At 44.7% G+C, this 57,671-nt stretch carries 56 protein-coding genes and 1 pseudogene (2 of these 57 running past the window's edge); 25 read left to right on the top strand and 32 right to left on the bottom strand.

What is annotated here, in order from left to right; genetic code table 11:
• The 3 genes from CSD97_RS03825 to CSD97_RS03815 form a co-directional block, all read right to left on the bottom strand.
• A protein-coding gene (locus tag CSD97_RS03825) for a putative sulfate exporter family transporter (RefSeq protein ID WP_055288526.1) crosses the window boundary here: on the bottom strand, nt 1-222 show its beginning. 801 nt of this gene lie to the left of the window's left edge; only the first 222 of its 1,023 coding nucleotides appear in the window; its start codon is at nt 220-222; the stop codon falls past the left edge of the window.
• A gap of 113 nt (nt 223-335) precedes the next feature.
• The gene (locus tag CSD97_RS03820; protein ID WP_035448955.1) at nt 336-1,223 is read right to left on the bottom strand and encodes a LysR family transcriptional regulator; all 888 of its coding nucleotides are present in this window, start codon (nt 1,221-1,223) and stop codon (nt 336-338) included.
• A gap of 14 nt (nt 1,224-1,237) precedes the next feature.
• Complete coding sequence (locus CSD97_RS03815) at nt 1,238-1,834, bottom strand: DUF6621 family protein (RefSeq protein WP_055288528.1); 597 nt, start codon at nt 1,832-1,834, stop codon at nt 1,238-1,240.
• 543 nt (nt 1,835-2,377) lie between these two features.
• Here CSD97_RS03815 and clpB point away from each other — a divergent pair.
• Nucleotides 2,378-4,972, top strand: coding sequence for an ATP-dependent chaperone ClpB (gene clpB / locus CSD97_RS03810; RefSeq protein WP_098031985.1), 2,595 nt, complete (start codon nt 2,378-2,380; stop codon nt 4,970-4,972).
• An 85-nt stretch (nt 4,973-5,057) separates the two neighbouring features.
• Here the strand turns inward: clpB and CSD97_RS03805 are convergent, their stop codons facing one another.
• The 5 genes from CSD97_RS03805 to nusB all read right to left on the bottom strand — a co-directional run bounded on the left by CSD97_RS03805 (nt 5,058) and on the right by nusB (nt 8,526).
• Nucleotides 5,058-5,489 carry a DUF5606 domain-containing protein gene (locus CSD97_RS03805; protein WP_005832700.1) on the bottom strand — a complete coding sequence of 144 codons (432 nt, stop codon included), beginning with the start codon at nt 5,487-5,489 and terminating at the stop codon, nt 5,058-5,060.
• Nucleotides 5,490-5,604: 115 nt separating this feature from the next.
• A complete protein-coding gene (gene coaE, locus CSD97_RS03800) occupies nt 5,605-6,204 on the bottom strand; it encodes a dephospho-CoA kinase (protein WP_098031984.1) in 600 nt (199 codons plus the stop codon).
• A complete protein-coding gene (locus CSD97_RS03795; RefSeq protein WP_005831792.1) occupies nt 6,194-7,210 on the bottom strand; it encodes a YbbR-like domain-containing protein in 1,017 nt (338 codons plus the stop codon). The genes coaE and CSD97_RS03795 overlap by 11 nt, the downstream gene beginning before the upstream one ends.
• Nucleotides 7,211-7,225: 15 nt before the next feature.
• Nucleotides 7,226-7,561 (bottom strand): preprotein translocase subunit YajC, encoded by a 336-nt coding sequence (gene yajC / locus CSD97_RS03790; protein ID WP_005831794.1) that lies wholly within the window; start codon nt 7,559-7,561, stop codon nt 7,226-7,228.
• A 38-nt stretch (nt 7,562-7,599) separates the two neighbouring features.
• Nucleotides 7,600-8,526: a transcription antitermination factor NusB gene (gene nusB / locus CSD97_RS03785; RefSeq protein WP_005831796.1), complete on the bottom strand. Its 927-nt coding sequence runs from the start codon at nt 8,524-8,526 to the stop codon at nt 7,600-7,602.
• Between the two features lie 219 nt (nt 8,527-8,745).
• On the opposite strand from nusB, the gene CSD97_RS03780 reads away from it, so the two are divergent.
• The 5 genes from CSD97_RS03780 to CSD97_RS03760 all read left to right on the top strand — a co-directional run bounded on the left by CSD97_RS03780 (nt 8,746) and on the right by CSD97_RS03760 (nt 12,126).
• On the top strand, nt 8,746-9,153 hold the full coding sequence (locus tag CSD97_RS03780; protein WP_034522710.1) for a PUR family DNA/RNA-binding protein: 408 nt from the start codon (nt 8,746-8,748) through the stop codon (nt 9,151-9,153).
• A 138-nt stretch (nt 9,154-9,291) separates the two neighbouring features.
• Entirely contained in the window at nt 9,292-9,882 is a 591-nt protein-coding gene (locus tag CSD97_RS03775; RefSeq protein WP_005832708.1) for a 50S ribosomal protein L25/general stress protein Ctc, read from the top strand.
• A 261-nt stretch (nt 9,883-10,143) separates the two neighbouring features.
• A complete protein-coding gene (gene pth / locus CSD97_RS03770; RefSeq protein WP_005832710.1) occupies nt 10,144-10,707 on the top strand; it encodes an aminoacyl-tRNA hydrolase in 564 nt (187 codons plus the stop codon).
• Entirely contained in the window at nt 10,704-11,123 is a 420-nt protein-coding gene (locus CSD97_RS03765) for an RNA-binding S4 domain-containing protein (protein ID WP_005831803.1), read from the top strand. Before pth ends, CSD97_RS03765 begins: the two co-directional genes overlap by 4 nt.
• 16 nt (nt 11,124-11,139) lie before the next feature.
• Nucleotides 11,140-12,126: a Gfo/Idh/MocA family oxidoreductase gene (locus CSD97_RS03760; protein WP_005831805.1), complete on the top strand. Its 987-nt coding sequence runs from the start codon at nt 11,140-11,142 to the stop codon at nt 12,124-12,126.
• Between the two features lie 21 nt (nt 12,127-12,147).
• Here the strand turns inward: CSD97_RS03760 and CSD97_RS03755 are convergent, their stop codons facing one another.
• The 6 genes from CSD97_RS03755 to CSD97_RS03730 form a co-directional block, all read right to left on the bottom strand.
• Nucleotides 12,148-14,418 (bottom strand): cation:proton antiporter, encoded by a 2,271-nt coding sequence (locus CSD97_RS03755; protein ID WP_005831807.1) that lies wholly within the window; start codon nt 14,416-14,418, stop codon nt 12,148-12,150.
• Nucleotides 14,419-14,594: 176 nt separating this feature from the next.
• A complete protein-coding gene (hisB, locus tag CSD97_RS03750) occupies nt 14,595-15,743 on the bottom strand; it encodes a bifunctional histidinol-phosphatase/imidazoleglycerol-phosphate dehydratase HisB (RefSeq protein ID WP_008665405.1) in 1,149 nt (382 codons plus the stop codon).
• Between the two features lie 193 nt (nt 15,744-15,936).
• Nucleotides 15,937-16,977: a histidinol-phosphate transaminase gene (gene hisC, locus CSD97_RS03745; RefSeq protein WP_008665401.1), complete on the bottom strand. Its 1,041-nt coding sequence runs from the start codon at nt 16,975-16,977 to the stop codon at nt 15,937-15,939.
• A gap of 66 nt (nt 16,978-17,043) precedes the next feature.
• Nucleotides 17,044-18,342, bottom strand: coding sequence for a histidinol dehydrogenase (gene hisD / locus CSD97_RS03740; RefSeq protein ID WP_008665399.1), 1,299 nt, complete (start codon nt 18,340-18,342; stop codon nt 17,044-17,046).
• Nucleotides 18,343-18,543: 201 nt separating this feature from the next.
• On the bottom strand, nt 18,544-19,395 hold the full coding sequence (gene hisG, locus CSD97_RS03735; protein WP_005832724.1) for an ATP phosphoribosyltransferase: 852 nt from the start codon (nt 19,393-19,395) through the stop codon (nt 18,544-18,546).
• Between the two features lie 362 nt (nt 19,396-19,757).
• Nucleotides 19,758-20,249: a PaaI family thioesterase gene (locus tag CSD97_RS03730; protein WP_005832726.1), complete on the bottom strand. Its 492-nt coding sequence runs from the start codon at nt 20,247-20,249 to the stop codon at nt 19,758-19,760.
• 178 nt (nt 20,250-20,427) lie between these two features.
• Here CSD97_RS03730 and CSD97_RS03725 point away from each other — a divergent pair, with 178 nt between their 5' ends.
• Nucleotides 20,428-21,513, top strand: a complete 1,086-nt coding sequence (locus tag CSD97_RS03725) for a DUF4421 domain-containing protein (RefSeq protein WP_008665394.1) — start codon at nt 20,428-20,430, stop codon at nt 21,511-21,513.
• Between the two features lie 27 nt (nt 21,514-21,540).
• Here the strand turns inward: CSD97_RS03725 and CSD97_RS03720 are convergent, their stop codons facing one another.
• From CSD97_RS03720 to CSD97_RS03705, 4 genes are all read right to left on the bottom strand, one after another.
• Nucleotides 21,541-22,203, bottom strand: a complete 663-nt coding sequence (locus CSD97_RS03720) for a DUF2490 domain-containing protein (protein WP_005831821.1) — start codon at nt 22,201-22,203, stop codon at nt 21,541-21,543.
• 230 nt (nt 22,204-22,433) lie between these two features.
• Nucleotides 22,434-23,093, bottom strand: coding sequence for a CatA-like O-acetyltransferase (locus tag CSD97_RS03715; RefSeq protein ID WP_016272851.1), 660 nt, complete (start codon nt 23,091-23,093; stop codon nt 22,434-22,436).
• A 62-nt stretch (nt 23,094-23,155) separates the two neighbouring features.
• Nucleotides 23,156-25,189, bottom strand: a complete 2,034-nt coding sequence (locus CSD97_RS03710; protein ID WP_098031983.1) for a cytochrome c biogenesis protein CcdA — start codon at nt 25,187-25,189, stop codon at nt 23,156-23,158.
• Between the two features lie 17 nt (nt 25,190-25,206).
• Nucleotides 25,207-25,515, bottom strand: a complete 309-nt coding sequence (locus CSD97_RS03705) for a Dabb family protein (RefSeq protein ID WP_008665385.1) — start codon at nt 25,513-25,515, stop codon at nt 25,207-25,209.
• A gap of 102 nt (nt 25,516-25,617) precedes the next feature.
• On the opposite strand from CSD97_RS03705, the gene udk reads away from it, so the two are divergent.
• Entirely contained in the window at nt 25,618-26,229 is a 612-nt protein-coding gene (gene udk, locus CSD97_RS03700; protein WP_005831829.1) for a uridine kinase, read from the top strand.
• A gap of 55 nt (nt 26,230-26,284) precedes the next feature.
• Nucleotides 26,285-27,706, top strand: coding sequence for a transglycosylase SLT domain-containing protein (locus CSD97_RS03695; protein WP_173675096.1), 1,422 nt, complete (start codon nt 26,285-26,287; stop codon nt 27,704-27,706).
• Nucleotides 27,707-27,746: 40 nt separating this feature from the next.
• Here the strand turns inward: CSD97_RS03695 and metH are convergent, their stop codons facing one another.
• The 8 genes from metH to CSD97_RS03655 form a co-directional block, all read right to left on the bottom strand.
• Nucleotides 27,747-30,512 carry a methionine synthase gene (gene metH / locus CSD97_RS03690; protein WP_009038110.1) on the bottom strand — a complete coding sequence of 922 codons (2,766 nt, stop codon included), beginning with the start codon at nt 30,510-30,512 and terminating at the stop codon, nt 27,747-27,749.
• A gap of 1 nt (nt 30,513) precedes the next feature.
• Nucleotides 30,514-30,966: an SsrA-binding protein gene (gene smpB, locus CSD97_RS03685; RefSeq protein WP_005831836.1), complete on the bottom strand. Its 453-nt coding sequence runs from the start codon at nt 30,964-30,966 to the stop codon at nt 30,514-30,516.
• An 8-nt stretch (nt 30,967-30,974) separates the two neighbouring features.
• Nucleotides 30,975-31,547 (bottom strand): Yip1 family protein, encoded by a 573-nt coding sequence (locus CSD97_RS03680; protein ID WP_005832772.1) that lies wholly within the window; start codon nt 31,545-31,547, stop codon nt 30,975-30,977.
• 7 nt (nt 31,548-31,554) lie between these two features.
• Nucleotides 31,555-32,427 carry a hypothetical protein gene (locus tag CSD97_RS03675; protein ID WP_005831838.1) on the bottom strand — a complete coding sequence of 291 codons (873 nt, stop codon included), beginning with the start codon at nt 32,425-32,427 and terminating at the stop codon, nt 31,555-31,557.
• Between the two features lie 92 nt (nt 32,428-32,519).
• On the bottom strand, nt 32,520-33,689 hold the full coding sequence (locus CSD97_RS03670; RefSeq protein WP_225982668.1) for a hypothetical protein: 1,170 nt from the start codon (nt 33,687-33,689) through the stop codon (nt 32,520-32,522).
• 29 nt (nt 33,690-33,718) lie between these two features.
• Nucleotides 33,719-34,141: a DUF3244 domain-containing protein gene (locus tag CSD97_RS03665; RefSeq protein ID WP_008665376.1), complete on the bottom strand. Its 423-nt coding sequence runs from the start codon at nt 34,139-34,141 to the stop codon at nt 33,719-33,721.
• 143 nt (nt 34,142-34,284) lie between these two features.
• Nucleotides 34,285-35,970, bottom strand: coding sequence for a tetratricopeptide repeat protein (locus CSD97_RS03660; protein ID WP_244284014.1), 1,686 nt, complete (start codon nt 35,968-35,970; stop codon nt 34,285-34,287).
• 94 nt (nt 35,971-36,064) lie between these two features.
• Entirely contained in the window at nt 36,065-36,562 is a 498-nt protein-coding gene (locus tag CSD97_RS03655) for a DMP19 family protein (RefSeq protein WP_008665373.1), read from the bottom strand.
• Between the two features lie 444 nt (nt 36,563-37,006).
• On the opposite strand from CSD97_RS03655, the gene CSD97_RS03650 reads away from it, so the two are divergent.
• The 16 genes and pseudogenes from CSD97_RS03650 to CSD97_RS03565 form a co-directional block, all read left to right on the top strand.
• Nucleotides 37,007-37,708 carry a nitrogen-fixing protein NifU gene (locus CSD97_RS03650; protein ID WP_005832778.1) on the top strand — a complete coding sequence of 234 codons (702 nt, stop codon included), beginning with the start codon at nt 37,007-37,009 and terminating at the stop codon, nt 37,706-37,708.
• An 18-nt stretch (nt 37,709-37,726) separates the two neighbouring features.
• The gene (locus CSD97_RS03645; RefSeq protein ID WP_098031981.1) at nt 37,727-38,737 is read left to right on the top strand and encodes a GGGtGRT protein; all 1,011 of its coding nucleotides are present in this window, start codon (nt 37,727-37,729) and stop codon (nt 38,735-38,737) included.
• Nucleotides 38,738-39,081: 344 nt separating this feature from the next.
• Entirely contained in the window at nt 39,082-40,299 is a 1,218-nt protein-coding gene (locus tag CSD97_RS03640) for a site-specific integrase (protein ID WP_004310792.1), read from the top strand.
• Between the two features lie 80 nt (nt 40,300-40,379).
• Complete coding sequence (locus tag CSD97_RS03635) at nt 40,380-41,222, top strand: hypothetical protein (RefSeq protein ID WP_004310791.1); 843 nt, start codon at nt 40,380-40,382, stop codon at nt 41,220-41,222.
• Between the two features lie 283 nt (nt 41,223-41,505).
• Nucleotides 41,506-42,573: a hypothetical protein gene (locus tag CSD97_RS03625; RefSeq protein WP_004310790.1), complete on the top strand. Its 1,068-nt coding sequence runs from the start codon at nt 41,506-41,508 to the stop codon at nt 42,571-42,573.
• Between the two features lie 400 nt (nt 42,574-42,973).
• Nucleotides 42,974-43,159 carry a hypothetical protein gene (locus tag CSD97_RS19010; RefSeq protein WP_005832785.1) on the top strand — a complete coding sequence of 62 codons (186 nt, stop codon included), beginning with the start codon at nt 42,974-42,976 and terminating at the stop codon, nt 43,157-43,159.
• Nucleotides 43,119-43,775, top strand: a complete 657-nt coding sequence (locus CSD97_RS03615) for a hypothetical protein (RefSeq protein WP_005832787.1) — start codon at nt 43,119-43,121, stop codon at nt 43,773-43,775. Before CSD97_RS19010 ends, CSD97_RS03615 begins: the two co-directional genes overlap by 41 nt.
• A 468-nt stretch (nt 43,776-44,243) precedes the next feature.
• Nucleotides 44,244-45,263, top strand: coding sequence for a DUF3871 family protein (locus CSD97_RS03610; protein ID WP_005832789.1), 1,020 nt, complete (start codon nt 44,244-44,246; stop codon nt 45,261-45,263).
• An 85-nt stretch (nt 45,264-45,348) separates the two neighbouring features.
• The gene (locus CSD97_RS03605; protein WP_005832792.1) at nt 45,349-45,795 is read left to right on the top strand and encodes a JAB domain-containing protein; all 447 of its coding nucleotides are present in this window, start codon (nt 45,349-45,351) and stop codon (nt 45,793-45,795) included.
• 150 nt (nt 45,796-45,945) lie between these two features.
• On the top strand, nt 45,946-46,533 hold the full coding sequence (locus CSD97_RS03600; RefSeq protein ID WP_004310785.1) for a tyrosine-type recombinase/integrase: 588 nt from the start codon (nt 45,946-45,948) through the stop codon (nt 46,531-46,533).
• A gap of 871 nt (nt 46,534-47,404) precedes the next feature.
• Nucleotides 47,405-47,653 carry a hypothetical protein gene (locus CSD97_RS03590; RefSeq protein WP_004310784.1) on the top strand — a complete coding sequence of 83 codons (249 nt, stop codon included), beginning with the start codon at nt 47,405-47,407 and terminating at the stop codon, nt 47,651-47,653.
• Between the two features lies 1 nt (nt 47,654).
• On the top strand, nt 47,655-48,065 hold the full coding sequence (locus CSD97_RS03585) for a hypothetical protein (protein WP_005832797.1): 411 nt from the start codon (nt 47,655-47,657) through the stop codon (nt 48,063-48,065).
• Nucleotides 48,066-48,071: 6 nt separating this feature from the next.
• Nucleotides 48,072-48,710, top strand: a complete 639-nt coding sequence (locus tag CSD97_RS03580; RefSeq protein ID WP_004310782.1) for a hypothetical protein — start codon at nt 48,072-48,074, stop codon at nt 48,708-48,710.
• A gap of 51 nt (nt 48,711-48,761) precedes the next feature.
• Nucleotides 48,762-49,217 carry a lipocalin family protein gene (locus tag CSD97_RS03575; RefSeq protein WP_005923901.1) on the top strand — a complete coding sequence of 152 codons (456 nt, stop codon included), beginning with the start codon at nt 48,762-48,764 and terminating at the stop codon, nt 49,215-49,217.
• 193 nt (nt 49,218-49,410) lie between these two features.
• Complete coding sequence (locus tag CSD97_RS03570) at nt 49,411-50,001, top strand: hypothetical protein (protein ID WP_005832800.1); 591 nt, start codon at nt 49,411-49,413, stop codon at nt 49,999-50,001.
• Nucleotides 50,002-50,167: 166 nt separating this feature from the next.
• Nucleotides 50,168-50,344 (top strand): annotated as a pseudogene (locus CSD97_RS03565) (GGGtGRT protein); the annotation flags it as partial.
• A gap of 59 nt (nt 50,345-50,403) precedes the next feature.
• Here the strand turns inward: CSD97_RS03565 and CSD97_RS03560 are convergent.
• From CSD97_RS03560 to CSD97_RS03535, 6 genes are all read right to left on the bottom strand, one after another.
• Complete coding sequence (locus CSD97_RS03560) at nt 50,404-51,441, bottom strand: alcohol dehydrogenase (protein WP_005832802.1); 1,038 nt, start codon at nt 51,439-51,441, stop codon at nt 50,404-50,406.
• A gap of 27 nt (nt 51,442-51,468) precedes the next feature.
• Nucleotides 51,469-52,266: an RNA methyltransferase gene (locus tag CSD97_RS03555; protein WP_087331815.1), complete on the bottom strand. Its 798-nt coding sequence runs from the start codon at nt 52,264-52,266 to the stop codon at nt 51,469-51,471.
• A 51-nt stretch (nt 52,267-52,317) separates the two neighbouring features.
• Nucleotides 52,318-55,005: a transglutaminase domain-containing protein gene (locus tag CSD97_RS03550; protein ID WP_098031979.1), complete on the bottom strand. Its 2,688-nt coding sequence runs from the start codon at nt 55,003-55,005 to the stop codon at nt 52,318-52,320.
• Nucleotides 55,006-55,090: 85 nt separating this feature from the next.
• Nucleotides 55,091-55,504 (bottom strand): DUF2141 domain-containing protein, encoded by a 414-nt coding sequence (locus CSD97_RS03545; RefSeq protein ID WP_005832808.1) that lies wholly within the window; start codon nt 55,502-55,504, stop codon nt 55,091-55,093.
• A 27-nt stretch (nt 55,505-55,531) separates the two neighbouring features.
• On the bottom strand, nt 55,532-57,457 hold the full coding sequence (locus CSD97_RS03540) for a TonB-dependent receptor plug domain-containing protein (protein WP_098031978.1): 1,926 nt from the start codon (nt 57,455-57,457) through the stop codon (nt 55,532-55,534).
• Nucleotides 57,458-57,594: 137 nt separating this feature from the next.
• A protein-coding gene (locus CSD97_RS03535) for a LytTR family DNA-binding domain-containing protein (RefSeq protein WP_008665300.1) crosses the window boundary here: on the bottom strand, nt 57,595-57,671 show its final stretch. The gene runs 835 nt beyond the window's last position; the window shows 77 of its 912 coding nt (coding positions 836-912); its start codon lies off the right edge, out of view; it ends in the stop codon at nt 57,595-57,597.

Raw genomic sequence — 57,671 nt, 5'->3', positions numbered from 1 at the left:
ATTGAACTTCGGATGTGCCTGCCCACACAACAATGCAAAGGCCAACCCCAAGAACAACGCCAACGGTGGAGTGACCCACGCCGAATAGGCATGCATACCGGGCACATAATCCAACAGCAGAAAGAAGGAGAGGACAACCAGGAGAGATACATAAATAAATTTATTATTACTTTGAAGAAAAGGCATATTAATGCTTTTAGCCAAAACTCGATTTGAAGCCATACTGTTTATTTTACTATTATTACTAATGTTTATTCCTTAATTTTCCGGGTGCAAAGGTAGTTCTATTTTAGTACACCCGCCAATCGTTTCTACTTATAGACTATAACTTATTGTTATCGGGACATAAACATATAGTTCATAAAGGCTTGTGACAATCCTCCTTCCTGCCCTTGCAACTGGACAAAGCAGAAGTCGCGAAGCATGGGCATATCCTTTATCTCGACCACGCGGAAAGTGCCTGCAGCCAGTTCCTTGCAGATGGAACGGATAGACACGATTCCCATGCAATCGGAGTTTTCAAGAAAGAGCTTGATGCTTTCGGTACTACCCAGATACATCAGTACATGGAGTGAGGAAAGCTTGACGCCGTGCTTCTGGAGCGAGCGTTCTATCACATCCAACGTACCAGAACCACGCTCACGAAGCACTAAAGGAATAGCGGGCAAATCCTGGGGAGTAATCTCTTCGGGCAATTGTAAACGGCTTTTGGAATGGACTACCGCTACCAGTTCATCCTCAAGAAAAGTAGTGTACTTCAGATTGGGAAGGCGGAAAACCCCTTCCACCAATCCCAAGTCAATGCGGTGTTCCTGCAAAGCGGCTTCTATTTCCCGGGAGTTTCCATTGAGCAAGGACAAGTTGACCTGCGGAAACTTGCCGATAAAACTGCCCAGCAACGGAGGAAGCACATACTGCGCAATGGTAGTGCTGGCTCCCAACTTGAGTTCGCCAATATATTCGTTATGTAACAAGTGCATTTCATATTCCAGCCGTTTATAGTCCTCCAATATCCGTTCGCAATGCTCCAAAAGCAGCCGGCCTGACTCGGTCAAACTGATTTTACTTCCCTGCCGGTCGAAAAGCCTCGTCTGATAAGTGGCCTCCAGCTCCTGGATATGCTTGGTTATAGCCGGCTGACTTACAAACAACTCTTGCGAAGCCTTTGTAAAACTCAAGTTCTTGGCAACAGACTGGAACACTTTTAAACGGAAATCACTCATATACTTCTTATATCTTATAACTCGTCAGACTTGATGCCGAATGCATGCGCCAAAGAATAAAACACCGGCTCCAGGCGGCAATACACCGGGCTCAGAGGTTCCTCCGTGATGAAGTACACAGCTTTGCCCCGTTCTTCTTCACTCTTGTCTTTGAAGAAACCCGCCAGCTTCTCCTCCACTCCATTACCATATACCTGATGGAAAGGCAACAGCATCAAACACTTCACATCTGCAGAATCAAGTGCCAGGTTCATCAGGTCAAGAAACAACGCTTCGGTAGAGACTAAACCGGAAGAGGTGACGGAAGAAAATGTAAATTCGCCCAGCGGCGTACGGCATGCCTGGTGATTCAGTTTATTCACATCGGATGGTTCACAACACTTCAGCACGTCCGCTGCCGGAGTATGCACCAGCAACACTTCCACCTCATTTTCTTGTTCTCTCAAGCCGGCGTCCAATGCCAGATAGCTCAACCATGCCGGCAGGTCAACATCGGGTAGCTTCCGCCCCAACTTACCTTCCAAAAAGTTCTTTGCACCATATACCACTTCATTCAGAAATGCAACATCTATCAATATCACATTTGCCGGAAACTTTATCTTATCCTCCATTATCTTCTATTTTAATACGTAATTATACATAATGCTCCTCTGCAAGCGGAGCTCCGAAAACCTACCACACAGAAAGCACAAAACTTTGAAGCAGTAAAAGTACGACAAATTTATCAATAACTTGTATCATCCCAAGCAATTAATCTATATCTCCGAAGCGGAAAGAGAATATCCTTCCCCCGCAACACGGAAACCTTGGAGCTGGAACACGAAGACTTAGCTACTAAAACATATAGGCCCTCACTACATAAGATGTACATCTCGTACTACATGAGATGTACACCTCGTACTACATGAGATGCACATCTCATGCATGACATCCTTATTTGCCCTTCTCTTTAACCAATAGAGTTTAATACGAAAAGGAACTTTGCTCCAACTTCTTATCTAAAGAAGTAGAAAGAAACAAAACGACTGATTTACAGACAATTTGTCATTTTACATATTTTATATGCAGACAATTTGTCCGAAATGTGCCAATGGCAAATCTTTTGCGCCTTCCCAAGTGTTATGAAACTGATAAAATAGAAAGGAGAACAAAATATGAACTTTAACAACTTTACCATTAAAGCGCAAGAAGCAGTGCAGGAGGCTGTGAACCTGGTACAAAGCCGTGGACAGCAGGCCATCGAGCCCGTGCATGTACTTCAAAGCGTGATGAAAGTAGGTGAAAATGTCACCAACTTCATCTTCCAGAAACTGGGCATGAACGGTCAGCAGATAGCACTTGTACTGGACAAGCAAATTGATTCTCTGCCCAAGGTATCCGGCGGAGAGCCATACCTGAGCCGTGAAACGAACGAAGTGTTCCAGAAGGCCACCCAATATTCCAAGGAAATGGGTGATGAATTCGTCTCCCTGGAACCGGTACTGCTGGCTTTGCTGAATGTGAAAAGCACTGCATCCACCATTCTGAAAGATGCCGGGATGACGGAACGCGAACTGCGGGAAGCCATCAACGAACTGCGAAAAGGAGAAAAAGTAACTTCACAATCCAGCGAAGACACTTACCAGTCATTGGAAAAGTACGCTATCAATCTGAACGAAGCAGCCCGCAGCGGCAAACTGGATCCCGTCATCGGCCGTGACGAAGAGATACGGCGTGTCCTGCAGATTCTGAGCCGGCGTACCAAGAACAACCCGATTCTTATCGGTGAACCGGGTACCGGTAAAACAGCTATCGTAGAGGGACTTGCCCACCGTATCTTGCGTGGAGACGTCCCCGAGAACTTGAAGAACAAACAAGTCTACTCCCTGGATATGGGTGCACTGGTGGCGGGCGCTAAATACAAAGGCGAATTTGAAGAACGCCTGAAGGCCGTTATCAACGAAGTGAAGAAGTCCGAAGGAGACATCATCCTCTTCATTGATGAAATCCACACCCTGGTGGGTGCAGGCAAGGGCGAAGGCGCCATGGATGCCGCCAACATCCTGAAACCCGCCCTGGCACGCGGTGAACTGAGGAGCATCGGGGCCACTACCCTCGATGAATATCAGAAGTATTTCGAAAAGGACAAAGCGTTGGAGCGCCGCTTCCAGATTGTCATGGTGAACGAACCGGACACGCTGAGCACCATCTCCATTCTGCGTGGTCTGAAGGAACGTTATGAGAACCATCACCATGTACGGATTAAAGACGATGCCATCATCGCCGCCGTAGAGTTGAGCAACCGCTACATCACCGACCGTTTCTTACCGGACAAGGCTATCGACTTGATGGACGAAGCCGCTGCCAAGCTACGTATGGAAGTCGATTCCGTTCCGGAAGAACTGGACGAAATCTCGCGTAAGATAAAGCAGCTGGAGATTGAACGCGAGGCCATCAAGCGCGAAAACGACAAGCCCAAGCTGGAACAAATCGGCAAAGAACTTGCCGAGCTGAAGGAGCAGGAAAACTCGTACAAGGCGAAATGGCAAAGTGAAAAGACCCTTGTCAACAAAATCCAGCAGAATAAGGTGGAAATAGAGAACCTGAAGTTCGAGGCCGACAAGGCGGAACGGGAAGGCGACTATGGCCGGGTGGCCGAAATCCGTTACGGCAAACTGCAAGCGCTGAACCAGGAGATTGAAGAAACTCAGCAAAAACTGCACGAAATGCAGGGCGACAAGGCCATGATTAAAGAGGAAGTGGACCCTGAAGACATTGCCGACGTAGTATCCCGCTGGACCGGCATACCGGTAAGCAAGATGCTGCAAAGCGAAAAGGACAAACTGTTGCATCTGGAAGCGGAACTGCACCAGCGGGTTATCGGGCAGGACGAAGCCATCGAGGCCGTATCCGATGCCGTACGCCGCAGCCGTGCCGGACTGCAAGACCCGAAACGTCCTATCGGCTCATTCCTTTTCCTGGGAACCACCGGTGTAGGTAAGACGGAATTGGCAAAGGCGCTGGCGGAGTTCCTCTTTGACGACGAGACGATGATGACCCGTATCGACATGAGCGAGTATCAGGAGAAACACAGTGTTTCCCGTCTGGTAGGAGCGCCTCCGGGATATGTGGGCTACGATGAAGGTGGACAACTGACAGAAGCCGTAAGGCGGAAACCGTATTCTGTCGTCCTATTCGACGAAATCGAGAAAGCGCATCCGGACGTATTCAACATCTTGCTGCAAGTGCTGGATGACGGACGTCTGACGGACAACAAAGGGCGTACGGTCAACTTCAAGAATACGATTATCATCATGACCTCCAACATGGGCAGCGGCTATATCCAAAGCCAGATGGAGAAGCTCAACAGTAGCAATAAGGAGCAAATCGTAGAGGAAACCAAAAAGGAAGTGATGAATATGCTGAAAAAGACCATCCGCCCGGAATTCCTGAACCGTATCGACGAGACCATCATGTTCCTGCCACTGACAGAGCCCGAAATCAAGCAAATTGTGGTGCTCCAAATCAAGAGTGTGCAGAAGATGCTTTCCGGTAACGGTGTGGAACTTGTTCTGACAAATGCTGCCATAGACTTCCTTGCCAATGCAGGGTATGACCCTGAATTCGGCGCCCGTCCGGTGAAACGTGCCATCCAGCACTATTTGCTGAACGACTTGTCGAAGAAGCTGCTGGCTCAGGAAGTAGACCGCAGCAAGCCTATTACAGTGGATGCCAATACCACTGACGACGGACTGGTTTTCAGAAATTAAAAGCAATCCGTATCCCCCAATAAAAGAGGCGATTCCCGACTATTGAGAATCGCCTCTTTTATTTTGTATTTCAATCCTTCTCCGATTACTCGGCCTTGCTTTCCTCCTTCGTTTCTGCCGCAGGAGTTTCTTCAAAATCCGTCATACCGCTTGCCACCAGCAAATTATACCAAACAATCAATTTCTTGATGTCGGACGGATATACGCGGTCGCGATCGAAGGTAGGCAATACCTCTGCCAGGTAAGCACGCAAGTCGTCAGCAGTAGCTTTCTTCAAATCCAGCACTACGGCAGCACCATTTTCCTTTTTCTTCATGGAAAGAAACACTTCCTTCAAAGGAACATCTTCCGTATCTGTATACATGGCGATATCGCCCAAAGAAATAATCTTCTCATTACCATAGGCAGGGAAACGCTTCTTGTCTGCAAGCGACTCTACAATCAACATATTTTTTCCCTGGGAAACAAGCTTATATAATCCCGGTTTACCGGAAATGGACAAAATAGTCTTCAACATAATATATTCTATTTTGATGATTAGTAGTTATTTTTTCGGGGGGCAAAGATAATGTAAGCCGAAGACAATACAAAATAAGCTTGCTTATTTTTATTGTTAAGGAGATGCCTATTTTTTAAAGATAGTACATTTTTTCAGATAGCGAACCGATTAGTTCTAAAACCTGGGGTATTAATGGAGTTTCGCCATCATTTACAATGACAAAATCTGCATATTTACGCTTTTCTTCGTCATCCATCTGGCTACGGACACGCTTTTCTATCAACTCGCGCGAGGAAGCATCTCGCCGGACGGCACGTGAAATGCGCACCTCTTCGGGCGCATAGACCATAACAATAGCATCCACTTCACCTGTAAACCCCGCTTCAACCAAAATGGCCGATTCTATACCGACAATGGAAGAAGCGGTGCGGCATTGTGTCCACCGCCTGAAATCCTCCTTTACACGAGGATGCACAATACCGTTGATTTCTTTGGCATGCTCCGGACTGCCGAAAAGATAAGACGCCAACAAAGACTTGTTCAGCGTGTCACCGGCATACACTTCCGCACCAAGCAAAGCTGACAATTCCTCGCGGATCAATGAATCGGATGCCATCAGCCTTTTCGTTTCCAAGTCCGAGATATAGACGGGAACACCCAGCACTTCCAACAGCCGGGATACCATACTCTTTCCGCTACCGATACCACCGGTTATACCTATCTTAATCGCCATAATCAGGAGAAACTTGCTCTATCAGAAAATCCACTTGTGCCGGATTGAAGCGTACCTGGCTCACCCCTTTCGGCAGATTCTTAATCTTTACCGTATACTTGTCGGAACCCAGACGGAGCAGTTCCTCATAGGACACGTAAATATGAAAATCATCAGCGTTAATCTGCCTGAAATGACTCAGACCAACCTGAAACGTGACCTGCACCTTGGAAGGGAAAGCGCGCAGCACCTTGTCGGCAGGAAAGTTAACGCCACGCAACGGCACCTCCACTGTCTTTTCTGTATAAATATCCACCGGAAGCATCATCTCAATGGAAGAAGGCACAAACTTCACACCTTTCTGGATACGCAGGGGGACTTGTTGCCTCAAGGTATCCGATATATCTTCCAGCTTCACCGGTTGCGTATAGGCAACAGCAATCGTATCCAGCACGCCTTGCGGCGCATACACCAATACGGAATCGGGACTGAATATCGTATCCGAAAGATAATACTCACGTCCGGCACTCAGCGTGCCGCGCAGCTTCACCGGCACCAGTTTGGAGGCTCCCGTCGAATAGATGTACTCCAATGTATCCGGCTTCATGGAAAGCAGGCGGGTAGAGGCATTCAGCTGGTTCAGCACTTTCTTTTCAAACTGCGAGGGATATATCCTTACTTGATTATCCACGCCCTTATAATCGGCATAATCGAGAATAACGGGATAAAAGCTCTTTCCCAACATATAGTTGAGCAGTACCGTTCCCTTATCCTTTACCTTGATACGGAGTTCTGAAGCAGGTTCAGAGGTAATCACCACATTATTGGGCACTCCCTTCAGCCGCACCGGTATAGAAAAGTCCGCCTCATAGTCGTTGTTCAAGGTCTGCAAGAGCCAGAAGCCACCGGCTACAAAGAAAAAAAACAAAAAAATGAAGAACTCCCTGCTTTTATCGCTAAGCAGAAAGTCCTTCACTTCTCTTGATATCTTCAGATATGTACGTTGTATGTTCCTACGTTCAAACATAGGCTCACATTTCTATTATTTAGATGCCTGACTGCTGTTCGCATCAGCAGCTGCAGCAAAAATAGAATTCTTGTCTATACGAATCTTAACGTTAGAAGCGATTTCAAGCACCACATCATTGTCGTTGATTTCCTTGATAACACCATGGATACCACCAGCTGTGATTACTTTCTGATTCACTTGAAGCGATTTACGGAAGTTTGCTATTTCCTTTTGCTTCTTGTTTTGAGGACGAATCATAAAGAAATACATAATAACGAACATGGCTATCAGCATAATCCACATCATGCTACCACCACCGGCAGGGCCTGCAGCGGGAGCCTGCAGGAAGAATACAGTCATTAAGTTCATAAATACTCAGTTTTGGTTTCTATTATTAAACAAAGGTATTAGTTTTTCGTTAACTTACCTTCTTTTTTTAATTGATTAACTATTCCATCCAATGTACCGTTCACGAAGCTGCCACTTTTGGCCGTGCTGTAAACTTTGGCAATATCGACATATTCGTTCAACGAAACACTCACCGGAATGTTCGGGAAACTTAATATTTCGGCCAAGGCACACTGCATGATTACAACGTCCATAAAGGCTACACGGTCCAAGTCCCAATTGCGCGTGTTCTCGCTGATGAGGTGACGGTAATAGTCGCAGTTCAAGATGGCACGGCGGAACAAACGGCGTGCAAATTCCTGGTCTTCCTCATCCTTGAACTCTGGTAGAAGTTCCTGATTGGCACCATTCTTCTCTTCAAAGCGCTTGATGGTTTTCAGTACGAAAGTATCCACAATCTCCTTGTCGTCATTCCAGTAGAGGCTCTGGTCTTCGAGCACATTGTCCAAGGCTTCGTTGTTGAAGACAAAAGTCTTATACAGCTTTCTCCACAATTCACGGTCGTATTCGTAAGAATTGTCCGAAGAAGCCATATATTCCTTATATATATCTGATTCCACAATTTTCTCATACAATCCCTTGACAAAGTCTTCATCATTGGCCCACGTGCGCTTTTGGTTGGCAATGAATTCCGTCAATTGTTTGTTCACTTCCAACTGGGCTATGAACTTGTTTTCCACAAATTTCATGTTGGGATACAGCTCCTCGGCAGTGGGAGCCAGCTTAGCTTTTGCCGCATCAATACGTTTTTGTGCGTAGTTCGTCAAAGCTATCATCAGCATCAGCAGGTAGTTGTAGAGGTCGTATGCCTTTGAAAGGCTAAAGAACAATTCTTTCTCCGCTGAGTCTAAATTTTTACTGCCATTCTGATAATAAGCATATACAATCTGTATAATCTTAAGACGAATAAGAACTCTGTTGATCATAATTCTAAAGTAAATACTAGTGTTTTAACAAGGCGCAAAAGTAGGCATTTTTAATGAGTTTACATAAATAAATCACATTTTTTAATGCAGATATTGATTATCCGGTCTTTTTCTTTTGACAGTTTAAAAAAAATCGTCAATTTTGAGCCCGATAAAGAGCTAAAAGCTACGAGATACAAGTTTTAAGGTGATAATATCAAAATTGAGACCTATTATAATATGGAAGACTTTAAGAAGAAAAACGCAGCGGACATGAACGACAAGGAGATTGTATTCTCCCAATCCATCAAAGCAGGTAAGCGCATCTACTATTTAGACGTCAAGAAAAACAGAAAAGACGAAATGTTTCTCGCCATCACGGAAAGCAAGAAGATTGTGATGGGCGAAGGAGACGACTCGCAGGTAAGTTTCGAAAAGCACAAAATCTTTCTATACAAAGAGGATTTTGAAAAGTTCATGAACGGACTCCAGCAAGCCATCGGCTTCATCCAGGAGCAGCAGGGTTGCTATACAAGACATACCGCTGACGAAGAGGCTGAAAGTCCCGAAACGGGAAAAGAAGAACTGTCGAAAGAGGAAAAAGCGTCTTCATTGGAAGGAGAAATCAAGATAGACATTGAATTTTAAGTTATAACCTTTTGATAATTCAAAAAGAAGCTGTACTTTTGCACCGCTTTTTTGCAACATCGTGTGGCAAGCCACATCGTGTGATGGTGAATTAAGCAAAAAATTTACTTAATTTAGAGTAACACAAAATTTTTTAAAATGAAATCAATTGAAGTAAAAGGAACTGCAAGAACTATTGCAGAACGTTCTTCGGAACAAGCAAGAGCTTTGAAAGCTATTCGTAAAAACAACGGTGTACCTTGCGTACTTTATGGTGCAGGTGAAAATGTTCACTTCACTGTACCTGCAGAGGGTCTGCGTAACTTGGTTTACACTCCGCACATCTACGTAGTTGACTTGGTGATTGATGGCAAGAAAGTAAACGCTATCATGAAAGATATCCAATTCCACCCCGTAAAGGATACTATCCTGCACGTTGACTTCTATCAAATCGACGAGGCTAAGCCTATCGTTATGGAAGTTCCGGTACAGATGGAAGGTTTGGCAGAAGGTGTTAAGGCTGGTGGTAAGCTGGTACTCCAGATGCGTAAGCTGAAAGTAAGAGCTTTGTATAACGTAATTCCTGAAAGACTGACTATCAACGTTGCCCACTTGGGACTTGGTAAGACTGTTAAAGTTGGCGAATTGCAATACGAAGGATTGGAATTGCTGAATGCCAAAGAAGCTGTTGTATGCGCCGTTAAGCTGACTCGTGCTGCAAGAGGTGCCGCTGCTGCTGCAGGCAACTAATCGATTCTTTCCAAGAAAGACTAAATATTCGGGAACGCGGATTAACGCAGCCAACGCAGATTTCATACTGATTTCCGCGGAAAGTTGCGATAATCCGCGTTCTTTTTACGGCTCACGAGAGTGTATAATTCACCACAGATTACACAGATTAACACAGAATGAATTTAATGTACCGATAATCAAAGATGTCTATCTGTGCAAATCTGTGTAATCTGTGGTGAATACTAGTTTTAACACCCTCATAAACAGGAAGCACTGACTATGAAATATTTAATTGTAGGATTGGGCAATATCGGCCCCGAATATCACGAAACCCGCCATAACATCGGATTCATGGCAGTAGATGCTCTGGCCAAAGCAGCGGGTGCCACTTTTACCGACGGACGTTATGGTTTCACCACAACACTGTCAGTCAAGGGACGCCAACTGTTACTGCTGAAGCCTTCCACCTTTATGAACCTCAGCGGCAACGCCGTACGCTACTGGATGCAAAAGGAAAACATTCCATTGGAGAATGTGTTGGTAGTGGTAGATGACCTGGCACTGCCTTTCGGCACACTGCGCCTGAAAGGTAAGGGAAGCGATGCGGGACATAACGGCCTTAAGCATATTGCATCAACGCTGGGCACCCAGAATTATGCACGCCTGCGTTTCGGCATCGGCAATGACTTTCCCCGTGGTGGGCAGATTGACTATGTGCTGGGACATTTTACCGATGAAGATTGGAAAACAATGGATGAGAGATTGGAGACAGCCGGAGAAATCATCAAAAGTTTCTGCCTGGCGGGAATAGATATCACCATGAATCAATATAACAAGAAATGAACGAAGCCAGAATTGACAAATGGATGTGGGCCGTGCGCATCTTCAAGACGCGTACCATAGCCGCCGAAGCCTGCAAAAAAGGACGCATCAGCATCAATGGCGCACTGGCAAAGGCTGCCCGTACGGTGAAGCCGGGAGACGTCATCCAGGTGCGCAAGCCCCCCGTCACCTATTCCTTCAAAGTTCTGCAGCCCATCGAAAAGCGTGTTGGCGCAAAGTTAGTGGCCGAAATGATGGAGAATGTAACGACTCCGGAACAGTATGAACTGCTGGAGATGAGCCGTGTTAGCGGTTTCGTCAACCGTGCCAAAGGTACCGGACGACCAACGAAAAAAGACCGCCGGAGTCTGGAAGAATTTACAGAACCGGAATTTCTGGATGATTTCGACTTTGAATTCGATTTTGAGGAAGAGTAAAAATAAGGGAAAGATTATGAGCGAGAGAATAATTAAATGGGGATTCATCGGTTGCGGAGAAGTGACCAAATACAAAAGCGGACCGGCATTCCAGAAAATAGAGAACTCCGAAGTAGTGGCCGTCATGAGCCGAAATGGTGACAAGGCCAAGACCTACGCCAAGGAAAGAGGGATTCCTAAATGGTACGACGATGCCCAGGAACTGATTGACGACGAAGAGGTGAACGCCGTGTACATTGCCACTCCTCCTTCTTCACATGCTACGTACGCCATCATGTCCATGAAGGCAGGTAAACCGGTCTACATAGAGAAGCCGATGGCCGTTACCTACGAAGAGTGCTGCCGCATCAACCGCATTTCCCAAGAAACGGGTGTTCCATGTTTTGTCGCGTATTACCGCCGCTATCTGCCCTACTTCCTGAAGGTAAAGTCACTGGTAGAGGAAGGACATATTGGCAATGTCATCAACATTCAAATCCGCTTCGCCCAGCCTCCCCGCGACCTCGACCATAACAAGGAAAACCTGCCGTGGCGCGTGCAGCCGGACATTGCCGGCGGAGGATACTTCTATGACCTTGCGCCCCACCAGATAGACTTGCTGCAGGAAATCTTCGGATGTATCCTCGAAGCTAGCGGCTACAAGAGCAACCGTGGCAGACTATATCCTGCCGAAGACACTCTAAGCGCATGTTTCCAGTTTGACAGCGGACTAGTAGGCAGCGGCTCCTGGTGTTTTGTCGCCCACGAATCCGCCCGCGAAGACCGTATAGAAATCATTGGAGACAAAGGCATGATTTGTTTCTCCGTATTCACCTATGACCCCATTGCGCTGCACACAGAAAGAGGGCGTGAGGAAATCATTGTCGAAAATCCCACCTACGTCCAACAACCGCTTATACAGGCAGTGGTAGACCACCTGCTGGGCAAGTCAGTCTGCGGCTGTGACGGCGAAAGCGCCACTCTGACCAACTGGGTAATGGACAAAATACTGAACAAACTCTGATTAGCGTTCATGGGGTAGACCTTACCCCATGTCGAAACCTTCACATTTCCAGCCGACCAGCTTGTACACATCGGCACTCTCGCCTACAATCCATACCACATCTCCCTCCACAAAAGGTTCATGCGGGTCGGGAGCATGCAAGGTCTCCCCTCCCCGCTCCACACCGGCAATCAGGCAGTGATATTTCTCGCGTATCCCTGCTTCTTTCAGGGTCTTGTTCAGGAAAGGGGACTGCCCGTCCACACAGAACTGGCGTAGAATCATCTCACTCTTCTCTATCACATCCGCATTCATGGCAGACACCTTATCCATCTCCTGGCCGAAGATGTTCAATTCCTCATCCGTGGCAATTACTTGTATCTTGTCCTGCGGGAAAAGGCGGACAGACGCTCCGGGAATATTAATCCGTTTCTTGCCCCGAAGGATAGAGACCACATGGATACCGTATTTCTTTCCAAAATTCAGCTCCGCCAATGTCCTGCCCACCCATGCCGACTCGCCGGGGATTTCAAAATCCGTCAGGTGCAGGTCGCGCGACAGCAGACGTCCCGCATACTCCGGTTTCTTCTCTCCCATATACTCGGCACGCATGTCGCGGTACCGCAGATTCTGGAAGAATGTCCTCTCTATCATGATGGACTGCTTCTTCAACTGGCGGGAGAGTATCATCAGGGTCACCAGCAGCACCGCCACTCCAAACACCAGACCGACGGACATCTTGAACAAACCGGCTATTACGAACATGACGAACGAAACGCCCAGCAGCAGACGCAGTACAATGGTGGCCACCAACGGTGCCCGGTTTCCACGGTTATCCTTCCATAAAGTCACGAACTCTTCCGAGTGGTTCTTTTTAATCATGATGGCACGCAGGAACGGAGCTATACACAGAATGATGATAAAGGCAGCCAACAGAGAGCCCCATACCCCGGGCAGACTGTCGTGCACGAAAGGCACCAGAAAACGGAACGCCAAAGCTATCACCGCCACGCAAATGATGGAATACACCACCGTAATCCTGACCAGCGCAAATATCAGTTTCTTCCACAGACTCTCGTGGTTCATGGTCTGCGAACCTGAAGCATAGCGGGTCAAGAACTTTCTCCATTTTTCCGGCAAATGCGTATCCACAAGATTGGAAGCCGGTTCTGCCAAACGAATCATATAAGGAGTGAGGAAAGTGGTGATGACAGACACCGCCACCACAATAGGATACAAGAAATGGCTGGTGACATGCAGTGACACGCCCAGCGAAGCTATAATAAAGGCAAACTCACCGATTTGCGTCAGACTGAAACCGCATTGCATAGCCGTCTTCAGCGGTTGCCCTGCCAGCAGCACACCCAGCGTCCCGAAGAGGGATTGCCCGAGGATGACCGCCAGAGTAATCACGACAATAGGTCCCGCATACTCCACAATCATGGCCGGGTCTACCATCATGCCGACCGATACGAAGAAGATGGCGCCGAACAAGTCCTTGACCGGCTTCACCAGGCGCTCTATGCTCTCCGCCTCTACCGTCTCGGCAAGAATGGAGCCCATGATGAACGCGCCGAAAGCAGCCGAGAAACCCGTGTGCGCGGCCATCACCACCATACCGAAACAGAGTCCGAGAGAGACTATCAGCAAGGTTTCCTCGCTCATCAGCTTCCGGCACCGCTTCAGCAATCCGGGGATGAGGTATATCCCTACGACGAACCAAAGTATCAGGAAGAACAGCAGTTTGGCAATGCTCCCCAGCATCTCCGTACCCTCGAAGTTATGGCTGACTGCCATCGTGGAGAGCATCACCATCAATACGATGGCAAGAATATCCTCCAGGATAAGCACACTGAGCACCAGCCCCGTGAACTGTTTCTTGCGCATCCCCAAATCATCAAACGCCTTATAGATAATGGTAGTGGACGACATGGCAATCATACCGCCCAGGAAGATACAGTCCATCCGTTGCCAGCCGAACCCGGTACCTACCGCCACTCCCAACAATATCATACAAAAGATGATGGTACACGCAGCAATAATCGCCACGCCTCCCACCTTCACAATCTTCTTGAAGCTGAATTCCAATCCCAGTGCAAACAGCAGGAAGATAACGCCTATATCCGCCCAGGTCTGTATATTAGCCGTGTCCATCACCGACGGTGTATAGGCCATGTGAGGGCTGGCAAGGAATCCTGCAACTACATATCCTAACACCAGCGGTTGCTTCAATTTCTTAAAAAGCAGGGTCATAATCCCCGCACAAATCAATATCAGAGCTAAATCAGCTATCAAAGGGGCTAAATGTGACATAACACTACTTATCTATTAATCAGAGATATACAACTGCAAAACTCTGCAATACATCTGCAGTAGCTCTGCAATACATCTGCAGTGGCTCTGCAAAAGCCTTGCAGCGTCACTGCAACTGCTTTGCAGCAACACTGCAAAAGGTATGCAGTAACTTTGCAGCAGTTGTCTGTACGATTCTACAACACTCCTTTCGAGCTTGGCAGTTCAAAGTGATAAATATCCCTTTTCACCGCCATCTTCAGCGCACGTGCCAGCGCCTTGAAGATGCCTTCTATCTTATGATGTTCGTTCTGCCCTTCGGCTTTTACATTAAGATTCATCCGGGCGGCATCACTCAAGGACTTGAAGAAGTGCAGGAACATTTCCGTAGGCATGTCGCCTATCTTCTCGCGCTTGAACCCGGCATCCCATACCAACCACGGGCGACCGCCGAAGTCGAGGCACACCTGGCAGAGACAATCGTCCATAGGAAGGGCATAGCCGTAGCGTTCGATGCCGCGCTTGCTTCCTAAGGCCTGATAAAGGCAGTCGCCCAGAGCAAGAGCGGTATCCTCGATGGTGTGGTGCTCGTCCACTTCGAGGTCGCCTTTCACACGGATGGTGAGGTCCATGCCGCCGTGCTTGCCTATCTGCTCCAGCATGTGGTCGAAGAAGCCCAGTCCGGTCGCGATGTCACAATGCCCGTTACCATCCAGATTCAAGGATACGTATATATCTGTCTCCTTGGTAGTACGACGTACTTCCGCCGTACGCTCACCGGCAAAGAGGAATTCGGCAACCTTATCCCAATCCCTGGTGGCGAGGGCGCAGTAATCTTCAAGTCCGTCACAAGCGGCACCGCCACCTTCGGAAACGGGTTTCAATGATGCCGTGTCATCTTGCAGAAGAATGGCACGGCAGCCCAGATTCTTTGCCAGTTCCACATCCGTAGGCCGGTCGCCAATGACGAAACTGTGGGACAAATCGTAGTCCGGGTTATCGAGGTATTTGGCAAGCATTCCGGTACGCGGCTTGCGGGTCGGTGCATTGTCGTCGGGCATGCTGCGGTCTATGCAGATGTCGTCGAAGGTGATGCCTTCGCCTTCCAATGTCTTCATCATCAGGTTGTGTGCCGGCCAGAAGGTCTCTTCCGGAAAGGAGGCGGTGCCGAGACCGTCCTGATTGGTCACCATTACAAAATCAAAATCCAGCTTGCTGCGGATGAAGCCAAGATTGCGCATCACTTTCGGATAGAACTCCAGCTTCTCCAGGGAGTCCAGCTGATAATCAATGGGCGGCTCAATGACTAAAGTCCCGTCACGGTCTATAAAAAGTAGTTTCTTCATTTTAAAGGATATTTTTTTTGAGGGAATAAAGGGAGTTATCGGGAGTTAGAAGGAGGTAGAAGGAGTTAGAGGAGTTAGAGGAGTTAGAGGCCAGTAGTTCTGCTTGCATAAGCATTACTTGTATAGAACAGCAGTATCGGCCTTTAACTCCCTTTTAATCCCTTTACCCCCCTTTTACTCCCTTTAACTCCTTCTACATATATTCCTTCAGCGCTTCAATCAATTTTTCATTCTCTCCTCTCGTTCCCACCGTCACCCGCAGGCAATTTCCGCAGAGTGACACGGAGTTACGGTTGCGGACAATGATACCCTTGCCTACCAGATAATTGTAAATCTTCACGGCATCCGTCACACGGGCCAGGAAGAAATTGGCATGGGAAGGGAACATCTTCACCGTACATGGCAGTGCGGCGAACTCGGCTTCCAGATTCTCCCGTTCTTCTTTCAAGGTCTTCACCCAACGTTCTATTTCATAATAGCGGTGAAGCATTTCCACTGCCTGCTTCTGTGTCAGCTGGTTCACGTTATAGGGATATTTTATCTTACTGAGGATGCCGATAATCTCCGGTGAGGCAAATGCCATGCCCAGACGGATGGCAGCACATCCCCATGCTTTGGAGAAGGTTTGCAGTACAATGAGATTCGGATACCGATTCAAATTTTCGAGGAAGGAAGGTGCTTCGGAGAAGTCATTGTATGCCTCATCCAGTATCACCAACCCATCAAACTGGCGAATCAGCGTTTCAATCTCGCTACGGAGCAGGTCATTGCCGGTAGGATTGTTGGGAGAGCAGATAAAAATCAGTTTGGTATGCTCATCCGCAGCAGCCAAAAGCTTGTCGGCAGAGAACTGGAAATCCTCATCGAGCAGCACTTTACGGTACTCCACATCATTAACGTCAGCACAGACTTGATACATGCCGTAGGTAGGGTCGATAGCCACTACATTGTCCACACGGGGTTCACAAAAAGCACGGAACACCAAATCGATAGCTTCGTCACTGCCATTCCCTAAGAAGATGGAATCGGGACTCACCTTTTTAATTTTAGACAATTCTGTCTTTAACTCCCGCTGCATGGGGTCGGGATAACGGTTGTGCGGCATGTTATAAGGATTCTCGTTTGCATCGAGAAAAACGGATGCCGCAGCACCATTATATTCATCACGTGCTGAAGAATAAGGCTTCAGACGCCAGATATTCGGACGGGTAAGTTCTTGTAATGTTTTCACCATGTTATTTATGATTTGACAATTTACGATTAAAATTACTTTAAGCCATCAGCTCTCAATTTTCAACTTTCAATTTCCATTTCCATTTTCCAACTGCCCCAGTCTCACACTCACAGCATTCTTATGCGCATCCAGCTGTTCATTGGCAGCCATCAGCTCGATGGCAGGGCCGATGATATTTAATCCTTCCGGCTTTATCTCCTGAAAAGTTATCTTGCGGATAAAGCTGTCGAGGCTGACACCGCTGTATGCTTTGGCATAGCCGTTTGTCGGCAGGGTATGGTTTGTGCCCGAAGCATAATCTCCCGCACTCTCCGGAGTAAGAGAACCCAGGAATACGGAACCGGCATTCACGATACGTTCTGCCACGGAAAGATAATCCTCGGTTTCTATGATAAGATGTTCGGGAGCATACGCGTTGGTCAATTCAATGGCTTCTGTCATGCTGTCCACTACAATCAGTTTGCTATTGGCAAGAGACTTTTCGGCAATCTCTTTACGTGGCAGTAAGGCCAGTTGGCGTTCCACTTCCACCTTTACAGCTTGTTGCAATTCTACAGAGGTCGTAATTAATATAGCCTGACTGTCCACTCCGTGTTCTGCCTGGCTCAACAAGTCGGCGGCGACAAAAATCGGATTAGCTGTTTCGTCAGCCAAAACTTCTACTTCCGAAGGTCCTGCCGGCATATCTATCGCCACATCACGCAAGCTCACAAGCTGTTTGGCAGCCGTGACATACTGATTTCCCGGACCGAATATCTTGTAAACCTTAGGCACACTTTCCGTTCCGTATGCCATAGCGGCAATGGCTTGTATGCCGCCAGCTTTGAAAATCCGGTTGACACCTGCCACTTTTGCGGCAAACAACACAGCGGGATGTACCTTTCCGTCACGTCCCGGAGGGGTGCAGAGAACAATCTCCTTGCATCCGGCAATCCTGGCGGGAACGGCCAGCATCAGTACCGTAGAAAACAGCGGAGCCGTTCCTCCGGGGATATACAATCCCACCTTTTCTATGGCAACCGCTTTCTGCCAGCAGGTCACCCCCGGCTGAGTCTGCACTTTCTTGCCCTCAAAGCGTTGTGCGGCGTGGAAAGTCTCGATGTTCTGCTTTGCCAGGCGAATAGCTGCTTTCAAGTCTTCACTCACCAGGTTTTCCGCTTCCTGCTGTTCCTCTTCCGACACTGCCAGCGAGGCCAACACCACTTTATCAAATTTTTCTTCATAATCCAGCACAGCACGGTCTCCCTCCTCCTTCACACGGTCAATAACACTCCGCACCGTATCAAACAGATTCTCCGTATTCATCACCGGACGTTTCAGAATCTCTTGCCACTGGGATTTATCGGGATTACTAATCAATATCATAATGACATGTTTTTAAAGATTTATGCATAAACCATGATATTATTGGAGGTGTATCAAAACTCTCTGAAGACTTTCTTTTAGGCGCTGATTACGCGGATTTCACGGATTTATTTTACCGAATCCGCGCTATTTCGCGTAATTCGCACCTAATGTCGTAACATAAAGAAAGCGTTTATATACTTTTGACACATCCTCGAGGCTTTAAATTATCATTTTCTCAATCGGCAGCACCAGAATGCCTTCTGCCCCCAGCGCTTTCAGCTTTCCGATAATCTCCCAGAAACACTTCTCGTCGAGTACGGTATGTACTGAGCACCAGCCTTCTTGTGCCAAAGGCATCACCGTGGGGCTCTTCATGCCCGGAAGTACAGAGACAATCTCATCCAGTTTCTCTTTCGGGGCATTCATCAGCACATACTTCTTATCTTCGGCTGTCTTCACGGCATCCATACGGAACAACAGCTCCCTCAATATCTCTTGCTTTTCCTCGCTCAGGTTCCTGTTACCAATCAGCAGGGCTTCGGACTTCATCACAACCTCCACTTCCTTCAAACGGTTGCTCACCAGCGTAGAACCGGAACTTACAATATCGAAAATGGCATCTGCCAGACCGATGCCCGGCGCCACTTCTACCGACCCCGTAATGACGTGTATCTCCGCATTCACCCCATTCTCTTTCAAAAAGCCGGAAAGGATACCCGGATAAGATGTCGCAATCTTCTTTCCGTGAAACCACTTCACCCCCGGATACTCAATATCCTTCGGCATGGCAAGAGACAGACGGCATTTGCTGAATCCCAGACGCTTGATTATCTCTGCATCCTCATTCTTCTCAACAAATTCATTCTCACCCACAATTCCTATATCAGCCACTCCGGTAGCCACAGACTGCGGAATGTCGTCATCCCTCAGAAACAACACTTCAAGAGGAAAGTTTGACGACTGCACCAACAACGAGCGCTTCATGGCACTCAACTTTATATCCGATTCTCCCAAAAACGACATGGTCTCGTCATACAGACGACCCTTAGCTTGTACTGCAATTCTTAACATAAGGTTATTTACTATTTTACGATTTACTATTTACTATTTTGAATGAGATGACAGAAAACAAAACGAGGCTTACCAATATTCGGCAAGCCTCGTCTGTTATGTCATCTGTTGTACATATACACTCATACGCCCACCGAGTTATTCGTTAGGATGATGATGGTGATGATGTGCAACGATATTCTTCATATTTTTTGGATTTTAATGCGACAAAAGTAAACTAAAAGTTTGAAACTCCAAAAGATTTATCACAAAAAGTTTATTTTTTCTTTCAAATTCATCTTAGTTCACCACAAATTACACAGATTTGCACAGATTATTTTTATTCCAATCTATGCAAATCTGTGTAATCTGTGGTGAAACAATTAAATCAACGGCAATATTTCCTCCTGCTCTACTTCGCAGCTATGGAAATGCATTTCCGCTTCCGCCTTCTCCTTCGGAAAGGTAAAGTAGGTGCAAGTGGCTTCTGTGCAAAGTTCGCCCATGCTATTATACAGGCGTGCTTCTATGATAGCAATATTCCGCTTCTGCTCGCGAAGCGAAGCCCGCAGCACCACATGCGTGTCGTTGGTCGATATGGATTTGCGGAAGCGGGTTTCCATTTTCGATGTCACCCCGCCGGTCTGCAGCTTGCGGAACACGACCCAGCCGCAGATTTCATCCAGCAATACGGACTGGATGCCTCCATGCAACGTATTCAGCCACCCTTGATACTCCGGACGCGGCTTCCAGATGCTCACCACCTCGTCACCGTCCTCATAAAACTCCATTCTCACACCGGCTTCATTGTCAGGAGAGCAACCGAAACAGTTGTAGCCCTCCATATCTTTCCACGGATTGATAATCTTCTTCATATCGTATTCTTCTTTATCTGGTTTTGATTCATAAAGTCTCTCAATAAGACGTTCAATATTAGTCATTCCGATTGAGAACTACAAATTATTGATGCCTTTTTCAGAGAAAAATTAGCGGGATACTGTTCAAAAACCGGTTATTTTATTTAGCTTTGTATAAATGAGAGAGAACAACAAGATGCAAAGAGGGGCCTTTTTCTGCTTATGGATATTATTTACATTCTCATTGTTTGCGCAAAACAAGGAGAACGGTTCTGTCGCATGCGACAGCATCGTATATAAAAACACCTTCGGAAAAGCATTGAAGAAATTCCTCAACTTCAGCGACTTCGACACTACCTATATCAGTCCCAACCGATACAATTACGCCCTGATGCTCGACCATTTCACCAATTACGAGTATTACTCCGTGGGCAATGACGACCAGCGGCTCCGTTTCTCGCCCAACCCTCACAACAAGATAGGCGCTTACTTCGGATGGCGTTGGATATTCCTGGGATGGGCTGTCGATACGGACTGGCTCTACGGAAAGAAAAGCAAGAAAAAGCGCGGTACGGAGTTTGATCTCAGTCTTTACAGTTCCAAACTGGGAGTCGACATTTTCTATCGCAGCACCGGAAACGACTATAAGATACACAAGGTATCCGGCTTTTCCGACGAGATTCCCTCCAATTATTCCGAAGATTTCAACGGATTGAAAGTAAAGATGAAGGGATTAAATCTGTATTACATTTTCAACAATCGACGTTTCTCCTATCCAGCCGCCTTCAGCCAGTCCACCAACCAGCGCTGCAATGCAGGTTCTTTCATTGCCGGATTCTCCGTATCCACCCACAATCTGAACTTCGACTATACCAAGCTGCCCGAAATCATTCAGGAAACCATGAACCCGGGTATGAAGGTGAAACATATCAAATACACGAACATCAGCCTCAACGCCGGCTATGCCTACAATTGGGTGTTTGCCCGCAACTGCCTCGCATGCCTGTCGTTCAATCCGGCTGTCGCCTACAAGACATCACGCATAGAGAAGACAGAAGAGCGGGAAGCGGACGACTGGTACAAGAATTTCAATATCGACTTCATTCTGCGTGCAGGTGTGGTATACAACAACAGCAAATACTTCGTGGGTACCTCATTCGTAGGACGGACATACGACTACTACAAAAACAGTTTCTCCCTGAACAACGGGTTCGGCACCCTCCAAATATATGCCGGATTCAACTTTTATCTGAAAAAGGAGTACCGGAAGAACAAAAAGTAAAAAAAGGCTTTCAGCCCTCATCTCCCCTCAAAAGCTATAAACACACTCCACCCCTACTATATCCTTCCGCTTATCCTTCTCCCATTGCCTGCAATAGAAGATGTCCGCCTCCCAGCGCTCGGACAAGGGCAACGTAATACCCCCACGATAGCGCATCCGCTTTACTCCGAAGTGCTCTGTCTTATTCAAACCATTATACATCTCGGCCGAAGCATACGGTTCCAGCTTGCACTTCGGAATGTCATAGGCAAACTTCGCACGCGAGCGCAAGCGGAACTCATCTCTATGCCCATCGAACGTATGCTGAAAGCGCTCACGCAAGGACAGTTTCACCCTTTGCACACGGGCAGACAGAGTGCCTTCCAAACGGTAGCGGTGCCGGAACTTCCAGCCATCTGCCCCCCGATTGCGGTAATGCGTCTCATACCCAGCTCCAAGCTTCAGGAAAGGCAACAGCTTATAGCTTCCCCCCACCTTCAGCCCCCACCGGTCTGTCTTTCCCAAATCATCCTTTGTACGCCACTCCAGCCCACCGGAAACAGTAAATGCCGGCTTCAACTTATATTCGAAACCGGCATTCGCCCAAGTGGCAAAATCCTTCTCCTGCGCCCGCAGGGAAAAAGACGAAACAACCCATAGAACTATCGGCAAAACAAGTACTTTCGTGCATGAAGATATATTACTTACCATACGCTTATTCTGTTAAAGTGTCAAAGGTAAGGATAAATTCTGTAACAATTCTGTAATACTACAAATCTTGTCTGCACATTTCCGATTTTTCAATGATACTTAAAAAACAGAAACCGAGATACAAAAAACAACTCAAAGTTGCCATATATGTATGGCATCATATATATATATATTTGTAGCATGAAAAAACACCCTTATAAGCGTTTCATAGATTATTTATTTGGGGTGATTCATTTATGTGAAATCTCTTTCAAATACTCCTCCACCTTTCCGAAGAAGGAGGTCAAATGAGAACCGTCGACAAAAGCATGGTTCACATAAATGGAAAGAGGAAATACCAGACGGCCTTCACGAGATACGGCCTTGCCGGCAGTCATCAACGGATAACTGCAACCGTTGCCTGCTTCGGCAAGTGTATAGGTTATCGAGGTGAAATACATTTTGGGAACCGCACTCAGATGGACCACATCGTAATCGCCTTGCTCGGCAAGAATCTTTTCGGCTCCATAAGGGTCACCGTCCTCGGGCATGTTTGTTATCAAGGCGTAGGCTTCGGCATAGAAACGTTCAAAGTCTTCGTAATAGGGAATGCGCACGGTATAGAATGTTTTCCCAGGAACGGCTATCGGAGAAATGATGTCCACCCGGTCGTGAAAAACAACCCGGCCTTCCTTGTCGGTACGGTAACGGAGTTCATCGACTTCATTGGCCGAACGCACCACAGCATACAGATAATAAAGGAAAAAGGAGCGCTTTGCAGCCCGGGCTGCAGCACTGGCTTCCGTGCAGTCAATCTCTGTGGTGACGGAATACCAGGAATTTACAAAACTGCGGAAAAAGCCGTAGTTATCCCGGCGTTCCCAAGCATCAATGTCTATAATGTGTTTCATACAAAAAGGGGATTTAGTGAAAAAAGGATGCCTTTTTACAAGCATCCTTTTTCCAATTCTATTTATTTCTCTTTCTTATAATTCTCCAGTCCGGTCTGCAGGAACTCGATATACTTAGGTATATCCTCGTCGTAGGAGTAGGACTTGTTGAGCGGCTTGCCTTCGTTGTCAATCAGCACGTAGAAGGGCTGCGCATTGGCGCCGAACTTGACACGCTGCAGATAGCTCCATTTGTCGCCTACGGTGCGCAGCGTGCGTTCCGTGCCGTTCTCCACAATCTTCACGGGAGAAGGAAGCGGGGTCTTGTTGTCGACGTAGAGCGTGATAAGCACATAGTCGTTGTTGATGATGTCGCTCACCTTCGGGTTGGTCCATACGGCAAGCTCCATCTTACGGCAGTTCACGCAGCCGTAGCCGGTGAAGTCGAGCATCACGGGCTTGCCATGCTGGCGGGCATACTCCATACCGAGGTCGTAATCGTCGAACCTGGCATGCACCTCATTATTGTAAAGGTTGAAATCCTGCGTCTGCATGGGCGGCGCAAAGGCACTGACCGCCTTCAACGGCGCTCCCCACAAACCGGGAACCATATACACCGCAAATGCCAGCGAGGCCAACGCCATGAAGAAACGGGGCACGCTGACCTTCGTATCGTCATCATCGTGCGGGAACTTGATTTTGCCCAGCAGGTAGAAGCCCAGCAGCACAAAAAGCACAATCCACAAGGCGAGGAACGTCTCACGGTCGAGGATGCGCCAGCCGTAAGCCAAATCGGCCACCGAAAGGAATTTTAGGGCAAAGGCCAGCTCCAGGAAGCCGAGCGTCACCTTAATGATGTTCATCCATCCACCGGACTTGGGCATGGACTTCAGCCAGGACGGGAACAGGGCAAACAGCGTGAAAGGCAATGCCAAAGCTATGGCAAAGCCCAGCATGCCGATGGCGGGAGCCACCACGCTGCCCGTCGTGGAAACCTGCACCAGCAGGAATCCGATAATGGGTCCCGTGCAGGAGAAAGATACCAGCGACAAGGTAAATGCCATCAGGAAGATGCTGAGCAAACCGCTTGTCGCCTCGGCCTTGCTGTCTACAGCCGTACTCCACTTGGAGGGCAACGTTATCTCGAACGCTCCGAAGAAGGAAGCCGCAAACACAACCAACATCAAGCAGAAAAGGATATTGAATACTGCATTCGTAGAGAGTGCGTTCAGTGCGCTGGCTCCGAAAATCAGCGTAATGGCCAGTCCGAGCGTCACATAAATCACTACGATGGAAGCACCATACGTCCATGCATCACGGATGCCTTTCTTCTTATCCTTGCTGCGTTTCAGGAAGAAGCTGACCGTCATCGGGATGATGGGCCATACACAGGGGGTGAAGAGCGCCAGCAGTCCACCGGCAAATCCCGTAATGAAAATATAAATCCAGGACATGTCTTCCTGCGAAGTGGTTTCGCCCAAAGAATTCAGTTCACTGATGACCGGCTTCCATAGGTCCACCTTGTCCGCCACCTTGATTTCCGTCGGCCCGTCCGCACCGCCGATGGCAGCCACGGGAGCCGTGCCGGAGACAGTCTCCTGCTTTGCGGGCTGTTCTTCGGCTTTCGTTTCAGCGGCAGCGGCGGCAGCTTCTTTGGCAGCCCCTTCTGCCTTGCCGGAGAACTTGAAAGGAACTTGTGTGGGCGGCAGGCAGTTTTCATCGTTGCAAGCGCCATATTCCAGATAGCCTTCTATCTGATAAGCGCCACCCGTCAACTTCAGCTTCTGCACAAATTGCGCCATATTCTCAAAATAGCGCACCTTCATTTCGAACAACTTATCGAAAGTAGAGATTTCCTTGCCTACGGGCTTCAGTTTGCCAACCACTTCCGCTCCGAATATTTTCTCCACATTGAAAGTCGCCGAGATAGGCCCTCCATCGCCCAAGTCGGTGGAATAGACATGCCAGCCCTTGTCAATAGCAGCCGTAAAAACGACCTCCGCTTCATCGGCAGCCAAAATCTTCAGTTCGGAATTGAACTTGACGGGGTCTTGTATCTGTGCCTGCACCGCCACAGCGAAGAGCAACAGAACGAAAGGGAACAGTAATTTCTTCATGTTCTCTGATTTAATTTTTAATTTTCAATTATCTCGTAGTCCACGCAGGCACGGCTCTCTTTCACAGCAGCGATAAGCTTGCCGGCAGCTACATGGTCGGGATGGGTAGCATAGTATTTCACGTCATCCAACGTATCGAACTCACTGTAAAGAGCGATACTCCAAGCCTCGGCAGGATTGATGTTCAATCCGACTTCAATCTTGCGGATAACGGATATTTTAGCCGGAAGCGCTTCGATAGCTGCCTTGAAACTGTTCATCGCAGCCAACTTTTCGTCAGCCGGTGCCTCATCTTTTAACTTAAATAATACAATGTGCTTTACCATAACTTTGCCATTTAAATGATTTATCACTATATTTGTCAGCCTAAGCGGCTGTTTTAACAACTGCAAAAATACTGGTTTTGTTTCAAATATACACTTAAACGGATGTTAATAATAGGAATTGCAGGCGGAACCGGCTCGGGAAAGACCACCGTCGTACGTAAAATTATCGAAAGCCTACCGGCTGGTGAAGTGGTATTATTGCCACAAGACTCTTACTACAAGGACAGCAGCCATGTGCCCGTGGAAGAACGGCAGAACATCAACTTCGACCATCCCGACGCTTTCGAGTGGAGCCTTCTTTCCAGGCATGTCGCCATGCTGCGCGAAGGAAGAAGCATAGAACAGCCCACCTACTCATACCTGACGTGTACCCGGCAGCCCGAAACCATCCATATCGAGCCCCGGGAAGTCATCATCATAGAAGGTATCCTTGCCTTGTGCGACAAGAAACTGCGAAGCATGATGGACCTCAAGATATTTGTAGACGCTGACCCCGACGAACGCCTAATTCGTGTAATCCAGCGTGACGTGGTGGAACGCGGACGCACGGCCGAAGCCGTCATGGAGCGCTATACACGCATACTAAAACCCATGCACCAGCAATTCATAGAGCCCTGCAAACGATACGCCGACCTCATTGTGCCGGAAGGCGGAAACAACCAGGTGGCCATTGATATATTGACCATGTACATCAAGAAGCACTTGGGGAGTTAATTTGTAATGGAGAATTGATAATGGAGGATTAAGAACGCACTAAACCCTATGAGATATGAACAGCCTGTTTTCTTTCGCCAGACATAAATCATCCATTATCAATTCTCCCGTCCCAATTATCTTGCTGTTGTTGTTGTGCTGCATCGCAGGATGCCGTGGAGGACATCCTGCCGAAAAAGAAGAAGCGGATGACCTGCAACAGATAAAGGACAGCGGAGAACTGGTTGTATTGACACTGTACAGCTCCACTTCCTACTTCATCTACCGTGGCCAGGACATGGGATTCCAGTATGAGCTAAGCGAACAGTTTGCCAAGAGCCTGGGAGTGAAGCTGAGAATAGAGGTAGCCCGGAATGTGCACGAACTCATAGAGAAGTTGCTGGCAGGCAAGGGAGACCTCATAGCCTACAACCTTCCCATCACCAAGGAATGGAAAGACAGCCTGCTTTATTGCGGCGAAGAGGTCATCACGCACCAAGTCATCGTGCAACGTAACGGCGGACGCACCAGACCACTGAAAGACGTGACGGAACTCATCGGGAAAGATGTATATGTGAAGCCCGGAAAATATTATGAACGGCTGGTCAATCTGGACGAAGAACTCGGAGGAGGTATCCACATCCATAAAGTGACCAACGACAGTATCAGTGCAGAAGACCTCATCACCCAGGTGGCACAAGGAAAAATCCCCTATACCGTAGCAGACAATGACGTGGCACAGCTTAATACCACCTATTACCCTAACCTGAATATCGGACTCTCCATCAGCTTTGACCAGCGTGCATCGTGGGCAGTCCGGAAAGACTGTCCGCAACTGGCAGCCGCCGCCAACAAATGGCATGAGGAGAATATGACTTCACCTGCCTATACGGCAAGTATGAAACGATATTTTGAAATCGGCAAGGCCATTCCCCACTCTCCTATCCTCTCCCTGCGCGAAGGAAAAATTTCCCATTACGATGATTTGTTCAAGAAATATGCTCCCGAAATAGACTGGGACTGGCGTCTGCTGGCGTCTCTGGCGTATACAGAATCCAACTTCGACTCCACTGCCGTATCTTGGGCGGGTGCCAGGGGGCTGATGCAACTGATGCCTGCCACAGCCAGGGCTATGGGGCTACCCGAAGGAAAGGAACAGAACCCTGAAGAGAGCATAAAGGCTGCCGTGAAATACATAGGCGCCACAGCCAAAAGTTTTTCCAAGATACCCCAGGAAGAACGCATCAACTTTGTGCTGGCATCTTATAATTCCGGTATCGGCCATGTGCTGGATGCCATGGCACTGGCCGAAAAATACGGCAAAAACAAATATGTCTGGCGTGATAATGTAGAAAACTTCATTCTGCTAAAAAGCAATGAGGAATACTTCACCGACCCCGTCTGCAAAAACGGCTATTTCCGTGGCATTGAAACTTATAACTTCGTAAGGGATATTACGTCACGCTTCGAGCAATACAAGAAGAAGATAAAAAAATAGGGATTAAGGATTAATCCCTAATCCTTATTTTCCTTCCTATTTAAAACAGATTCAGTTTGTTCTTTCTCGCTTCTTCCAGGGAAACGGTTGTCACTTGTTTCTCCCGGTTCTTTTCGCACAACTGCCGATACTTCTCATGCAGTTCTTCTTCCAGCTCCTCCTTTGTCTTAGGATTCATCAGCTTGGCTGCTACTGTAGCATTCTGTGAAGCGTCCTTCAGATGGATTACGGGAGCATGATAGACCGGAGCAATTTTCAGAGCTGTGTGAAGCGGTGAAGTCGTGGCACCACCTATCAGCAGAGGAACGTCCAGACCTGCCTTTTCCAGCTCAATGGCTACATGCACCATTTCATCCAGCGAAGGGGTTATCAAGCCACTCAATCCTATCATGTCTACCTTTTCCTCTATGGCATGCTGTACAATGGTTTCGGCAGGCACCATGACGCCAAGGTCTATTATTTCGTAGCCGTTGCAGGCCATTACTACCGAGACTATATTTTTGCCAATGTCGTGCACATCACCTTTCACCGTAGCCAGCAGCACCTTCCCGGCAGCAGTCGCACCTTCTTCTTTCTCCGACTCGATTACGGGCTGGAGGATGGCAACCGCTCTCTTCATAGTGCGCGCCGTCTTCACTACTTGCGGCAGGAACATCTTGCCTGCCCCAAACAAGTCGCCGACATGATTCATGCCTGCCATCAACGGACCTTCAATGATGGAAACAGCCTTGGGATACAGCTTCAGCGCTTCGGCAAGGTCTTCTTCCAGATAATCGCCGATACCCTTTGTCAAGGCGTACTTCAACCGCTCTTCCACAGAAGTCTCCTCTCTCCAGGCAAGTTGGGAATGGGCGGCAGCCTGCCGCTCTCCTCCGGAAGTTTTTGCCGCCTCTGCTTCCGCTTTCAAGCGTTCGGCAGTTTCTATCAGGCGCTCAGCAGCATCGGGACGACGGTTCAAGACCACATCCTCTATGCGCTCCAATATATCAGCGGGAATATCGGTGTAAAGAACGGAGGTAGCCGGATTGACGATACCCATATCCATGCCCTCGCGGATGGCATAGTAAAGGAATACGGCATGCATCGCCTCGCGAATGTAATTATTGCCGCGGAAAGAGAAGGAAAGGTTACTCACTCCTCCACTGACATGCGCACCGGGCAGATTCTTGCGTATCCATCCGGTGGCACGGATAAAGTCTACAGCATAATTGTTGTGCTCGTCCATACCGGTTGCCACGGCAAGTACATTCGGGTCGAAAATTATATCATGGGGATTGAAACCTATCTTGTCCACCAAAAGACGGTATGCCCGTTCGCAGACCTCAATCTTACGTTCGTACGTGTCTGCCTGCCCTTTTTCATCAAAAGCCATCACCACGGTCGCCGCACCATATTGCTTGATGGTACGCGCATGCTCCAGGAATTTATCTTCCCCCTCCTTCAAGGAGATGGAGTTGACGATGGACTTGCCTTGCAAGCATTTCAATCCGGCCACAATCACTTCCCACTTAGAGGAGTCTATCATGACGGGAACACGGGCAATCTCCGGTTCCGAAGCTATCAGATGGAGGAAAGTCGTCATCTCTGTCCGGGCATCCAGCAGTCCGTCATCCATATTGATGTCGATGACCTGCGCACCGTCTTCCACCTGCCGGCGAGCGATGCTGAGCGCCTCGTCGTATTTCTTTTCATTAATCAGACGCAGGAATTTGCGCGAACCTGCCACATTGCAGCGTTCACCCACATTCACGAAGTTGTTTTCCGGCTTCACTTCCAGAAGTTCAAGCCCGGAGAGCCAAAGATTTTCCGGTCTGGGAACCGGCTGATGGGGCGTTGCACCGGCAATCAGCGAGGAGTACTCGGCAATGTAGGCATCTGTCGTTCCGCAACAACCACCGATAATATTCACCAATCCCTCATGGATATACTCTTTTACTTCATGTGCCATATCGGCAGGAGTCTGGTCGTATGTGCCCAAACTGTTGGGCAGTCCGGCGTTGGGATAAGCACTGATATAATAAGGTGCACGGACAGCAAGCTGCTCCAGGAAAGGTTTCAGCTGGCGGGCGCCAAAGGAGCAGTTCAACCCAACTGAAAAAATATCGGCATGTTGCACGGAGGCGAGAAAAGCATCCAAAGTTTGTCCCGACAGAGTACGCCCTCCAATATCAGAAACAGTCACAGAGAGCATCAAGGGTACATGAACTCCTACAGTTTCCATCGCCTGCCCGGCGGCAAAAATAGCAGCCTTGGCATTCAGCGTATCAAAAATGGTTTCTATCAGCAAAGCATCCACACCACCTTCGAGCAATGCTTCCATCTGCTCACGGTAGGCATCGGCCAGTTCATCGTAGCTCAAGGCACGAAAGGCCGGATTGTTCACATCGGGACTCATGGAGCAGGTCTTGTTCGTCGGTCCTACGGAGCCTGCCACAAAACGGGGTTTGTCGGGAGTAAGAGAAGTAAACTCATCTGCCACTTTGCGTGCCAGGCGCACTGCGGCAAGATTCATCTCACGCACATAGTCCTGCACATGATAATCGGCCATACTGACGCGGGTGGAACTGAATGTATTTGTTTCGATAATATCTGCACCTGCCGCCAGATACTTGCGGTGAATGTCTTGTATCACATCGGGGCGTGTCAGACAAAGCAAGTCATTGTTACCTTTCATCTGTCCGGGAATCTGCGAGAAGCGTTCACCCCGAAAATCTCCCTCTGTCAAGTTGTATTGCTGTATCATGGTGCCCATTGCACCATCCAAAATAAGGATGCGCTCACGCACCAAACTACCAAGTTTACTCATATTATCTTTTAAACATACGCGCCATATCGCGTTTGTCATCTTTTTCCTTCAGTGATTCGCGCTTATCATATTGCTTCTTACCTTTGGCAAGTGCCACCACAAGTTTGGCCAGCCCTTTTTCATTGATAAACAAGCGCACGGGAACAATGGTGAAACCCGGATCTTTCGTGCCGCGCATCAGTTTTTCAAGTTCCTTCTTATTCAACAAAAGCTTGCGCTCCCTGCGTGCATTGTGGTTGTTGTACGAACCATAGAAGTATTCGGCCACATGCATGTTCTTCACCCACAATTCGCCGTTGGCAAAGTAACAGAACGTATCGACTAAGCTTGCTTTCCCCAACCGGATGGACTTGATTTCTGTGCCCGTAAGCACAATGCCGGCCGTATAGGTGTCCGTCAGTTCGTAATCGAACGTAGCACGCTTATTCTTTATATTTACAGGAGCTTGTTTCATAACATTTATCAGTTTAGCACTACCGTCAGCTTATTGAATATCCATTCAATGGCCACCGGACAAGCTATTAACAAAATAGAAGAAAGAATGGTGAAACGCAAACGGTCTTTTTCCGCTATCTGCATCACCTTTTTGCTTCCTTCCCACACAACATACACGATATAGAATTGGAGCAACAGAGCCATAATGCCGAAATCAGGCAATATGCCGATAACAATCCTCAGCATGAACACCACTACCAGTGCATAACCTGCAAACTGTTGCGCCAAAGGAATATCACTGTCCAGCATAAACATGCGGACACGCAACCCATTGATGAGATAGGCTGCCAAAAAATATCCTCCAAACAAGGATACAGCCACCGCACAGCATTGTGTCATGGCATATTGAAAGCTTTGCGGCCCGTCCCATCCCATCTTCATCAAAGAGCCGATGAAAACGGACAACCCGCATAAACCAATCATAGGATAGACAAAAGCAGTAAATACTTTTCGCCTATCCTCTAAACTAATTTCCTCCCAGGCACGAGCCGGAGAGGAAATCAGTAGTATTGCTATATGAAATAAATCTTTGTAATTCAATATCAATTTATTGATTAGTAGACGCAATTTTGTATTCTACAGTATATTCCGTATAGTTTTCCGGTATTTCTGTATTGCTATTATTTCCACTTTCATGCGACTTAATAACTAATTTAGTAGGAAGATTTCCTGCTTTTTCTTTAAACCTTTCTAAAGCATTTTTTATATCATACCCATACCAATTAGAATAATAAACATCTGTCTTATCATCAGCACCCTTATCATGACGTAGATAGAAAACAAGGTCTGTGGCCCCTGCTTCAATTTCATCCAGTACACAAGCTAAAGCAAATTTATGCATCTTAAACTTATCGTTGTCATTTTGCAGTCTCCAAGCTATAGGAGTTACAAGTATATCCTTGTTATACAAAAATGGCTGAACTGACCCATTTTCCAATTTCAAAGTTATCACCGGTGCTGTTTCCGGCGCATCAACAACCAAGCTTTCTGCTGTCATTGATACGACAGCGTTTGCAAAAGAAATAGGCTGAAAATTCTTCAAAGTGAAGTTGGTAGTTTTAGATTTTTCATTCGTCTCAGGTTCTATGCTCTTTCCTAAGATGATTCCCATTCGAGAATCTGAAATCTTCAAACTCGAATTTGCCTCAAATTGAGTAACAGAAGCCGATGTAGGTTGATAAGTGTTACCCGCAGCATCTTCAAAAGAGAGTAATCCCATATAGTTATTCACTAAAACCATGCCATAAATGTCATCATACTCTCCGTCATCTGAATTCAGACACGAAGTAAACGCAATGCCCATCAACAATGTCAAGGCAACCATCAAGAATTTTAATTGTTTCATCTTTCCTATAAATATTAGAGTTTGCAAATTTAGATAAAAGAATTGAGTAATATAGCACTCTCCTCGTTTTTTCATTGTTTTTAAGATTAAATGAAAGATTAATCTAAATACTGCACGCCCCAATATTTATTTAACATTTATAAACAACCATAATTTAGACAATCACATTATTCTAAAACATATTCTCCTACCAATTTCCCTGTTGTTGGATTATATGTTCTAGCTTCAAAAGAAGAAAAGCAGTCTCCACTCCATTTTCCTTTAACTCTAAACGTTTTAGTATCCCCTATTTTCCTTAATGTAGCAACGTAAGTCAAACTACCTTTGTACATGACTAACACCGCATCAAGTTTTACAGTTTCACCTGGTTGAATCGGGATTTGTCCAGTTCTCGTTTTTGTTACCGTTTTACTATCACTTGTACCATAAGTCCAAGATTTATTTGTCTGCTGCTGTACAGAAACATTTACTCCAAGCGAAGAATCATCTCCTACCACATTAGGTATACCCACGTTCAATCCTCCTGAAATAGTGACACTTACTCCTTCTGTTTTTGAAAAATCAGATTTTTCTGTATAGCTTGTAGATAAAGAATAGTTCCATGTATCAACGCTTAAATGTTCATTTGTATATTCATCATGGTCACAAATCACTTCTGTAGGTTCAAAGCTGTCAACCGTAGTCCGTACATACTCTAAACCAACAAGTTCATATTCACCAACAGGAACTATTTCCCATAAAGCGAGGCTTGAGGAATTATTCGTTTTAAACTTTACAGAGGAAGACGTTGAAGATTCTGATTGCAAATAATAAGAAGACAAACCAGTATTAAAGTTTCCATACATCGTATATATCATACAATTAGCATCAGCCAAACAATTAAAGCTTAAGCCAGGTCCAGCCAAAGGTGAATCAAAAGTTGATTTATTCCAATAACTCAAACGAAGATTATCAGGTATTTCTGAAGATAAATAGTTATTAGGAGTAACAACTCCATATGTATCGGATGTCACTCTATTATTTCCCCCAGCAACAACAATAGTTCTTCCATACTTCAGATACCATCTCTGCCTCAAAGATCCATCATCTTTATCTGTTAAACAAATTTCAGTACCTTTCTCTTTACAAGTAAGATACTTTTGTTTAGAGTTTCCAATATTCAAAATATTCACTGGAATTTCGGCAAGCTCACTTATCGGATCAAAATCCGCACTAGAACCTATCGCCCTTGTCATCACCTGCCCCACACCACTACTTTCCACAAAGTTATCCAATTCCTCTTGCTCACAAGAAAATAGAGCTAACACTCCTACCAACAATAAACTAATCTTTTTCATAAGCATTACATTTTTTAGTTAACAATATATCATAATTCAAAACAGCCATATGCATATGCCCCATTATCTCCTTTAATTTCTATACAATACTCCCCTGATACTCCGAAAGGAAGTTGCAAATATTTCCGAAGGGGAGATAGAATATTCTCGGAAGAAGAATAAATCACAGAACCATTTTGGGAAATGGCAATTTCCACTACCCCGATTCCTTCCATAAAATCCAATTCCACGGAATAATTAGAATCTTCAACGAATACAACAAATGGCACTAATGGTATAACGGAACGGCTTCCATCTTCTTTTCCCGTAGTCAGAATTTCAAAAGGAATATCATTTGAATGCAAAAAGACTTCTTCTTTTCCAGAAGCAATACTTATGTCGACCAAAGGATTAGCATCGACCTTTAATAAAGAAAATAACAACAATACAGATAAGATAATTTTCAGTTTCATAGTCTTTCATTTTTTATTTATACAAAATTAGGGACTATTCAACAATAATTCAGCAATAACTATGCGGACAAAAATAGGGTAGGTAATAAATTATATATCAACACACTACAAAGAAACATATAGGACAAAAAAACGTTTTTTTCTCAATACATCATTATCATTTGCTCTAAAGAATCATTCTTAGTAAGTCCTAAATCTGCTTTTAGTCTTTGTCTGTTTTTATATATGGATTTCATTTCACAATCAAAAACAATCATTAATTGCTTGTTAGAGAATCCCACTTTCAGCAACGCAGCCAACAATAATTCATTTTTTGTTAAATCAAACTCTTGTTTAAGTCGAGTAATAAAATTCGCATGAACCAAATCCAGAAAGTCAAATATATGTTGCCGTTCAGCAATAGTCATATTACTAATAATCAAATTTCCTTGCTTCAATTCCTCTAATACAAACAAGGCGTCAACACTCGAATTCTCACATACTCGCTTATTTTCTGCTATTAAACAAAGGATTTTTCTATTCAGGATTCCTATTTCCTCTTTTTTAGCCTGACGTTCTTGTAAGCTCACATTCTCCAATTCTGCAATTCTACAAGCATATCTATTAAAAATTGCATTATTATTTCCAATAATCTCGACATTACGCAACAATTTTGTTCGATACCTTTTCCTAACCAGAAAGAAAGCGATGATGCCCAACCCTAATATGAATACAAATAAAAACAAATAAAAATAAGTCTGTTTCTCATTTTCCAGCCTTATCTGTTTATTTTCCAAAATAAGCTTATCATTTTCATACTTATTCTGCAAATCCAACAACTGCTTTTGCAGTTCAGCATTACGAGTCACCTCTAATAATGAATCAGACTTCTCTTTATACAAAAACGCTTTCAAATAATTACCATCTTTTTTATGCATATCAGCCAAATAGTAATATGCACCCGAAGACACAAAAATATTAGTTGCATTGATACAAGAAACAAAACAATCTTCAGCTTTTTTCTTTTGACCTACTTCAGAATAAACACGTCCCAAAGACAAACTATAACGATATTTATCATTTAAATTATCACAAACTTCCATTGCATTTGAAAAATACTCTATTGCTTGTGGATATCGTTTTTCATTATTGGCAATAAGTCCTAATAAATGTAGAAAAGATGCCTTCATACCACTAACAGTGTCACTCAACACAAGCCCTTTTTCAGCATACCAACCTGCACTATCATTATGATGTACCGAAAAATAGCCTCTTGCCATATTCCTATAACCATATAAAATACGACGTCTGTCACTCGCCAGTTCATAGTACCTGATAGAATGTTTAAAATTGTCTATAGAATTTTCATACAATCCTTGAACCGAGTTCAAATACCCTATATATTCCCAGACCATCCCTTGTACTTTATAATCCCTAGTTTCTTCCAAGAGACTCGATGCTTCCAGATAAGCCTGCATAGCATCTGAGAAGCGCTCCTTTAACAACATCACTTTTCCATAATAAAAGTAAGCCTTCCCTGCCTTCAATTTATCACCTTCCTGTTTATAATATTCTACCGCTATCATTATCAATGAGTCTGACTGCAAATTATCCAAATAGTTTTTATCCAAAGCCTGCGTTAAAAGCAAAGCATAATCTGCTCTCTGTTGTCCTCTCATACATTCGGGACATTCAATTTGACTCAGAAGCGACAAGGCACTATCAGGAAATAATTCCATACACGCTTCCACACGTCTTAAGACATTATTGTCCTCTTTTTCTTGTACACATGAGATAAACAATACAAGAATCATCAATAAATTAATTCCATTTTTCATCCCGGCATTCATAGCTCGCATATTTTAGCTTTCAGATAGCACATCTCTCCAATACCGAAAGGCAAGAATGGGTATAGGCTAATATGCCTTTCCTCGTTACTCTCTATCACACAATCTTGGCAAACAGCTCCAAATGCTCATCCACATAGCCGGCAACCAAAGCTGTATATTCCTCCTCTTTTTCCAAAAATTCATCTTCCAGTTCATCGAAAGCCTCATATTGCTCGTACATTGCCATAAATTCCTCGTCTGTGCGTTCGCGTTCCAAGTCGTCACGATGGCTATCGTATATTTTCTTGGCAGCATAAACCAACTTGCTCAAATCGCCCACTCCCCACAAACGCATCACTTTGGCAAACGGATTGTCGAAAATATAACCGCCATAACCATTTTGAATCAGTTGGCAGAAGCCCCCTTCCATCACTTCATCACGGAATATCTGATAGGCCAACAATGAATGCTGTTCACCGGTAAGCAAAGACATCGTCCCGGCAGTCATTTCTCCGCCTATTTCTTTCTTATAAGCACCGGTGAATACGCCGATGAATGCATCCATCCCTTCGCCGGCAGCCTGGCGCAATGCCACATCTGTAACTTCTATCATAGTTTGTATTTTATTTAATTGTGCCACAAAGGTAAGACTTTGCAGTCATAGTCAAACACGGACTCCCCTTTATTTTCTTCGCCTTGCCAACCAGTTGGCAGGATTTTGCCTTACCATTGGCAAGACTTTGCCACCGCGTTGGCAAAACTTTGCCATGGGCATGGCAAAAGTTTGCCAAGACGCAAGCAAGGGGTTGGCAAAATTACTTCCTGATTAACAAGCACATACCTTATTGATTCACAAACCCTATCAGAGACGAGAAAAAACAGTCAACTGCAAACTCCACTTTACATTCCGCAGAAATTCAGCTTCTTATTACTTCTTTTTAATAAAAAAGTCAAATTGAACAGTTGGCAGAAACGGGGAAAACAACTAACTTTGCACCCGACTAATAAAAGTGGACTACGTTTTTTTTAATTATATCACTTAAAAAAAGAGCTAATTATGACTTATTCACACGAAGTGGAACACATGTGTGTTGTGAAGAAAGGTCCTAACCACGGACCGGCTCCTATTCCCGAAGAAGGTAAATGGGTAAAAGCTAAAGAAATTGTTGACATCTCTGGTCTGACACACGGTATTGGCTGGTGTGCTCCTCAGCAAGGTGCATGTAAATTAACCCTCAATGTAAAGGAAGGCGTTATCCAGGAAGCTTTGGTTGAGACTATCGGTTGCTCCGGTATGACTCACTCTGCTGCTATGGCATCAGAAATCCTCCCGGGAAAGACTATCCTCGAAGCATTGAATACTGACCTCGTTTGCGACGCTATCAACACAGCTATGCGCGAACTCTTCCTGCAAATCGTTTACGGTCGTACTCAGTCTGCTTTCTCTGAAGGCGGTTTGATTATCGGTGCCGGTCTGGAAGACTTGGGTAAAGGTCTGCGCAGCCAGGTAGGTACACTGTACGGTACTTTGGCTAAAGGTCCCCGTTACCTGGAAATGGCTGAAGGTTACATCAAGAATGTATTCCTGGACAAGGACGACCAAATTTGCGGATACGAGTTTGTTCACCTGGGCAAGTTCATGGATGAAATCAAGAAGGGAACTGACGCAAACGAAGCTTTGAAGAAAGTTACCGGTACTTACGGACGCGTAACAGCAGAACAAGGAGCAGTTAAACACATTGACCCACGTCACGAATAATATAAGGAGGAAAAGAATATGATTAGAGAAGTGAAATTTGAAAGTCAAGACCGTCGTATCAAGCAGATCATCGCTGCCCTGAACGAAAACGGCATCAAAGACATCGAAGAGGCTAACGCTATCTGCGAAGCTCATGGACTTGATCCTTATATGACGTGTGAAGAAACTCAGCCTATCTGTTTTGAAAATGCAAAATGGGCCTACGTTGTAGGTTGCGCCATCGCTATCAAGAAGGGCTGCAAGAACGCTGCTGAAGCTGCCGAAGCTATCGGTATCGGCCTGCAGGCATTCTGTATCCCGGGTTCTGTAGCCGACGACCGTAAGGTTGGTATCGGTCATGGTAACCTGGCTGCCATGTTGCTGCGCGAGGAGACTAAGTGCTTCGCTTTCCTGGCAGGTCACGAGTCATTCGCTGCTGCCGAAGGTGCTATCAAAATTGCCGCTAAAGCAGACAAAGTACGTAAAGAGCCTCTGCGTTGTATCCTGAACGGTCTCGGCAAGGACGCTGCACAGATTATCTCCCGTATCAACGGCTTTACATACGTTCAGACTCAATTCGACTACTACACAGGTGAACTGAAAGTAGTTAGTGAAATCGCATACAGCGACGGTCCTCGTGCCAAAGTAAAATGCTACGGTGCAGACGATGTTCGCGAAGGTGTGGCTATCATGTGGAAAGAAGGCGTGGATGTATCTATCACTGGTAACTCTACGAACCCGACCCGCTTCCAGCACCCGGTTGCCGGTACTTATAAGAAAGAACGCGTATTGGCTGGTAAGCCGTACTTCTCAGTAGCATCCGGTGGTGGTACTGGTCGTACTCTGCACCCGGACAACATGGCTGCCGGACCGGCTTCTTACGGTATGACAGACACCATGGGTCGTATGCACTCAGACGCTCAGTTCGCTGGTTCTTCATCAGTTCCTGCCCACGTAGAAATGATGGGATTCCTGGGTATCGGTAACAACCCGATGGTAGGATGTACAGTGGCTTGTGCGGTTGACGTGGCTCAGGCTTTGGCTAAGTAATTAAAGTTACATTATATAAATAAACTCCTGTAGTCCATGTGATTACAGGAGTTTTTTATTTGTGGTAACTTGACTTAGATAACAGATTGAAGCACCTTGCATCACTCATTATTTGGAGTGAATGAATGGTGAATCAGTAAGGAGATAACAAGATAAATCCTGCTTTATTTAAGTCCAAACAACTCATGTAAAGAGTAGCCAATTACCCCTCAAATCAAGCCATAAACAGGTTACTTTTGCAGCCGATTTGCAGCCGAATTTGCCATTCTTAAAAAACGGCTGCAAGAATTGGCATAATCAACTATAATACAATGCGATACACTCCATATAACATTTAATTTAAAATGGAGAAACATTGTACAATGGTTTACTTTTCATTAAGAGAAAGTAAGCAAAACAAAAAAGGTCTATCACCTATTGAGGTTTCAATCACCACTAACGGAAAGAGAATCTACTTTAGTACAGGTAAACACGTACCTGCTGCTGACTGGAACAAAGAGAAGCAAGCTGTAAAAGGCAAGAGTGAAGAAGCGCAGCTAATCAACGGTTATCTGATTCAACTACGGAATAAGATATATCAAAAAGAAATTGAGCTACTCCAAAAGGGGTATCTTATCACTGCTGAACTATTAAAAGAAGCTATCACAGATAAGGTGGAAGCTCTGAACGAGAAGACTTTATTGGATGTTCTGAACGAACATAATACAGAGCGCAAAGCAATGGTAGGTAAAACTGTTGCCCCTGCCACTTATTGGGTGTTTGAATATACAGGCAGATTATTCAAAGAGTTTATTCAGAAGAAATATGAGCGTAAGGACTTATATTTAAGAGAGATAAACTTGGGCTTCATTCAAGGATTCCATGCTTTCCTTTTAGGAGAGAAGAAGATGGGACAAAACTCCTGCACCAAACATTTAAAGTTCTTAAAGAAGTTGCTAAATTTAGCTGTCGCCAACTCTTATATATCCTACAATCCTGTAAATGCTTATAAAGTAGAACGCGAACCCGTAGAAGTGGATTTCTTGGATGAAGAAGAATTGAGGAAGATTATCAACTTTGATACTCCCCTACCAAGATTGGAACGAGCTAAAGATATGTTTCTCTTTGGGTGCTTCACAGGGCTTAGCTACATTGACATTAAGACCTTGACACCAGAACACTTTGAGAAAGATAACACTGGCAGAATATGGATTAAGAAACGTAGGGTTAAGACAGGGGTTCTATCACGCATTCCCCTACTCCCCATCGCCAAACTGATATTGGATAAGTACAAAGGTGGAGAGAAATTACTCCCTATTCAAGACCCTGCGGACATCAACAAATATCTAAAGGATATAGCTATACTTTGTGGAATTAATAAACGAATTTGCTTCCACACAAGTAGGCACACCTTTGCAAGTACAATTACTTTAGCCAATAACATATCGCTGGAAGTTGTTTCTAAGATGTTAGGACATACCAATACACGAATGACTGCCCACTATGCAAAGCTGATAGACAAGTGCATAGGTGAGCAGATGGATAAACTCATGGATACGTTTACAGGAGCTTCTGATTACTAAAGCATATCCTATCCACAAATTCCTCACTTGTAGCAATGCAGGTGGGGATTATTTTTTAATTTTGCCTTAAACTAATAATTATGGAGAAGCTAAAGGAAGATTACATAAGCATTGATACTCGTTTGGAATACATGGAAGCCATAGCCGTTAAATATGTTCCAGACGTAGATATAGACCCAGCCACAGGAGAAAGATACGTCTGCGGCACTACCGCCTTACCCCTATTCATAAGAAGATACAATCAGAATGAACTATATGGTAATTTCACATACGAAGATTATATAGCCAATGAGGACATACAGAATACATTGAAAGGTTTGGGAGTTGATATAGATAAGTTCTGGTTTCTACTTCTGTTCATCTTTGACTATACTTGTGGAACGTGCTTGGACGGAATGAAAGCTACAGGCATTGGAATAGAACAACTCATCAAATTCGCCAAAGCCATAGCTGACAACCATAAGGAGATTAACCAATTTGGAGTAAGTTTTAAAAAGCCTATTACCGTCTCTGTAAAGATTGAAGGCAAGCATCAGATAGTAATTGACAATGCCAATGCAATAGGTTACTTGGCTACTATCATTGCCAACAACCTAAAAGAGATAGAGGAACATCCTTGGATGCAGAACCAACAAGTCAGCATAAGCACCCATGCAGAAGAAAAGGAATCCGTTCAGATATGGCTGTTCTATAAGATGTTCAATGACTTCTTCAATTTAGAGCCATATAATAAGCTGTTTAATGTCAGACAGAAGAAAGGAAGCACCATATCACTTAGTAAGACATTGCTCATATCAAGGCTTATCTACTTCACTAAGCTATCTAAACATAGTAAATTCTCAGATGATGAAGATGTCCTAAAAGGTTACATCAAGCAATATAAAGACAAGAGAATTGATACTGCGAACAGCATATACTTCTAATAAACTTCTGATAATTAATACAGTCCTGCTCCGTACCATTAAGAGGGTACATAAGAGCAGGACTTTTTTTCTCTCTTTTAATCCTGCCATTATATCCCATCTTTGCAGCGTCAAAACGATAGCGGACGAGCTGACAATTAAGAGGGGAAGTAAAACCACCCATTAATTTCTCTCTTTTAATCAGCCCAGAAGCAAGTAGTTTTGCAGCGTAATCAGAAAGCCAAGTGCGTATAGGTTGGACGGTTACAAAGAACTTAATTTGATAATTAAAAACAAGATGACAATGAAAACAATGACTAAGACAGCAGGAAAGACTGCAACCAGCAAATCAGTAGCTAATGCTAAAGCAGGAAAGGCAGTGCGCACTCTCAGCTTACAACAACAGTTGATTAAAGCTGAAAGAGATTTGAAGAACATAGTTAACAGACAGTTGGGAGAAACCGTTCTACACGCCCAAGAGTTAATTGTGAAACAATTAAAGCAGGCTATTGAAGAGAAGAATAGTAAAGCCCTCACACTTAAAGACGAACCTATTACATTCCAATTAACTAAAACTGAGGAGAAGGTCTCTAAGAAGATTGCCTTTGTAAAACATAACAGAAGCATTGATTCAAAGAAAGTAGATACGTTCATTGCTATTATTGACAATGGCAAATATGAAGAAGCCTATCCCATCATCGTGATAGAAGCTTCAAAACTAATAAAGGCAGGATATGTCGTAACAGATGTAAACGGTAGAGTTCTGACAGAAGAAGAGGCAGAAGGCTACTTTGTAATCTTGGACGGTCAACACAGAAGCACAGCATTTGCCAAACTAAACTCTGTCAAAGGTAATATGACTATCCCCAATGTCTTTGTTAAGGATATTAAGGATATAGGAACTTATTTGGAAGAAATCAACAGAGTTGGTAATTGGGATATGAAAGCCAAGATAGGGGTTGCTGCCTTGACATCCAAAGATGAACTCTTTGAGAATATGGCTGAACTAATCCAACAGGGATTCAATCCTACGACAGCAGGTCTGATTTATACCAAGAAGAACATTCCAGAGAAGATATTGAACAAGGTTTTAAGAAGAGAAGAATACAATCTACCAAAAGATGCCATAGTTGACATCAAGAGAGGTAACGATTTTATAACTCTATGCAAAGCTGCCAAAATCAGCGTCACATTTCTCACTAAACGTTACTTCATTAAAGGATTTAACAGTTATGCTAAAGTACATGGCGAAGAACAAGCATTCAAGGCTTTGGATAAGCTAAAACAATTAGAACTTAATGATGACAAACTAAAGAAAATAAAGGAAGATGATGATTTTCAAGCAATGCTACAAAATGCTTTAGAAGCATAATACATACTACGGAGCAAAGCCCATGTGACAGGTGGGCTTGTTCTCCCCAAGTTCTTAGAATTTCTGAATAGTCTAAAGTCTGATTACTAAATGTGTGGTCTTATCATTAGTTTCTCACTTATGGAGTTACTATCTTTACAGTACTACAAGCAGATAATCCCACCACATAGATTGACGGACTTACAAACTATTCAGAATATCTAAAATGGAAGAATTTACTTATGAGCAGATAAGAGTTAAGGCTCTTAAACAGGGAGTAAAAGATAACAAGGTTCACATTGGATTGTGGGCTAATCTTAATAACTATCTAAAGACAAGGAGAAAGAAGAATGGAAAGGTTGCTACCTATTATATCTCATTGCAGAAGTTGGCTTATTAATTCACTGATATTTAAACTGATATGATAATTCATCTGCCAACAGGAAAGAAGTTCCATAACAGAAAGGAAGCTAAGATATATTTTGGCACTGCCTACTATTACAAAATGGAACGTGAGAAAAAATATTTAGTGTTTACCAACAATGTTCAATCAGCTACTAATGAATATGAAGATACCTCAAAAATACCTGCAAAACAGGATAAGTAACATTAGGCAGGATTATGCTACTATTAACAAATCTATTGTAGATAAACTCAATCCTCCTAATCTGTACAGGTTCTTCTGTCTGTCCTTATATAGAAATGACTATTATAAGGTCAGATGGAGAATTAAGGATTTAGCTAAGCGGACTGGAGAGGAAGAAACTGCACTAAAGAATTTCAATAAGGATATAGAAGCTGTGTTGGTTAGAAAGAGATACCCTGTACCAATCAACCACCCTCTTATTGACTTTACAATGAGAAGTCTTTACTGCATCCCACCCATAGACCGCCCCAACTTTATAACACTGTCCTACCTCTTTATAAAAGTGGATTTGGATATTAAAGTGAAAGGATATTATATCAAGCTCTTATTGATAGCAGAAGATAACAAGATATTGCTTTCTCTTAATAAGTTGGCTGACAAATTGGGAATGGGTAAGAAAAATGTAGAGAGTTACAATCTGGATTTATATAATGCAGGTCTGTTAAAATTCATACCCAAAGGGATAGAACTTACTCCAAAGGAACTATTATTAGACAATGATATAGCCAAACAACGTAAGGAGTGGAATCCAACCAACTCAAAAAACGTGGTTAAGATAGCTTTCAAGTCCAAATAACAGGCAAGTAGGATTTTTCGTACTGTTTATTAATATATTAAGAGATAGTACGAATAATCCCCACTCTGTCTTATTCTGACTTTAGAAGCATCTAAAGTTGAATTTCTACGATAAGGGTAAGCAGCCCTTATGAATGCTACTTCGTAATGACAATTTTAAACCATCAGAGTAATGCACAAGACACCCCTACCCACATAAACACCCCCTCATAGCTCTTAAATAAAAAGAATGCTTTAGAAATGCAGTCTGATAGTTGGCAGGAATAAGCATTCTTATTAATCCAAGAACAGGCACGATGCACTATTATCACAACCAACCTATAATTTACTAATGCTCCTCATTTCCTTTGAAAGAATCTTTAGGGAAAGACATAGGACAGCCTAAGATACAAGCGAAGAAATTCACTTGTGTTTTAGGTTTGTTCCTATTAAATCCATTCAATCAATAACCATTTAATTCAATTTCATTATGAGAGATTTAGTAATTATGCCAGCTATGGCACAGCGTAGAGAATCATTAAACATGGGTGAGTTTGCAGAAGAAGCAATCATTGTGGAAGAAGTAGCAGCACCCAAGAGAGTAAACCATTTCATTGAAGCCAACACGCAGGAAGTAACCTTACAGCACTTACAGCAAGACTGCATCATTCCAAGTTTTGCATCAATGGAGGAAACCATAAGCCACCAATCCTTTATAGGTGCAGTAGTGGATGCAGCTAAGGATTACTTTCATGGAGAACAGTTTGATATGCCAGAGATTAGAATCTCACACCCTATCAATGGCAGAATACCAAGTGCATTAGGTAAGAAAGCATCTGAATTGACAGACGAAGAGAAAACTTTGTTCTATCAGAGAATGTGTTTCTGTTTTGAAATTCCATCCATTGTACATGATGAATACGGTAATCGTTTAGCGTTATCCATTGGTGGAGTGAGAGCATATAACGAGATTAACCTATACAGTAAGAAGTCTGTTGAGAGATTTAAAATCTTCATAGGCTTTCGTAATCGTGTGTGCTCAAATTTAATGCTTACTACTGACGGCTTGCAGGATAAGATAGAAGTCCTAAGCGTACAGGAACTATATGCAGCAGCATTGAATCTGTTCCATGCTTACAACCCATCCAAAGACCTGCACTTGTTAAGAACACTTGGGCAGATGTCAATCTCAACAAGTGAGTTCTGTCAGATAATAGGCAGGATGAGATTATATCAAGCTCTTACACCCAACCAACAGAAGCGCTTACCTCGTCTATTGTTGGGAGACAGTCAAATTAATGCAGCTTGCAGAGCATTCGTTTCTGATGTGAATTTCAAGAGTACAGAGGACAGCATTACAGGCTGGCAGCTCTTAAACCTGCTCAATGGTTCTGTAAAGTCAAGTTACATTGATAACTTCTTGGAGAGGAATCTTAACTGTACAGAGTTTGTACAAGGCATTCAACGTGCCAAATTAGGAGATAGTGAATACGCTTGGTTCTTGGGCTGAGTGGATTGTTGATTGAAAGAGGAAGGGACATCATTAAGTTGGTGTCCTTTCTTTATTTCTACCAACTTATTAAACATTGTACATTATGGATATAGATTATACTGTGGGTGAAGTGGAACTGTCCTACAAACCAAAATTTAAAAGTCTGCATCAAGTAACTTGTTCAGAGGATGCTTATAAATACTTACTTCCTACCTATAAGGAAGGAACTATCTGTTACAAAGAATATTTTAAAGTCTTGTTTCTAAACCAAGCCAGCCAAATTTTAGGTTACACTCTCATTTCAGAGGGAGGAATTACTGAAACTTGTGCTGATGTCAGAGTAATTTTACAAGCTGCATTGCTCACCAATTCAGTAGCTATCATTCTTGCTCATAACCACCCAAGCGGTAACACGAAACCAAGCAGGCAGGATATAGAGATTACTAAACAGGTCAAGGATGCAGCAAGACTTATGAGGATTACAGTAACAGACCACCTCATATTAACAGATGCAGGATATTACAGCTTCGCAGACGAGGGAGAATTATAATAAGGTAAATGGCACTCAATTTTTAAGTTGGGTGTCCTTATCATATTCACTTTGATAATTAGTGAATGTTCCTTTAGTAATCAGTGAGTTAGTAAATCCAACTCAGAATTAATATTCACTTCTATTCATTTCATTATAAAACAGAACATTATGTCACTTAAATATTCAAGCACAACGGCAGACTATCTTGTTTGGTCTGATGCAATGAACCTCATAAGGAAGTTAGCCAAAGACGAGAATTATAAAATCTCACTCCTTATAGCTTTAGGATGCTTCACAGGATTAAGAATATCTGATATTCTATCTCTAAGATGGAAGCAGATATTAGATACTGACGAGTTTACAGTAATTGAACAAAAGACAGGCAAGGTAAGGACTATCAGACTAAACCCACAATTACAACATCATATTAAAGAGTGCTACGAGCATATAAATCCAGTTGGAATCAATGCGCCAATCCTTATCAGTCAGAAAGGCACTATCTTCACAATTCAGAGAATCAATATCATTCTTAAAGAGGTGAAGAAGAAGTACAGGCTAAAGATTAAGAACTTTAGCTGCCATTCTCTTAGAAAGACTTTTGGTAGACAGGTCTATAACATGAACAGTGATAATGCTGAACTTGCTTTAGTAAAGCTGATGGAACTGTTCAACCATAGTTCTGTTGCCATTACTAAAAGATACTTGGGATTAAGGCAGGAAGAAATCTTACAGACTTATGACTGTTTGAGCTTCTAATTGATTGGGACAGGATTATTAAGATACATCTTTATAGTGGTCTGAATGGTTCTGTCCCAAATCAATGAAATATTGAGCTTAGATACATCTAAAGCCCAATCTTGACAGTTTGGCATTTCAGCCTTATAGAAGTAATGCAATTCCATTAGTTTACAGAGTTTATAACTATCTCAACTCTTATTAATCATGTTACAGGTAGCACTTCTTGAATATCCAACAATATGCTGACCTAAAGATAATAATTCAAGGTAGGTAAGAATATTCAGAATTTAGTCCTTATATGGGGAGAAGTGAATTTGATACCCACATGGATTTAGAGAGTTCAGATGCAATTCTGCTTAAATATCTTATTCAGACTATGTTTGAGGGCATAGAATTTACTATTAATCCACACTTCATGCCTATTAATTTAGAACCTTTCATTATCTTTGCATCAATTCCAATGAACTAATGCGTTAGGGAGTTGGAAGGACATAGTTAACGAAAGGTGTTATTGAAATTATCTTCTACTGACAAATTCTCGCAAAATTTGAAATGGAGTGAAGATGATAGCAGTAGCACCCACACTTGGATATATACCTACCTCATAGTTGCGAGGTTTCTATATGCCCTTTGGTGTGGGTCGCTATTGTTTTATCTACTCCAAAGGCAATGCGAGAAGCCCGTCAGTAAGATAAAGCAAATAGTGTTCCCACATCTTTTTTATTTATGCTCATCTTTGGGAACAGATGAGTGCAAATATCCTAATTATGACTAAAATGCAATATAATGGGGAAGACCCCAAATTATCAGAATTCTTTGTTATCCTTATAGTTCTGGTAGTAATTGGAATAGCAGCATGGCTGTTCTCTTAATAATTGAAAGGCATACTATGAATAATATATTTGCCAGACTATTCTGTTCTAAGAATCATTCAACAAGTGATGAAGCATACAATATTGTTGAGAGCATGGCTAAAGCAAAACCGCTATACAAAGAGCTTATCAAACAAGCTCACCCAGACAAACACCCCAACAATAAAGATGTAGCAGAGGAACTAACAGCAATGATTAATAACAACAGATTCAATTACAGAGAACTCTTAAAGATTAAGGATTTAGTAAATGATAAATTAGTGTAATATGAATATTGTCGATTTCTTTAAAAACTTACTCAATTCTTTAGTAGGTACTTCATTGGAGCGAATGAAGTTGATAAATACGATGAATCAAACTTTCAAAGACAGCTATTGTTCTGGTGCATTAGATAGATTCTGCAAAGTCTCTATAACAGTTGGAGATACAAACTATGCGCATGAAATGAGTGCATTCTTTTTAAGAAGTGGGTTTAAAATCTCCATAGAGAACAATAATAATATAAAGGATTCTGAATTTAGAGATATATCTCAATACATATTATCAAACAAACCTTTCATAAGACAACTGATGACTTTAGGATTTGATACTCTTATCGTAACAGGTAAAACTTCAAGAAAGGGAATGCAATATTGTTTAAAAAGTTATACGCAATTAGGAGGTTTCTCATTAGAATAAATCATCATGTGGCATTCAGTTATAGACATTTACTCAATACATATCAGCAGACTATATGGCAGTTTGCATAATAAAGAACTTATTCAAGGATTAATAGCACAAACATTTACTATTGAGAGAAAAGATATTAGTAAATGGTACTCACCTCATAACAATATGCAGGAAACTCAAAGATTACACCTTGAACATAAGTTGCTTTTTACTAATGGAAAGATTGCGAGTTGTGACACAATAAGCTATCTAAATGGATTTCAATCAAGACTTTACACAAGAACATTTGAAGGCAGCAAAGTACATATTAAAGAATATATGCTTAAAGGATATATGAATCCACAGCCAGCTCCAACTCATGAAGGTTCTACTATTGAGAATATAACTCGTTATATTAAAGACACAGAAAAGGAAGGACAGTTAGCAGGCAGAACAATAGTATCTGATTGGGATGATAACGGTGTAAAGAAACAAGCTATCGTTAAATATAATCATTTAGGACATATAATCTTATATGACTCTTGGTGGAATGGCAAGAGAATAAAGAAAGAGTTTGAATATCAATACGACAATCATAATAATTGGGTAGAATGTAAAGAATATCATGATGGCAACTACGTGAACTTACATTTATGTCAATATAAGTACAAATGAGAGCGATTGAGAGAAAAGTTTACATATTACTAACTAAAGAACAATTTAATAATGAAAACTTTAAGATTAATTGGAATGACCTTGTTAATGGTCATGTTGGCTGTAAACTTTACAGCTTGTAGCGATGATGAAGAAGAACAGACAATCATTGACCAAGCCAACCTTATAGGTAAATGGCAGTCCACTTGGGAGAAGGTTCACAAAGTGGAGAATGGCAAGGAAGTTGTCACCTCTGATGAAGCCTACACCAATGGCTTATGGGAGTTCAAAGCTGACGGTACTTGCACAGAAGGCTATGCGGACGGTGGATATACAGAAACAAGTCGCTGGTCTTTGAAAGGCAATAAGCTGACTATCTCTTACGATGACGGTTATTCGGATGTCCTTACTATCAATGAGCTTACAGCTAATAAATTGGTTCTCGCCTTTGAGGATTGGGATAATACGGATGACGGTGGTTTAGAGTTAGACGATATTACTACGACCACCTACAAGAAGATTAACTAATTGCCAAACTAATTTAAGGCAGGGCAGCATTTGAGGGAACTCTTATGCTGCTTCTCTTTTATAGAATGTTCCACAACACCCCATTCGCAAGAATATAACAACCAAAGCATTGCTATTAAAAGAGGAATGATTACCTTTGTCTTAAACTCATAATCAAACAAATTATGGAATACATCAACGAATTTCACAAAGAATGGATAGAACGCACTCGTCAATCAATAGCCTCTTGGAGCAAGCGACCTGCATCGCCAGAAGAAGTAAGGAAGCAGCAGGAGAAACTGAATCAACAGAGGGCTATAAGAGAAGACAAACAGAAGAACTGATAAAGTTTGCCAATGACAATGGTCTATGGATTGACTTATCACACCTCAATATTACTTATATGGATAGAGGTGGTGAGAATGAAGTGTTCCATGATGGTAATGTGTCTGTTGTAAAATTAAATAACTTTGAGTACGCAGGGGATGATTTAGAGAACTTCTTCATCCGCATTGCTGCACATAACAAGTTCTTTGGCAATGTGCCTTATCAAATGATAGGCTTCGCTTATAACAGTCAGCAAGAATTTTGCGCAGTTCTCGTACAACCTTATATATTAGCTGAACGAGAAGCTACGGAAGACGAGATAGCTGCTTATATGCAAGCATTAGGCTTTGAAATGGACTATTACGACGAATACCATAATTCGGATTATGAAGTGTTTGATGCAGTTCCCAATAATGTACTTTATGGCATAGACGGAGATTTATACTTCATTGACACGCAAATTAGATTACGGTCTTAACTCCATTAGGAGTACTCTCATCTAAAGGGTAACGCATAGGCATTTGCCCATGATGCAGCCCTTTTTGATAATTCGTTCTTTTATTTACTAACAAGGAGTTTACCCATTGCTATTATAGCATTGATTAATAACAGCTTGCAAATACTTACAGGGATGCTGTGTCGCTGCCTCTTACGGTATGACCGATACTATGGGACGTATGCACTCAGACGCTCAGTTCGCCGGTTCATCTTCAGTTCCTGCTCACGTGGAAATGATGGGATTCCTCGGCATCGGTAACAACCCGATGGTAGGATGTACAGTGGCTTGTGCGGTTGACGTGGCTCAAGCTTTGAGCAAGTAAGTAGCAAGTAAATAATTACATAGAAAAAGAGGATAGCCTTCATTGGCTATCCTCTTTTTCTATCTACCCACAATCGCCACCTTTATCACCCCCTCCAGCCTATTCTCAAAAATACGGTAGGCTTCGTCAATTTCCTCCAACGAGAAACGATGTGTGATAAGCGGTGTGGTATCTATCTGTCCCGCCGCTATCAGGCGCAGTATCTCGGCACAATCGCACCCATCCACACCACCGGTCTTGAAGACAAGATTCTTGCCATACATCTCCGGCAAGGGCAATAACTGAGGCTGGTCATAAAGCGCCACAATGGTGACAATGGCATTGGGACGGGCACACTCCCATGCCAAGCGGAAAGTATCTTCCGTGCCGGCAACTTCAAGTACGACATCTGCCCCACCATGGTCGCTATGCTTCCTCACAAAGTCTTTGCAGTTTTCCGGCCCAATGACCAGCACCTCCGGATAATGCTCGCGGACAAAACGGATTCTTTCGGCCGACTGCTCGCAGACAATAATGCGACGGGGCTTCTTCAGCATGGAACAAAGCAGGGTACAAATACCCGTCGGCCCGGCACCGATGATGAGTACAGTGTCTTCCTCGGTTATTTCGGAGATACGGGCAGCCCAGAAGCCGGTGGCCAACACATCGCCTACCAAGAGCGCCTGCTCGTCGCTTACCGTATCGGGAATACGGTTCAGTCCCTGGTCGGCATAAGGCACACGTACATATTCCGCCTGGCCGCCATCGATACGGCACCCCAAAGCCCAACCGCCATTAGTGTCGGTACAGTTGTTCACATATCCGTGACGACAAAAGAAACATTTACCACAAAAAGTCTCCACATTCACAGTCACACGGTCGCCGGGCTTTACCGACTCAACTTCGGCACCCACCTGCTCTACGATGCCCACCATTTCGTGTCCTACCGTAATTCCGGGTACGGCGCGCGGTACACTTCCATGCTTTATATGCAAGTCACTGGTGCATATGCTACCCAGTGTCACCCGCACAATAGCATCACGTGCATCTTCCAATACCGGTATCGGTTTCTCAAGCAATCCGAACTTTCCGTGTTCAATATAAGTATATGCCAACATAATATATGCTTTTTTGAGTTATCACTTCTAAACGCGAAGTTGCCAGAAAGCAACAGCCGCTGCGGCCGCCACGTTCAGCGAATCTACACCGTGCGCCATGGGGATACGAACCACATAGTCGGCTCCCGCAATCGCTTCGTGCGAAAGACCATCTCCCTCAGTACCCATCACAATAGCCAACCGGGGCTCGGTCTTCAAAACGGGATTGTCTATGGAAATGGAATTGTCCGTAAGCGCCATGGCCGCCGTGCGGAAACCCAACTCACCGAGCGTATCCAGAGGACCGTCCATCCACGTCCACGGCACAAGAAAAACCGTTCCCATTGAAACCCGGACCGCACGACGGTTCAGAGGGTCGCAGGAATTACGTGTCAACAGCACAGCATCCATGCCAAGAGCTGCCGCCGAACGGAAGATGGCCCCAATATTGGTGGTATCCACCACCCCGTCGATAACCACAATACGCCGGGCTCCCCGGCAGACGTCCTCCATACTCTTCGGAACCGGACGGCGCATGGCACAAAGAACGCCACGCGTCAAAACGTAGCCGGTCAGCTCGGCAAGCAATTCCCTACCGCTTGTGTAGACGGGTATATCGCCACAACGCTCAATGATTTCAGCAGCATCCCCATAGATGTGCTTGTGCTCACACAAAAGGGCCAAAGGCTCGTAGCCGGCATCCAGAGCCACCTTGATAACCTTAGGACTCTCAGCTATAAACAGCCCTTTGTCCGGCTCAAGGCGATTGCGTAACTGGGCTTCGGTAAGGGTACTGAATATCTCCACACCGGGATGGGTCAAAGATGATATTTCGATAACAGGCATCGGATGATTTACTATTTGACGATTACTATTTACAATTCATGGCAGAAAGCCCTATAACCCCTTTATTGTCTTCATCAGTTGTTCTCCCAGTCCGATGGTATATCCTTGCGATACAAAGACCACCCGATTGAAAGTATCGGCTATGATGAATATCGGCAGGCTCTCTTTGTGCTTCAACTTCATACTTTCTGCAATCTGCGCAGCGATACCGTCCGTATCTATACCATAAATAATGGTAGAGGGCAAATCGGGGAATGACTCGCGGGCGAACTTGCCGGCTTTGGCCTCATCAGGGAACAGCAACACCATCTTACGCCCCCACTTCTCCAAATCAGCCTTGAATGAAGCGATGTCGCGCAACGCATGATTGGTTGGCTCTTGATTGACACCCAGAATGCCTACGACAAAGTAACCGCGCCCACAAGCCTGCAGCAGACTCTGCCGGGCTGCGGAGCCGGCGTCCGGCAGCGGAGTGAAGAGAGACTCCGAATTAAAGTTCCCGATAACCTGCACCTCATCCTCGCTCTCGCGCATCACCAATTCAATTTCCGTTGTCTTCTCCGGCAGAATATTGAAAAAGGTGGTTTTAGAAAGTACCGCACCGCTGGCAAGGCGTGTACCGGTCACCAAAACATAATCTCCGGCCTCCAGAGCTGTTCCTTCCTTCAGCAGATTGCTCCATGTAGTACCGCCGCCCATATCTGCATCGCCTTCGTCATAGGAAAGCAATTGCAAACTGCCCTGCGGGGTCTGTTTGGAAAGAGTGAAATGAGAATAGTATTTCGGGTTATCCAACGAACGGATAGGCTTATAGGAAGCCACCAACTTTCCCTTCGAAGCAATTCCTTCTGCCATAAAGACCGGCTCTTCCGAATGATGGTTCAAGTCCACATCCATCGCACCATCATCCCCTATCAACTGTACTTTGCCGGTCACTCCGTTGATACGGGCAGGGATTGCCATGCTGCGTGCCATGGAGACGAAGAAAATGTCACGGCTATGGGCATCAGCCACACGGGCCTTCCAGACCCCTTCCGGAGAAATGGGAGCCCCTCCCAAATTACAGTCATTGTCTACCCGGATATTTTGGGCCACCCATGCCACCAGTTTCATCGGTTCTGCCTTGTATGCCTCAGCATCTTCCTTTGAGACGGCTTTCTTGAAAAATCCTTTATAGGGGGTCAGCATCTCGTTGCTTACGCGTGGATTGCGCACATATCTGCGGAAATGGTCGGCATTCTTGCACATACGGGATTGCATGTGGTCCATCAGAACTTCCAGTGTAACGTCGCGGAGGTCTTTTGCCGAAATCCGTTGGAGCAGGTCCAGACCTCCTCTTTTGGACTTTTCAGAGCGCAACCGTGCCATGAAGTCGACAATGACCCGATGGTTTCCTCTGGAAGCGACCAGTATCCGTGAAACGGCATCTTCGTCGAGCTTGTACCGCCGGGCAAAATAACGCGCCGTCTCATCCGTCATGAACATAGACACATAAGCGTTGCGGATGGAATCTTCATGGACCATGCGGCGGTCATTCGCCGCACGCTGTTCGGGCGTAACCGCCGGCAACTCCGCATTTTCGGGGGGCGGCACAAGTTCAAAATCTACCGCATGGCCGCCGCCGGCAGTCTTATCCATCTTCACAACCAGTTCATGGTCCTTACCGAAAGACAGTTTGGCATAGCCGAATTTTCCGTCTTTGGAAGCCCATACCAGCATGTCACCCTTACCGGCCGTCAAAAAAGCCTTTCCCTCCGCATCGGTCCGCTTCCGGGCTACGGTATAAAACTCAGCATAATTGTAGAGTTTGAACTCCACACAAGCATCGGGCACCGGCTTGCCTTGCCCGTCCGTTACCGTAACCGTGGCCTTGGCCGTCGGTGCATAGTTACCGATTACATTGATTTCCGTATAATTGGGAGTGACGGACATCACTTCTTCCACTCCTTCATAACGTCCGAAAACTTTGGTATGCATCAACATGCCGCGGCTGGCCGGAGCATTGAACCAACCAAGGTTGAGTACCGGTTCGGGTTCGCAGGCTCCAAGAAAATACCATTTCCCGTCTGCCCATGCTTCTACCCACGCATGATTGTCGTCGGTATGCGCCCACCGGGGTGTGTAGACCTGACGAGCAGGGATACCCACCGAACGCAAGGCGGCAACCAGCAAGGTAGATTCCTCGCCACAACGCCCGTATGCCGTGCGTACCGTTGCCAAAGGCGAACTGGTACGGGCATCGGAGGGAGTATAGATAGCCTTCTCGTGGCACCAGTGGTTCACCTCCAGAATGGCATCATAGAGGGACAGAGACTTGACACGATTCTTCAGTTCTTCGTAAAACACTACCCGTGCACTGTCCAGATGCTCATTGTTGACCCGCACCGGAAGTACAAAATGACGAAACAAATCCTCAGGAATAACTTTTCCCCAAGGCATCTCATCGGCAGCCTTTTGGGAGGCGCGCACGTTCATCAGATGAAATTCTCCGGAATAATCGGCAATGTCTGCCAAAGGCATATAGGCATAAAGGAACTCCAAAGCTTCGCGTTCGTACGACGTCAAGTCCGTATCAAATATGGCAAACAAATCGCCCTGCGGCAACCTTTCTTTTTTTTGATTGAAGTCTTGCTCCACACGTTGGCGGTAAGAAGTGTCTGTAATGAAAGAACGTTTGCCGCAAGAGGCAAGCAAACATACCAGTCCGAGAAATCCCAGAAGTCGTGCAACTCGTTTCATAACGCAATTATTAAGGTTGAACCACAAAAATAGTGTAAATCGTCCGCAAAAGAAAATTAATTCCCGTTTTACTTACATAATCACTCTACTTCAGATGTATCACCAAAGTCGTGTCTCCGGAAAAAGTGAAGCTGCATTTGTCATAAGACGGCGGACCCATAACGCCTTGAGCATCATTACTGAACCCGTACTTCTCTGTAGGAATGCCGAAAACGGCAGTATCCAGTTTCCCGTTTCCGTTCTCGTCTTGAAACAACGAAATGGCATACGTACCCGTAGGTAACCCCTGGCAAGGAATGGAGAGCGACGTATCTTTCACATCTATCCGGAAGGCGGTCAAGGGTTTCTTCATGAATGTTTCTTCCGAATTGTAGATGGCGACATAGAGATGCCCCTCCACCTTTTCAATGTCACACACTTCAATAGTCAGGTTCTGGGCAAAGAGCAGCTGGGCGGCACTTTGCATTACAAATACTAAAAAAATAATCATTGCTTTCATCTTTGTTTATTTAAAAAGGGTTATTGTCTAAAAATTGGATACATCGTAGGCGGCCTTCTTGCCTAAAGTCACATATACTCCTACATAGAAAAAATGGTCGCTGGAAGCCAGGACAGCCTTGTTATCCACCTTACCGAACTCATTCTTCCGGCAAAGGATATTGCTGGCGGAAGCATGGATGATTACCTTCTTGCTTGCCAGGAAGGTCACACCCAAATCCAGACTGTTATAAGGCTTCACTTCATCGTTCATCAGACCCGGCAGCATGGGGTTATGATAAGGACGTCCGCTACTGAAACGGTCGGTCACGCTGACAATGGAACGCAGGCGAGGCAAGGAATACTTCACCACCCAGGCTGCATTATGCCGTGTGGCATACTGAGGAGTAGTCAGTTCCGGATACTCCCGATATTTACGTTTGGCTATATTATAGGTATAGGATAACTGGTATTCCAGATTCTTGAAGGACGCTCTATCACGGAAGAACAAGTCTATGCCTTTGCTGTGTCCATAACCGTTGGAGGTCAAGAATACAGCTTTCGTATCGGCATCCGTTTCCTCCAATGCCAGACGGTCATAATCCTTATAATAAAGTTCAGCTTTACAGAAACGCCCTTCATAGTCGTACTGAACGCCCAAATTGTACTGCATACATACTTCCGACATCAACTGCGGCCGACGCACCAAACAGTTGTTCTCGGGCAACTGTGTGTATCGCCCTACAATCCCCGACAGCATCATGTTTCCCCAATAATAGTTCGCCGCCAGCCGGGGAGAGAAATTCATCTTACGGTTCGGAGAAGTGTATTCCGTGCGAAAAGAAAACTCCATCTTCAATTGTTCCATCGGATAATAAGCCATCGAAAAGAAACCCGCACCAATGGTAGGCGACATGCGATTGCTGTCATCCGTCCCGCACAACAGATAATGATTCCTGTAATTGCGGATATAGCTCTCTATCCCCATATCCAGGCGGAATACCGATGACAGCCGTTTGGAAACTTTAGCCTTCAGATGCGTCTCTTGCTGACGTTCCAGCCAGTTATCACCCGAAACAACTGCTCCTCCGATTCTCCGGTTATAGTAAGAATAGGCCGCCCCTGCAAACCAACTCCACTCTCCGGAAGTATGCCTGCGAAAGGTTGCATTTACATAGATATTGTCTTCACCCAGCCCGAACAATCTGCGGTTATCCCCTTCGTAAGTGGAAAAGTCCGTCCGGTCGTATTGTGCGTAAACCTTCCATACCACTCTTTCATCAAGAGTATAACGGAACTGGACAGCTCCGGAAAACATCCGGTAAGGCTTCTCGAAATCCCTCCTGCCCGAATAAACCTTGTCATACAAACCCAGGTTCTGATAATTCAAGTCAACAGACAAGGATCCTCTGTCAAAAGTCTTTGTGCCCCCTCCACCAACACCGACAACGGAAGCGTTCACTCCGACTTTATCGACCTTGCTGTAATCTTTTGTTTCCAATGGCAAGACTGCCGAAAGCGCTTCTCCATATTCTTGTGAAGCGCCTCCCGAAGCAAGGTTTACCCCACTGAACATAAATGTAGAGTAACGGCTGCGAGCAGGGGTATTTATTCCGTTCGAAGTATAGGGATTCAGTACATGCATTCCATCAATAAAAGTCTGCGTCTCGTAACTGCCTCCACCACGTACCAGCAATTCACCGGTTTCACCCTGCACTTGCGTACCGGGCAAAGTCTGCAATGCCTTGTATAAATCACCGTTCGCACCGCCCACCGTGACCAGTTCCACCGGATGCATATCGCTCCAACGGCTGTTGGCAGCAGGAGTTCTGGCTCCTTTTACCACTACTTCTTCCAAAGCGACACTGTCTATATTAAAATTCAGACGTACTGTATCGGTCACTGATTTCTGCGCTACGGAAGGCTGTGTATAAAGTAATACACCCAATATCCCAAAGACTGTTTCCCGTTTCATATCTTTACATTCGTTGTGTTTCCTGCCGCAAACATAAAGGAAGGGTATAAGACAAAAAAATATCCGGGACAGACAGCCCGGATATGTGACAACCAACAAACTCTTTGTGACGAACAACGTATTTCTGTGACGAGTGACTAACTCTTTGTTCGGTTTTCAATCAATGCTTTCACCTCTTTGGCGTATGCGCGTGAAACCGGAACATCTTCTTCGC

Origin of the sequence: Bacteroides sp. AR29, from assembly GCF_900217715.1 — a bacterium.
GTDB lineage: Bacteria > Bacteroidota > Bacteroidia > Bacteroidales > Bacteroidaceae > Bacteroides > Bacteroides uniformis.
The sequence above is the reverse complement of the archived record's forward strand: the minus strand, read 5'-3'. Positions and strand labels throughout refer to the sequence as shown.

What these genes read in the sequence shown, in the direction of transcription:
- CSD97_RS03650 (WP_005832778.1), top strand. Translation starts at nt 37,007, where the DNA reads ATGACTTATTCACACGAAGTGGAACACATGTGTGTTGTGAAGAAAGGT.
- CSD97_RS03715 (WP_016272851.1), bottom strand. Translation starts at nt 23,093, where the DNA reads ATGAAACACATTATAGACATTGATGCTTGGGAACGCCGGGATAACTAC.
- CSD97_RS03675 (WP_005831838.1), bottom strand. Translation starts at nt 32,427, where the DNA reads ATGAAAAAACGAGGAGAGTGCTATATTACTCAATTCTTTTATCTAAAT.
- CSD97_RS03705 (WP_008665385.1), bottom strand. Translation starts at nt 25,515, where the DNA reads ATGGTAAAGCACATTGTATTATTTAAGTTAAAAGATGAGGCACCGGCT.
- smpB (WP_005831836.1), bottom strand. Translation starts at nt 30,966, where the DNA reads ATGAAACAAGCTCCTGTAAATATAAAGAATAAGCGTGCTACGTTCGAT.
- CSD97_RS03805 (WP_005832700.1), bottom strand. Translation starts at nt 5,489, where the DNA reads ATGTTGAAGACTATTTTGTCCATTTCCGGTAAACCGGGATTATATAAG.
- CSD97_RS03560 (WP_005832802.1), bottom strand. Translation starts at nt 51,441, where the DNA reads ATGTTGGCATATACTTATATTGAACACGGAAAGTTCGGATTGCTTGAG.
- metH (WP_009038110.1), bottom strand. Translation starts at nt 30,512, where the DNA reads ATGAGTAAACTTGGTAGTTTGGTGCGTGAGCGCATCCTTATTTTGGAT.
- CSD97_RS03590 (WP_004310784.1), top strand. Translation starts at nt 47,405, where the DNA reads ATGAATAATATATTTGCCAGACTATTCTGTTCTAAGAATCATTCAACA.
- CSD97_RS03605 (WP_005832792.1), top strand. Translation starts at nt 45,349, where the DNA reads ATGGATATAGATTATACTGTGGGTGAAGTGGAACTGTCCTACAAACCA.
- CSD97_RS03815 (WP_055288528.1), bottom strand. Translation starts at nt 1,834, where the DNA reads ATGGAGGATAAGATAAAGTTTCCGGCAAATGTGATATTGATAGATGTT.
- CSD97_RS03755 (WP_005831807.1), bottom strand. Translation starts at nt 14,418, where the DNA reads ATGTCACATTTAGCCCCTTTGATAGCTGATTTAGCTCTGATATTGATT.
- hisC (WP_008665401.1), bottom strand. Translation starts at nt 16,977, where the DNA reads ATGGTGAAAACATTACAAGAACTTACCCGTCCGAATATCTGGCGTCTG.
- CSD97_RS03570 (WP_005832800.1), top strand. Translation starts at nt 49,411, where the DNA reads ATGGATAGAACGCACTCGTCAATCAATAGCCTCTTGGAGCAAGCGACC.
- CSD97_RS03635 (WP_004310791.1), top strand. Translation starts at nt 40,380, where the DNA reads ATGGAGAAGCTAAAGGAAGATTACATAAGCATTGATACTCGTTTGGAA.
- CSD97_RS03540 (WP_098031978.1), bottom strand. Translation starts at nt 57,457, where the DNA reads ATGAAACGGGAAACAGTCTTTGGGATATTGGGTGTATTACTTTATACA.
- CSD97_RS03820 (WP_035448955.1), bottom strand. Translation starts at nt 1,223, where the DNA reads ATGAGTGATTTCCGTTTAAAAGTGTTCCAGTCTGTTGCCAAGAACTTG.
- CSD97_RS03775 (WP_005832708.1), top strand. Translation starts at nt 9,292, where the DNA reads ATGAAATCAATTGAAGTAAAAGGAACTGCAAGAACTATTGCAGAACGT.
- CSD97_RS03645 (WP_098031981.1), top strand. Translation starts at nt 37,727, where the DNA reads ATGATTAGAGAAGTGAAATTTGAAAGTCAAGACCGTCGTATCAAGCAG.
- CSD97_RS03655 (WP_008665373.1), bottom strand. Translation starts at nt 36,562, where the DNA reads ATGATAGAAGTTACAGATGTGGCATTGCGCCAGGCTGCCGGCGAAGGG.
- clpB (WP_098031985.1), top strand. Translation starts at nt 2,378, where the DNA reads ATGAACTTTAACAACTTTACCATTAAAGCGCAAGAAGCAGTGCAGGAG.
- CSD97_RS03610 (WP_005832789.1), top strand. Translation starts at nt 44,244, where the DNA reads ATGAGAGATTTAGTAATTATGCCAGCTATGGCACAGCGTAGAGAATCA.
- CSD97_RS03575 (WP_005923901.1), top strand. Translation starts at nt 48,762, where the DNA reads ATGAAAACTTTAAGATTAATTGGAATGACCTTGTTAATGGTCATGTTG.
- CSD97_RS03695 (WP_173675096.1), top strand. Translation starts at nt 26,285, where the DNA reads ATGAACAGCCTGTTTTCTTTCGCCAGACATAAATCATCCATTATCAAT.
- CSD97_RS03555 (WP_087331815.1), bottom strand. Translation starts at nt 52,266, where the DNA reads ATGCCTGTTATCGAAATATCATCTTTGACCCATCCCGGTGTGGAGATA.
- CSD97_RS03665 (WP_008665376.1), bottom strand. Translation starts at nt 34,141, where the DNA reads ATGAAACTGAAAATTATCTTATCTGTATTGTTGTTATTTTCTTTATTA.
- CSD97_RS03660 (WP_244284014.1), bottom strand. Translation starts at nt 35,970, where the DNA reads ATGAATGCCGGGATGAAAAATGGAATTAATTTATTGATGATTCTTGTA.
- CSD97_RS03550 (WP_098031979.1), bottom strand. Translation starts at nt 55,005, where the DNA reads ATGAAACGAGTTGCACGACTTCTGGGATTTCTCGGACTGGTATGTTTG.
- CSD97_RS03600 (WP_004310785.1), top strand. Translation starts at nt 45,946, where the DNA reads ATGTCACTTAAATATTCAAGCACAACGGCAGACTATCTTGTTTGGTCT.
- CSD97_RS03580 (WP_004310782.1), top strand. Translation starts at nt 48,072, where the DNA reads ATGTGGCATTCAGTTATAGACATTTACTCAATACATATCAGCAGACTA.
- CSD97_RS03780 (WP_034522710.1), top strand. Translation starts at nt 8,746, where the DNA reads ATGGAAGACTTTAAGAAGAAAAACGCAGCGGACATGAACGACAAGGAG.
- CSD97_RS03765 (WP_005831803.1), top strand. Translation starts at nt 10,704, where the DNA reads ATGAACGAAGCCAGAATTGACAAATGGATGTGGGCCGTGCGCATCTTC.
- CSD97_RS03625 (WP_004310790.1), top strand. Translation starts at nt 41,506, where the DNA reads ATGAAAACAATGACTAAGACAGCAGGAAAGACTGCAACCAGCAAATCA.
- udk (WP_005831829.1), top strand. Translation starts at nt 25,618, where the DNA reads ATGTTAATAATAGGAATTGCAGGCGGAACCGGCTCGGGAAAGACCACC.
- hisG (WP_005832724.1), bottom strand. Translation starts at nt 19,395, where the DNA reads ATGTTAAGAATTGCAGTACAAGCTAAGGGTCGTCTGTATGACGAGACC.
- CSD97_RS03720 (WP_005831821.1), bottom strand. Translation starts at nt 22,203, where the DNA reads ATGGTAAGTAATATATCTTCATGCACGAAAGTACTTGTTTTGCCGATA.
- CSD97_RS03710 (WP_098031983.1), bottom strand. Translation starts at nt 25,189, where the DNA reads ATGAAGAAATTACTGTTCCCTTTCGTTCTGTTGCTCTTCGCTGTGGCG.
- pth (WP_005832710.1), top strand. Translation starts at nt 10,144, where the DNA reads ATGAAATATTTAATTGTAGGATTGGGCAATATCGGCCCCGAATATCAC.
- CSD97_RS03795 (WP_005831792.1), bottom strand. Translation starts at nt 7,210, where the DNA reads ATGTTTGAACGTAGGAACATACAACGTACATATCTGAAGATATCAAGA.
- CSD97_RS03670 (WP_225982668.1), bottom strand. Translation starts at nt 33,689, where the DNA reads ATGAAAAAGATTAGTTTATTGTTGGTAGGAGTGTTAGCTCTATTTTCT.
- CSD97_RS03725 (WP_008665394.1), top strand. Translation starts at nt 20,428, where the DNA reads ATGCAAAGAGGGGCCTTTTTCTGCTTATGGATATTATTTACATTCTCA.
- CSD97_RS19010 (WP_005832785.1), top strand. Translation starts at nt 42,974, where the DNA reads ATGATAATTCATCTGCCAACAGGAAAGAAGTTCCATAACAGAAAGGAA.
- CSD97_RS03640 (WP_004310792.1), top strand. Translation starts at nt 39,082, where the DNA reads ATGGAGAAACATTGTACAATGGTTTACTTTTCATTAAGAGAAAGTAAG.
- coaE (WP_098031984.1), bottom strand. Translation starts at nt 6,204, where the DNA reads ATGGCGATTAAGATAGGTATAACCGGTGGTATCGGTAGCGGAAAGAGT.
- CSD97_RS03585 (WP_005832797.1), top strand. Translation starts at nt 47,655, where the DNA reads ATGAATATTGTCGATTTCTTTAAAAACTTACTCAATTCTTTAGTAGGT.
- nusB (WP_005831796.1), bottom strand. Translation starts at nt 8,526, where the DNA reads ATGATCAACAGAGTTCTTATTCGTCTTAAGATTATACAGATTGTATAT.
- CSD97_RS03615 (WP_005832787.1), top strand. Translation starts at nt 43,119, where the DNA reads ATGAAGATACCTCAAAAATACCTGCAAAACAGGATAAGTAACATTAGG.
- hisB (WP_008665405.1), bottom strand. Translation starts at nt 15,743, where the DNA reads ATGAAGAAACTACTTTTTATAGACCGTGACGGGACTTTAGTCATTGAG.
- hisD (WP_008665399.1), bottom strand. Translation starts at nt 18,342, where the DNA reads ATGATATTGATTAGTAATCCCGATAAATCCCAGTGGCAAGAGATTCTG.
- yajC (WP_005831794.1), bottom strand. Translation starts at nt 7,561, where the DNA reads ATGAACTTAATGACTGTATTCTTCCTGCAGGCTCCCGCTGCAGGCCCT.
- CSD97_RS03760 (WP_005831805.1), top strand. Translation starts at nt 11,140, where the DNA reads ATGAGCGAGAGAATAATTAAATGGGGATTCATCGGTTGCGGAGAAGTG.
- CSD97_RS03730 (WP_005832726.1), bottom strand. Translation starts at nt 20,249, where the DNA reads ATGAAGAAGATTATCAATCCGTGGAAAGATATGGAGGGCTACAACTGT.
- CSD97_RS03545 (WP_005832808.1), bottom strand. Translation starts at nt 55,504, where the DNA reads ATGAAAGCAATGATTATTTTTTTAGTATTTGTAATGCAAAGTGCCGCC.